The 57,671-nt window shown below is 65.0% G+C and carries 43 protein-coding genes and 1 pseudogene (1 of these 44 only partly in view); 36 read left to right on the top strand and 8 right to left on the bottom strand.

All coding sequences use genetic code 11. The features are described 5' to 3' along the window. The 24 genes from ACODTW_RS13060 to ACODTW_RS12945 form a co-directional block, all read left to right on the top strand. Positions 1-465, top strand: partial view of an NAD(P)/FAD-dependent oxidoreductase gene (locus ACODTW_RS13060; RefSeq protein WP_488946457.1) — the 3' end only. Its footprint begins 858 nt before the window's first position; 465 of the gene's 1,323 nt are visible here — the last part of the coding sequence; the start codon falls outside the window, past its left edge; the stop codon is at positions 463-465. A gap of 39 nt (positions 466-504) precedes the next feature. Continuing rightward, positions 505-1,707, top strand: coding sequence for an acetyltransferase domain-containing protein (locus ACODTW_RS13055; protein ID WP_488946456.1), 1,203 nt, complete (start codon positions 505-507; stop codon positions 1,705-1,707). Positions 1,708-1,779: 72 nt separating this feature from the next. Then, positions 1,780-2,640, top strand: a complete 861-nt coding sequence (locus ACODTW_RS13050) for a GNAT family N-acetyltransferase (RefSeq protein ID WP_488946455.1) — start codon at positions 1,780-1,782, stop codon at positions 2,638-2,640. 50 nt (positions 2,641-2,690) lie between these two features. Beyond that, a complete protein-coding gene (locus ACODTW_RS13045) occupies positions 2,691-3,971 on the top strand; it encodes an NAD(P)/FAD-dependent oxidoreductase (RefSeq protein ID WP_488946454.1) in 1,281 nt (426 codons plus the stop codon). 530 nt (positions 3,972-4,501) lie between these two features. Then, positions 4,502-5,098, top strand: coding sequence for an RNA polymerase sigma factor (locus ACODTW_RS13040; protein ID WP_488946453.1), 597 nt, complete (start codon positions 4,502-4,504; stop codon positions 5,096-5,098). Beyond that, the gene (locus ACODTW_RS13035) at positions 5,076-6,083 is read left to right on the top strand and encodes a FecR family protein (RefSeq protein ID WP_488946452.1); all 1,008 of its coding nucleotides are present in this window, start codon (positions 5,076-5,078) and stop codon (positions 6,081-6,083) included. The genes ACODTW_RS13040 and ACODTW_RS13035 overlap by 23 nt, the downstream gene beginning before the upstream one ends. Positions 6,084-6,248: 165 nt before the next feature. Continuing rightward, entirely contained in the window at positions 6,249-8,786 is a 2,538-nt protein-coding gene (locus tag ACODTW_RS13030; RefSeq protein WP_488946451.1) for a TonB-dependent receptor, read from the top strand. A 67-nt stretch (positions 8,787-8,853) separates the two neighbouring features. Next, entirely contained in the window at positions 8,854-10,413 is a 1,560-nt protein-coding gene (locus ACODTW_RS13025; protein ID WP_488946450.1) for a sulfatase, read from the top strand. 25 nt (positions 10,414-10,438) lie between these two features. After that, complete coding sequence (locus tag ACODTW_RS13020) at positions 10,439-12,055, top strand: sulfatase family protein (protein WP_488946449.1); 1,617 nt, start codon at positions 10,439-10,441, stop codon at positions 12,053-12,055. Positions 12,056-12,069: 14 nt separating this feature from the next. Continuing rightward, positions 12,070-12,939 (top strand): formylglycine-generating enzyme family protein, encoded by an 870-nt coding sequence (locus ACODTW_RS13015; protein ID WP_488946448.1) that lies wholly within the window; start codon positions 12,070-12,072, stop codon positions 12,937-12,939. A gap of 81 nt (positions 12,940-13,020) precedes the next feature. Next, positions 13,021-14,454 carry a sulfatase family protein gene (locus ACODTW_RS13010; protein WP_488946447.1) on the top strand — a complete coding sequence of 478 codons (1,434 nt, stop codon included), beginning with the start codon at positions 13,021-13,023 and terminating at the stop codon, positions 14,452-14,454. Continuing rightward, entirely contained in the window at positions 14,451-15,983 is a 1,533-nt protein-coding gene (locus tag ACODTW_RS13005; RefSeq protein WP_488946446.1) for a sulfatase family protein, read from the top strand. Before ACODTW_RS13010 ends, ACODTW_RS13005 begins: the two co-directional genes overlap by 4 nt. 12 nt (positions 15,984-15,995) lie before the next feature. Then, the gene (locus ACODTW_RS13000; protein ID WP_488946445.1) at positions 15,996-17,591 is read left to right on the top strand and encodes an arylsulfatase; all 1,596 of its coding nucleotides are present in this window, start codon (positions 15,996-15,998) and stop codon (positions 17,589-17,591) included. Continuing rightward, the gene (locus ACODTW_RS12995; RefSeq protein WP_488946444.1) at positions 17,588-19,810 is read left to right on the top strand and encodes a glycoside hydrolase family 97 protein; all 2,223 of its coding nucleotides are present in this window, start codon (positions 17,588-17,590) and stop codon (positions 19,808-19,810) included. Before ACODTW_RS13000 ends, ACODTW_RS12995 begins: the two co-directional genes overlap by 4 nt. A 168-nt stretch (positions 19,811-19,978) precedes the next feature. Beyond that, complete coding sequence (locus tag ACODTW_RS12990; RefSeq protein ID WP_488946443.1) at positions 19,979-22,063, top strand: beta-glucosidase; 2,085 nt, start codon at positions 19,979-19,981, stop codon at positions 22,061-22,063. Positions 22,064-22,074: 11 nt separating this feature from the next. Further along, entirely contained in the window at positions 22,075-23,679 is a 1,605-nt protein-coding gene (locus ACODTW_RS12985) for a GMC family oxidoreductase (RefSeq protein WP_488946442.1), read from the top strand. 85 nt (positions 23,680-23,764) lie between these two features. Further along, the gene (locus ACODTW_RS12980) at positions 23,765-24,946 is read left to right on the top strand and encodes a lipid-transfer protein (RefSeq protein WP_488946441.1); all 1,182 of its coding nucleotides are present in this window, start codon (positions 23,765-23,767) and stop codon (positions 24,944-24,946) included. Between the two features lie 7 nt (positions 24,947-24,953). Further along, positions 24,954-25,397 carry a MaoC family dehydratase N-terminal domain-containing protein gene (locus tag ACODTW_RS12975; RefSeq protein ID WP_488946440.1) on the top strand — a complete coding sequence of 148 codons (444 nt, stop codon included), beginning with the start codon at positions 24,954-24,956 and terminating at the stop codon, positions 25,395-25,397. Positions 25,398-25,407: 10 nt separating this feature from the next. Continuing rightward, on the top strand, positions 25,408-25,827 hold the full coding sequence (locus tag ACODTW_RS12970) for a MaoC/PaaZ C-terminal domain-containing protein (RefSeq protein ID WP_292909557.1): 420 nt from the start codon (positions 25,408-25,410) through the stop codon (positions 25,825-25,827). Positions 25,828-25,874: 47 nt separating this feature from the next. Continuing rightward, the gene (locus ACODTW_RS12965) at positions 25,875-26,183 is read left to right on the top strand and encodes an SCP2 sterol-binding domain-containing protein (protein ID WP_488946439.1); all 309 of its coding nucleotides are present in this window, start codon (positions 25,875-25,877) and stop codon (positions 26,181-26,183) included. An 81-nt stretch (positions 26,184-26,264) separates the two neighbouring features. Beyond that, entirely contained in the window at positions 26,265-27,347 is a 1,083-nt protein-coding gene (locus ACODTW_RS12960; RefSeq protein WP_488946438.1) for an acyl-CoA dehydrogenase family protein, read from the top strand. Positions 27,348-27,471: 124 nt separating this feature from the next. Next, the gene (locus tag ACODTW_RS12955; RefSeq protein WP_488946437.1) at positions 27,472-28,674 is read left to right on the top strand and encodes an acyl-CoA dehydrogenase family protein; all 1,203 of its coding nucleotides are present in this window, start codon (positions 27,472-27,474) and stop codon (positions 28,672-28,674) included. Between the two features lie 38 nt (positions 28,675-28,712). Further along, complete coding sequence (locus tag ACODTW_RS12950; protein ID WP_488946436.1) at positions 28,713-29,618, top strand: SDR family oxidoreductase; 906 nt, start codon at positions 28,713-28,715, stop codon at positions 29,616-29,618. A 123-nt stretch (positions 29,619-29,741) separates the two neighbouring features. Then, a complete protein-coding gene (locus ACODTW_RS12945) occupies positions 29,742-30,521 on the top strand; it encodes a DUF2889 domain-containing protein (protein WP_488946435.1) in 780 nt (259 codons plus the stop codon). A gap of 57 nt (positions 30,522-30,578) precedes the next feature. Here ACODTW_RS12945 and ACODTW_RS12940 read toward each other — a convergent pair whose 3' ends face one another. The 4 genes from ACODTW_RS12940 to ACODTW_RS12925 all read right to left on the bottom strand — a co-directional run bounded on the left by ACODTW_RS12940 (position 30,579) and on the right by ACODTW_RS12925 (position 34,997). Beyond that, entirely contained in the window at positions 30,579-30,935 is a 357-nt protein-coding gene (locus tag ACODTW_RS12940; protein WP_488946434.1) for a DUF2147 domain-containing protein, read from the bottom strand. A gap of 26 nt (positions 30,936-30,961) precedes the next feature. Continuing rightward, positions 30,962-32,374: an aldehyde dehydrogenase family protein gene (locus tag ACODTW_RS12935; protein ID WP_488946433.1), complete on the bottom strand. Its 1,413-nt coding sequence runs from the start codon at positions 32,372-32,374 to the stop codon at positions 30,962-30,964. 13 nt (positions 32,375-32,387) lie between these two features. Then, a complete protein-coding gene (locus ACODTW_RS12930) occupies positions 32,388-34,193 on the bottom strand; it encodes a long-chain-acyl-CoA synthetase (RefSeq protein ID WP_488946432.1) in 1,806 nt (601 codons plus the stop codon). Between the two features lie 204 nt (positions 34,194-34,397). Then, on the bottom strand, positions 34,398-34,997 hold the full coding sequence (locus ACODTW_RS12925; protein ID WP_488946431.1) for a TetR/AcrR family transcriptional regulator: 600 nt from the start codon (positions 34,995-34,997) through the stop codon (positions 34,398-34,400). A 302-nt stretch (positions 34,998-35,299) separates the two neighbouring features. Between ACODTW_RS12925 and ACODTW_RS12920 the strand changes: the two genes are divergently transcribed. Next, positions 35,300-37,864 (top strand): TonB-dependent receptor, encoded by a 2,565-nt coding sequence (locus ACODTW_RS12920; RefSeq protein ID WP_488946430.1) that lies wholly within the window; start codon positions 35,300-35,302, stop codon positions 37,862-37,864. A 59-nt stretch (positions 37,865-37,923) separates the two neighbouring features. On the opposite strand, the gene ACODTW_RS12915 is transcribed toward ACODTW_RS12920, so the two are convergent. Next, positions 37,924-38,568, bottom strand: coding sequence for a TetR/AcrR family transcriptional regulator (locus tag ACODTW_RS12915; protein ID WP_488946429.1), 645 nt, complete (start codon positions 38,566-38,568; stop codon positions 37,924-37,926). A 95-nt stretch (positions 38,569-38,663) separates the two neighbouring features. Here ACODTW_RS12915 and ACODTW_RS12910 point away from each other — a divergent pair, with 95 nt between their 5' ends. From ACODTW_RS12910 to ACODTW_RS12865, 10 genes and pseudogenes are all read left to right on the top strand, one after another. Next, on the top strand, positions 38,664-40,703 hold the full coding sequence (locus ACODTW_RS12910) for a glycoside hydrolase family 97 protein (protein WP_488946428.1): 2,040 nt from the start codon (positions 38,664-38,666) through the stop codon (positions 40,701-40,703). A gap of 47 nt (positions 40,704-40,750) precedes the next feature. Next, the gene (locus ACODTW_RS12905; RefSeq protein ID WP_488946427.1) at positions 40,751-41,731 is read left to right on the top strand and encodes a formylglycine-generating enzyme family protein; all 981 of its coding nucleotides are present in this window, start codon (positions 40,751-40,753) and stop codon (positions 41,729-41,731) included. Beyond that, positions 41,728-43,899, top strand: coding sequence for a glycoside hydrolase family 97 protein (locus ACODTW_RS12900; RefSeq protein ID WP_488946426.1), 2,172 nt, complete (start codon positions 41,728-41,730; stop codon positions 43,897-43,899). Before ACODTW_RS12905 ends, ACODTW_RS12900 begins: the two co-directional genes overlap by 4 nt. Positions 43,900-43,940: 41 nt before the next feature. Further along, a complete protein-coding gene (locus tag ACODTW_RS12895; protein WP_488946425.1) occupies positions 43,941-45,494 on the top strand; it encodes a sulfatase family protein in 1,554 nt (517 codons plus the stop codon). Next, entirely contained in the window at positions 45,491-47,128 is a 1,638-nt protein-coding gene (locus tag ACODTW_RS12890) for a sulfatase family protein (protein ID WP_488946424.1), read from the top strand. The genes ACODTW_RS12895 and ACODTW_RS12890 overlap by 4 nt, the downstream gene beginning before the upstream one ends. Before the next feature lie 14 nt (positions 47,129-47,142). After that, entirely contained in the window at positions 47,143-48,849 is a 1,707-nt protein-coding gene (locus tag ACODTW_RS12885; protein ID WP_488946423.1) for a sulfatase family protein, read from the top strand. Then, complete coding sequence (locus ACODTW_RS12880) at positions 48,842-50,425, top strand: sulfatase-like hydrolase/transferase (protein WP_488946422.1); 1,584 nt, start codon at positions 48,842-48,844, stop codon at positions 50,423-50,425. The genes ACODTW_RS12885 and ACODTW_RS12880 overlap by 8 nt, the downstream gene beginning before the upstream one ends. 11 nt (positions 50,426-50,436) lie before the next feature. After that, positions 50,437-52,092 carry a sulfatase family protein gene (locus ACODTW_RS12875; protein ID WP_488946421.1) on the top strand — a complete coding sequence of 552 codons (1,656 nt, stop codon included), beginning with the start codon at positions 50,437-50,439 and terminating at the stop codon, positions 52,090-52,092. A 10-nt stretch (positions 52,093-52,102) separates the two neighbouring features. Continuing rightward, a pseudogene (locus tag ACODTW_RS12870) lies at positions 52,103-52,374 on the top strand (integrase core domain-containing protein); the annotation flags it as partial. A gap of 326 nt (positions 52,375-52,700) precedes the next feature. Beyond that, a complete protein-coding gene (locus tag ACODTW_RS12865; RefSeq protein WP_488946420.1) occupies positions 52,701-53,600 on the top strand; it encodes an alpha/beta fold hydrolase in 900 nt (299 codons plus the stop codon). 88 nt (positions 53,601-53,688) lie between these two features. Here ACODTW_RS12865 and ACODTW_RS12860 read toward each other — a convergent pair whose 3' ends face one another. After that, positions 53,689-54,645 carry a DUF1186 domain-containing protein gene (locus ACODTW_RS12860; RefSeq protein ID WP_488946419.1) on the bottom strand — a complete coding sequence of 319 codons (957 nt, stop codon included), beginning with the start codon at positions 54,643-54,645 and terminating at the stop codon, positions 53,689-53,691. Positions 54,646-54,727: 82 nt separating this feature from the next. Then, on the bottom strand, positions 54,728-56,014 hold the full coding sequence (locus ACODTW_RS12855) for an MFS transporter (protein ID WP_488946418.1): 1,287 nt from the start codon (positions 56,012-56,014) through the stop codon (positions 54,728-54,730). A 145-nt stretch (positions 56,015-56,159) separates the two neighbouring features. Here ACODTW_RS12855 and ACODTW_RS12850 point away from each other — a divergent pair, with 145 nt between their 5' ends. Next, positions 56,160-56,699, top strand: coding sequence for a TetR/AcrR family transcriptional regulator (locus tag ACODTW_RS12850; protein ID WP_488946417.1), 540 nt, complete (start codon positions 56,160-56,162; stop codon positions 56,697-56,699). Between the two features lie 29 nt (positions 56,700-56,728). Here ACODTW_RS12850 and ACODTW_RS12845 read toward each other — a convergent pair whose 3' ends face one another. After that, positions 56,729-57,592 carry a universal stress protein gene (locus ACODTW_RS12845; RefSeq protein ID WP_488946416.1) on the bottom strand — a complete coding sequence of 288 codons (864 nt, stop codon included), beginning with the start codon at positions 57,590-57,592 and terminating at the stop codon, positions 56,729-56,731. Between the last annotated feature and the right edge of the window lie 79 nt (positions 57,593-57,671).

Here is a 57,671-nt window from a genome sequence, read left to right as displayed (position 1 = left end):
CGCGAGTTTCTGCCGCAATTCATCAAGCGACTGAAGGCCGTGCAGATCGGGGTCGGCAGGTCCCTGTTCGCCGGGCCGGAATCCCTTCCATCCTGGCTTGGCAGCGATGACCGGATATTCGAGCGTCACCGTGTGCTGGACCCAGCCCCCAAACGGCGGCTGGTCCAGGCCATCATGGACAATGTAAAGGGCACCTATCCCGATCTGGCCGGGATGGAGATCGACCATGCCTGGGGTGCCTATGTCGATTGCACGCCCGATGCCGTGCCGGTCGCGTCCGGGATCGATGCGGTCGGCGGTCTGTTCCTGGCGGCGGGTTGTTCGGGGCATGGGTTCGGCCTTGGACCGGGCCTCGGCTATCTGATGGCGCAGTTGATCAGCGGTGAGGCGCCGTCCATCGACACCACACATTTCAACCTGTCGCGGCTGGTTGACGGGTCCACCATCAATGTCGGTTCGCTTTAAGACATTCCACAGCAAACGGATAATTCCAGGGGGCACAACATGGGCATGATGGCTATGGCCGCTTCCGGACAACCGCAATCCGGGGTGATCGGAACCGCCGCCAAATCGGCGGGCGCACGGTTGCGCAGCATTGATGCGCTGCGTGGCCTGGTCATGGTGGTGATGCTGCTGGACCATGTTCGGGAGACGTGGTTCCTGCATGTCGATATCACCGATCCGGTCGACGCAAGGACAATCATGCCGGCGCTTTTCTTCGCCCGGCTGGCCGCCAGCCTGTGCGCGCCGATCTTCGTTGCGCTGACCGGCCTTGGCGTCTTCCTGTACGCCCACAATCACACGGCCCAGGAAACGACCTCCTATCTCCTGAAGCGCGGCTTTTTGTTGATGGCGATCGAGGTGTTTTTCCTGTCGCCGCTTTACTGGGGGATCGCACAGCCGACATTGTGGCTTCAGGTCATCTGGTGCATCGGGGTGTGCATGGTCGTGCTGGCCGGTCTGTTCCGGCTGCCGCTGGCCACGCTGATCGTGATGGGCCTGGTGATCGTTGCGGGCCACAATCTGCTTGATCCCATCCGTTTGGCCCCGGACGCGCCGCTCCATACGCTTTGGGCCCTGCTGCATCAGCGTGACCTCATCGCCCTGCCTTTCGGGCTGGTGGCCAAGACCAGCTATCCCGTGCTGGCCTGGATCGGTGTGATCCTGCTTGGTTTCGGGATCGGTCCCTGGTTCCTGCCGCATGTGTCGGCCCAGGCCCGTCAGCGTCGGTTGCTTATGCTGGGGGCCGGCATGATCGCCCTGTTCATGGGCCTGCGCCTGCTCAACATCTATGGCGACAAGCCCTGGTTTGTTGTCGATGGTGAACCGGCGCGGACGATGATGAGCTTCATGTCGCTGACCAAATATCCGCCATCGCTGGATTTCCTGCTGTTCACGCTGGGTGTCGGATCGCTGCTGCTGGCCTTTTTCGAACGCATCCGAGAGGCGGGCATCGCCGGCGCTCTGGCTGTGTTCGGCGGCGCCCCGATGTTCTTCTACATCTTCCACCTGTCCATGCTGCGCCTGCTCTACCACTCGGCACTCGCCATCTGGGGGCCGAACCACGGAACGCTCTTCGGTTTCGACAGCTATGGCTGGGTGTTCGCCTGGTATCTGGGTCTGATCATCCCCTTCTACATACCGACGGCCTGGTTCTCGCGGCTGAAGGCGCGGCGCAAGGACATCGCCTGGCTCAAATATTTCTGATCGGTACCGGCTTCGACAAGGCGCGTTCACTGCCCCGGCTTGGCCGGTGAAGGACGTCAAAGGGAAGATGTGATGGCTGTTTCTGAATCCGCGGCGGCCCCGCTCCGACTGGTTACATTGACGGCGGCGCATCTGCCGCAGGGATTGGCGCTGTCACAGGCGCTGCAATGGCCTTACCGGCTGGAGGACTGGGCCTTCGCCCTTGCGCTGGGGAACGGTGTTGCCGTCGAGATGGAGGGCCGGCTGGTGGGAACGGCGCTGTGGTGGCCCTATGGCGACCAGCACGCATCGGCCGGAATGATCATCGTCGCTTCCTCTGCACAACGCCGGGGTATCGGCAAGGCGTTGATGGATGCGTTGCTCGAACAGGCTGACGGCAGGACGATCATCCTCAACTCCACATCGGAAGGGCTGGCGCTCTATGCGCGGCTCGGTTTTGTCGCCGACGGCGCCGTACACCAGCATCAGGCGGTGCTTGCGACCATGCCGGTCGTGGAGCCTGTTGACGGTCATATCAGGGACTTCCGGGCGGATGACCTTGCTGCCATCCATGCCATTGACCTGGCGGCAAGCGGGATGAATCGTGCGAACCTGATCGGCGCCCTGATCCGGACAGCGTCCATCCGGGTGATTGAGCGGGCGGGCACGGTCTGCGGCTATGGCTGTGTCCGCAGATGGGGGCGGGGTGTCGTTATCGGGCCGGTGGTGGCGGGTGATGTAACAGTGGCCCGCGCCTTGATCCTTGACCTGATGACCAAGCTGGTGGGCGGTTTTGTCCGCATCGATGTCACGGCTGCCAGTGGTCTCTCGGCGTGGCTGCGGGATCTCGGCTTGCCCAAGGTCGGGGCAGTTACCGCCATGGTGCGCGGAATTCGACCGCAGTCCGATGGGACTGCAACCCTTTTTGCGCTGTCTAATCAATCGTTTGGCTGATTTCCAGGCCGGCCCTTGTCAGCGGGCGATATGGTTGAGGAGTTCCGGTGATGAAGATGACTTCCTATTGGCTGGATACGACCACGCCCTTCGGTGCCGCAATGCAGGGCGGTCCGGAAGGAAAAGCCGATGTTGCCGTCGTTGGGGCGGGTTTCACGGGTCTGTCGGCCGCTCTGGCCCTTGCCAGGAAGGGCGCCAAGGTGGTGGTGCTGGAGGCCGGGCGGGTCGCCAATGCCGCCTCAGGCCGCAATGGCGGCATGTGCAATAATGGCTTCGCCCAGGATTACTATTCTCTGTCCACGGCGCTGGGCCGGGACAGGGCGAACAGATATTATCGCGCCTTCGATGCCGGCGTCGATCTGGTGGAAAAGATCATCACCGAGGAGGGTATCGACTGCCATTTCAAACGCGTCGGCAAACTGAAACTGGCCGCCAAGCCCGCCCATTACGACAAGATAGCGCGCTCTCAGGAATTGCTGTCGCGGGATGTCGATCCCGACACCTGCATGGTACCACGATCGGAAATGCGGGCCGAAATTGGCTCCGACCGCTATTTCGGCGGCATGCTTTTCAAGAAAAGTGCCTCCCTGCATATGGGGCAATATGGTCAGGGCCTGGCAGTGGCGGCGGCGCGCCACGGTGCGTGGATTTACGAGAACAACCCTGTCACCGGGCTGCGCCGTGTCGAAGGGCAGGTCCATGAAGTAACAACGCCCAACGGAAGCATCCGGGCCAATCAGGTCCTGTTGGCGACCGGCACATCGCGGATCGGACCGCTCGGCTGGTTTCGCCGGCGGATCATACCCGTCGGGGCCTATATCATCGTGACGGAGCCCCTGCCGGTCAGCCTGCTTGACCGGCTGACCCCCAACCGTCGCAACACCACCGACACGCTGAACTTCGTCAATTATTTCCGGGTTCTGCCTGACAATCGGCTGCTGTTCGGCGGACGTGCGCGGTTTTCCAGCGCCAGTGATCCGGTATCGGATGCGAAAAGCGGAGCCATTCTGCGGCGCTCAATGGTGAGGCTTTTCCCCGAACTGGCGGATGCCCGTATCGATTATTGCTGGGGTGGCATGGTGGAAATGACGCGGGACCGGCTGCCACGGGCGGGTGAACGCGACGGTCTCTTTTACTCCATGGGCTATAGCGGGCACGGGACTCATATGGCGACCTATATGGGTGCGGTCATGGCAGACGTGCTGGACGGTCGTGCGGACCTCAATCCCTGGCGGGACATGGACTGGCCCGCCATCCCCGGCTATTTCGGCACGCCGTGGTTCCTGCCTTTTGTCGGCGCCTATTATCGATATCTGGATATTGCAAGATAACTGATCGACCGTGATAAGGCCCCTCTTTTAGGATGGTCTGATATCGTGACAGACCTCCGTCACGCTGCAACTTTTTAGTGTGTTTGCGCGGATTTACAGGGAGCCTGTTGTGACCGGGTTATAATCGGTAATCCCACCACAACGGGAGGCGCTAGAACATTCTTGAAGGAAATTGTTCTGGTCAGATAATGACGGATAGGTCGGCATACCATCGGTCAAATCCTGCCCCGCATCCAACGCTAAACCCCTGAAGGCAATTAGCTTTCAGGGGCTTTTGCTGTCTGCGCCAAACGCGCGCCAAAACCCCGCAGGTAACATATAGGTAACAGCAGAGAGTGAAAGTGGGCGTAGGAGAAATGCGGACATAAGCATCGCCCCTATAGAGACGAATGACCGCCGCCAATCCGCACAAAATTCTTCTCTGGCCCCGATCTGTCGAGCAGCGGTAATCTCCCTTCAAGGACTTCCCCGCTGGAATGAGGGAATGTTGCCACCAGAATGGGGAGAACGTGGTGCCCAGGTCGGCGGCGATGATTAACGCGGATACCTGCGGCTCCGTCACATATACAGACGGCGACGATGGGATCGCCGCGCTCTATTCCCGTTACTGGCGTGAGCTGTGCCAGTTCATCCGTGTCCGCTACGGGGCGGGTCCCCCCGATCCGGAGGATGTGGCCCAAATCGCCTTTCTGCGCTATGCCCAGATGCCGGCGCAGACCGAGGTGAGGAACGCGCGCGCCCTGCTGTACCGCACAGCCATCAATGTCGTTATCGACCATAAGCGGCAGGAAAAGGTGGCCGCGACAACCCCTACGGCCGATCTTCCCGACCATGAAATGGATGTCGCTGCGCCCGGTCCGGGGCCTGAATGCATCGTCCTGCACCGGGAGGAACTGGCCGTGCTGGAGGCGGTGGTACGCAACCTGCCGCCCCGCCATCGCAGCTTCTTCCTGGCCAACCGGCTGGAAAATCTGAGCTATGCCGAAATCGCCCGCCGCACGGGCGTGTCGCAGTCGGGCGTACGCAAGATCGTGGAGGAGGCGCTGGCCGTCTGTCAGTCCGCCTTGAAGGACCGCACAAATGTCGATTACCGGGGATTGAGCCGTGAACGCGCAGCCAAGCGATGATCCCGCGATTGAGGCGGCGGCCCGTCACTGGGCTGTGCGCCTGTCCGGCGAGAACCTGGCGCCCTGGGAACGGGCACGGTTCGAGGCATGGCGGGATGCTGATCCGGCCAACCGCGCGGCCTTTGATCAGGCCATGGCGGTGATGAAGGCGGTCGCGAGCCTGTCACATCTGCGGGGGTTGGTGGGGCTGCCGGAAATACGCCCGTCGCGGGTCCGCCGCGTCATGTCGGCGCCGGCCGTGCGCTATGGCGCCATGGCGGCGGCGGTTCTGCTGCTGCTGTCGGGCACTTTGCTGCCCCTTCCGTTTGGCGCGAATGGGGCCGTTTATGCCACGGAGGTGGCCCAGATCCGAGATGTCACCCTGGATGATGGCAGCATTATTACCCTGGGTGCCCAGTCGCGTATCGAGGTCAGCTTTACCGATGCCGAGCGGCTGGTGCGTCTGGACAGCGGGGAGGCGTTCTTCAGTGTCGTGTCGCAGCCGGAGCGGCCCTTCCGCGTCGTGGCCGGCGATACCGTCGTGCAGGTTGTCGGGACCAAATTTGATGTCAATCGCGGCCCGCAGGAGAAAGTACGTGTCTCCGTCCTGGAGGGGACGGTGCATGTGCAGCCAGCCAATCCCCAGCCTGCGGCGCAGAAGCCGGCACCCGTCATCCTGAAGCCTGGCGATCAGGTGGTGACCGCCGGCGCGCAGGTACGGGTCAAGCCATCCAGTTCGCACGCCCCGGCTGTCGCTTCCTGGCGGCAGGGCTACCTCTCTTATGAGGATGCCACTTTGGCGGAGGTGGTGGCCGACGCCCGCCGTTATTACAGCGGCGACATCATCCTGGCCTCACGCGATTTGGGCAATCTGAAGGTCACCGCGTCCTTCCGGGCCGACCAGATTGGTCGTTTCATGCAGACCCTGCCCGAAATCCTGCCCGTCCAGACCCGCGTCGATGGCAGTGAGATCGTGTTGCAGCGGGCCGAGGTGAAAAAAGGTTAGCCGGGATTCAGAATATTTGTGCGAATGGGGCATCGTGATCCGTCCTACCCATGAAGTCGCGAAAAGAAGCGGCAAAGCCATCTTCAAAGGGGGGAGTTTCTGATGCCCGTGCAACCTGTTGCGCGTCGTTCTATTGTTGTCCGTCGCCGCCTGATGGCGGCTTCTATGCTGGCCATTATCGCGGTCGGGACTGCAAGTGCGGACGTCTCCCGCAAGACCGTCGATTTCAACATACAGCCGCAACCGTTGGCGCAGGCCCTGATTGCCTTTTCAAAGCAGGCGGACGTGATGGTGGTGGCGCCCGCCGATCTGGTGCGGGGGCTTCAGGCGCCGGCCGTTACCGGTCCGCAGAGCGGTGCCGATGCGCTCTCCACGCTGTTGGCAGGCAGCGGCCTGGTCTATGCGGAGAATGCCGACGGCACCATCACCCTGCGCCCTGCCGCGAAGCAGGCGGCTGCGACTCCGGCGGTGGAAGCGCTGGAAGAGATCATCGTTGTCGCAACCAAACGGTCGGAGACATTGCAGACCGTTCCCGTCTCCGTTGGCGTGGTGACGGGGGAGCAGATCGAGGCCAAGGGCATCAATCGCGCCATCGATGCCGCCCTTCAGGTGGTGGGGGTGAATTTCCAGCAGGCGGATGAGGCGCGCACGGCGCAAATCTCTGTTCGCGGCATCGGCACCAACGCTGTTTCGTCCGGGTTTGAGCCTAGCGTCTCGGTAATGGTGGATGGTGAGGTTTACGCCCGCACCACTTCGCTGACCCAGAATGTCGCGGATGTGGAGCGGGTTGAGGTGCTGCGCGGTCCGCAGGGTACGCTGTTCGGCCGCAATACCTCGGCCGGCGCCATCCATGTCATTACCCGCCAGCCGAAGCTGAACGACCAGGAAGGCTATGTCAGCCTCGGCTTGGCCGAACATGGCGAGCGCACGGTGAAGGGTGCTGTCAACCTGCCCGTTGCCGATAACTCCGCCATCCGCCTGAACGCCAGCTATTCGAAGATCGACGGCTGGTTGGATAACAACGCCATCGACGGCAAGAAGCTGACCAATTCCGAAAGCCGGGGCGTGCGTGCGCAATGGCTAACGGAACTGACGCCGGATTTCAGCGTCGTCGTCCGCGCCGATTATTCCAAGAGCGACAGCAACGGCACCGGTACGGTGCACCTGTCCACGGACAATCCCGGCGCCCGCGTCATCACCCTGGGTCGGGTGCCGGTGGGGCCGGATGTTACGACGACCGCGGCCGATCAGTATCAATATTCCAACGTGGAGAATTACGGGGCGGGGCTGGAAGCGACGCTGAGCCTGGGTGACTATCAGGTGAAGTATCTGGGCACCTACCGTACCTTCAACCTGGATGAAAACCGTGACGCGGATGCCAGCGCCATCATCGCGGGCCCGCTGAACACCGGCGGTATCGAGGATACCTGGACGACGCAGCATGAATTGCGCCTGACCTCGCCCCGCCTGGACAAGTTCGATTATATCGCCGGCCTGTTCTATTATCATTCCAGCCTGGACCGGGACGCGGCGGACACGCGCTGCTTCAACCTGAACGCGGCCAAGACCGTCATCGATCCGGTCACGATGCGGGTGACCAATTGTAACGGGACGGGCAAGCCCATCAACCGGGACCGGTCCTTCACCAATGGCATCGACACGGACAATGCGGCCCTGTTTGGTGAGGTCAATTACTACCCAGTCGAAAAGCTGAAACTGTTCGCCGGCGCGCGCTATCTCTATGAAAAGACGGCGGCCGACTATCTGGGCATCGACGGGACCAATCGCCGGACCTTCAACGGGTCGTCGGATGACACGCAGCTTATCGGTCGCACAGGCGCGCAATATTTCATCACCGACGATCTGAACGTCTTCGGCAGTTTCTCCACCGGTTACAAGGGGTCGTCCTGGGATCTGCGCATCGTGTCGGATGCCACGACCTTTCCAACCGACCTACTGAAGCCGGAAAAGTCGCGGCAGTTCGAGGCGGGCCTGCGCTCGCAATGGCTGGATCGCCGCATCACCGTCAATGCCACGGCGTTCGAGATCAAGATCGACGATTTCCAGGAAGATGTAACCACCTTTGTCGATACCGACGGCAATGGCGTCATGGATGACACGTTGCGCGATGTGGTCAATGCCGGTCAGGTCCGGTCGCGCGGCGTGGAACTGGAAACGAATTTCCGGGTCACCCGCGACCTGCGCTTCAACGCGTCGGGCGCCTATACCGACACTATCTACAGCAAGTTCGCCGATTATTACCTGCCATGCCCGGACCCGCTGATCGGGACGGCGCAGTGCTTCACCTTCCGCAACGCGCCCTACATCAATCTGGAAGGCCGGCGCCCGCCGCGGTCGCCGAAATGGCAGTTCAATGTCGGCACCGACTATACGACGGAGGTTGCTGACAGCGGCTTCGACCTGACGCTGAACGCCACCTATCGCTGGCGCAGCGAATTCAACTTCTCCGTCGATCAGGACCCGCGGTTGGTCCAGGGGGCCTATGGTGTGGTCGACCTGTCGGCTGGGCTGCGGTCGCCCGACGGCGATTACCAACTGACGCTCTACGCCAAGAACCTGTTCGACAAGCGCTACTTTTCCAGCGCCCTGGTCAAGTCGGCTGATTTCGGAGGTGGCGTCCGGGCGGCCCTGCCGCGTGACGCGCTGCGTTACTTCGGCGGCAGCCTGAAGATCAACTTCTGATCAATCGCCGGGCAGGGGTGGGCCCGTGGTCCGCCCCCGCACCCCGACCGACCTTGCGGGAACGCCCATGCTTCCAATCGCGAAAAGGCTGGCCTTGCTGCTGGCTGCCCTGCTGCTTGCGCCCGTGCCGGATGGTGGGGCAGCGGAACCTGCCCGACCCAATGTCCTGGTCATTGTGGTCGATGACATGAATGACTGGACAGGTTTCGCCGGCGGTCCGGGAGTGACCCCCAATCTGGACCGGCTGGCGGCCAGGGGGCTGGTCTTCCCGTCCATGCAGACGCCGGCCACCTTCTGCACACCGTCGCGCACAGCCTTCCTGACGGGGCTGAGCCCGGCCAGTTCCGGCCATTACCGCAACCAGCCGGCCCTGTTTGGGATGCCGGAGATCGCCACTCTGCCGGCGCATTTCGCCAGCGCCGGATACAAGGTGCTGGGGGCAGGCAAGGTCTTCCACCATATGCATGGCTATCTGGACCGGCGGGGGTACGCGGAATATTTCGCCTGGAACCCGGCCAACAAGGAGAAGGGCTGGCCGATGCTGCCCTGGGCACCGCCGGCTCCCACGCCCAAGCGTCCTGCCTCTGCCATCCCCACCTATACCGGCACGCCGGAATTCGATTTCGCGGCCCTGGATAATGCGGTGGAAGACCGCATGGCCGACAGCATCGATGCGAAATGGGCGGCCGAACAGGTGGGGCAGGCACACGACCGACCCTTCATGATGACCATCGGCTTCTTTGCCCCGCACAAGCCGAACTACGTGCCGCAGAAATATTTCGATCTCTATCCGCTGGCCAAGATCACGCCGCCGAACGTGCCGTTGAACGATCTGGACGACCTGCCGGGCGATCCGCATGTGAAGCCGCTTTGCTGTGTTTCCCCGGTGAAATCGCCGCTGAATTCCGGTGCCTGGCCCATCCACAAGGAGATTGTGGAGCATGGCGACTGGCGCGTGGCCATTCAGGGCTATCTTGCGGCCATGTCCTATGCCGACGCGCAGATCGGCCGCGTGCTGGACGCCTTGAATGCTGGCCCCAACCGCGACAACACCATCATCGTCTTCCTGTCCGACAATGGCTACCATCTGGGCGAGAAGGAGAAATGGGCCAAGCATTCCCTGTGGCAGCGCACGACGGGCGTGCCCTTCATCATGGCGGGCCCCGGCATCAAGGCCGGGCGCTATGACGGTGTCGCCAGCCTGCTGGACATCTATCCCACCCTGGTGTCGATGGCCCATGTGAAGGCGCCGGCCCATCCCCTGGATGGCCAGGATCTGCGCCCGGTTCTGTCCAACCCGGCTAGGCCGATGGATCGGCAGGTGCTGATCGCGGGCAATGAAGGCGAATTCGCCGTCGTTACCGACCGCTGGCGGTACATCCGCTATCTGGACGGTGGGGAGGAGCTTTATGACCGCCGCCGTGATCCCAATGAATGGGTCAACCTGGCCGGGGACCCCGTTCGCCGGAAGCTGATGGACGGCTTGGCCCGGCTTATCCCCGCCCATCCCGCCAAATCCAAGCCCGATATGGAAACCGGACAGGTGAAGCTGGTGGTGGGCGGCCAGGATTTCCACTGGGAAGCCGTGCCGGAAGGCGCCATCCGTGCCAACGAAAATGCCGACTGACACCCCGAAACCCCAGGAACAGCCCATGCGCACCATCCGACATCTGGCCCTGGCCACGGGTCTGGCCCTGTCCTGCCTGACAGCCCTGTCCGCCCAGGCCGAGGGCAAGCGCCCGCGCAACATCATCTTCATCCTGACTGACGATCAGCGTTTCGACGCGCTGGGTATCATGAACCCAGGGCTGAAAACGCCCAACCTGGACCGGCTGGCCCACCAGGGTGCGCATTTCCGCAACGCCTTCGTCACCACGTCGCTCTGTTCGCCAAGCCGGGCCACGATCCTGACCGGTCAGTATATGCATGACCATGGGGTGGTGGATAACAACCGCCCCCTGCGGCCGGGCACGGTGACCTTTCCCAGCTATCTGCAACAGGCAGGTTATCAGACCGCCTTCTTCGGCAAATGGCACATGGGTGGGGATGGCGACGATCCGCAGCCCGGCTTCAACCACTGGGTCAGCTTCGCCGGCCAGGGCAATTACTTCCCCGACGAGGTGGTGGGCGAAAGCAGCGCCAACGGCCAGCCCAACCAGTTGAATGTCGATGGCAGGCATGTGCCCCAGAGGGGCTATATCACGGACGAACTGACGGATTATGCACTGGACTGGCTGCGTCAGGGCCGCGACCGGGACAAGCCGTTTTTTATGTATGTCTCCCACAAGGGGCTGCATGCCAATTTCCGGCCGGCACCCCGCCATGCCGATGCCTATAAGGACCTGCGCATCGACCCGCCGGCCAGCATGGCGGACACAGAGGCCAACTATGCAGGCAAGCCGTTGTGGGTGCGCAATCAGCGCAATTCCTGGCATGGGGTGGATTTCCCCTATCACAGCCAGATCGACATCGCAGAATATCGTCGCAACTATTACCGCACCTTGCTGTCCGTCGATGAGAGCGTCGGCAAGCTGATGGCAGAGTTGAAGCGGGAAGGGCTGGATCAGGACACGGCCATCATCTTCATGGGCGATAACGGCTTCCTGTTCGGCGAACACGGCCTGATCGACAAGCGCAACGCCTATGAGGAGAGCATGCGCGTGCCGCTGCTGGCCTACGCCCCCGGCCTGATCAAGCCGGGCACGCAGGTGGAGGCCATGGTCGCCAACCTGGATATCGCGCCAACGGTACTGGACATTGCCGGCATCCCGGAAAAGCCGACGGCGTTTGCCGGCAGCAGCTTCCTGCCGCTGGCTAAGGGAGACAAGGTGGCTGGATGGCGGCAGGAACTGCTCTATGAGTATTACTGGGAATTCAACTATCCCCACACGCCCACGACCTTTGCCGTGCGCACCGACCGCTACAAGCTGATCCAGTATCACGGTGTATGGGATACTGAGGAACTCTACGACCTGCAGGCCGACCCGCAGGAAATGCGCAACCTGATCAATGATCCGGCCCTGACGGAAACCAAGGTGGCGTTGCGGGCCAGACTGTTCGACATGCTGGCGAACGGGGAGGGGGAGCATGTCATTCCCTTCACGCGCAAGTTCAACAGTGGTGCCGTGTTCCGCAACCAGGAGGGGGCGCCGGCTGCGACCTTCCCGCCCAACTGGATGCGCCGCAAGGGCGACTGGGATGTCGATCAGCATTTCCTGCCCGATGGACCGGGCAAGGACGAAAAACTGCGCAATGTGAAGAAATACTGAGCGGAGGAGCCGGCATGATGAAGCGCCTATCCCTTTGTCTGGCCATTGGCCTCTCGCTGCTCCTCCCCATCTCTGCCGGCGCCGCAAAGCCACCCGACGGCATGGTCCGTATCAGCGGCGGTGAGGTGTCGGTTGGCAATGATGACGGTCCCGTGGATGAACGGCCGCGGCACATGCGCCAAGTGGGGAACTTCCTGCTGGATGCCACGCCGGTGACCGTCGCCGCCTTCGCCCATTTCGTGAAGGAAACCGGCTACAAGTCGCAGGCGGAGCAGTTTGGCGATGCCGGGGTGATGACCTATGGTACTGGGGAATGGAAGCTGATCAAGGGGGCGGACTGGCGCCACCCGCGGGGGCCGGACCAGCCGGCGGCGGAACAGGACCACCCCGTCACCCAGGTCTCCTGGAACGATGCCGCCGCCTATTGCGCCTGGCGCGGCGGGCGGCTGCCGACGGAGGCGGAATGGGAACGGGCAGCCCGTGCCGGGCAGCAGGGGGACGGGGACGCCACCTATACCTTCGGCGACAAACTGGTGAAGGAGGGGCAGTTCCGGGCCAATGTCTGGACCGGCATGTTCCCTTACGAGAATGACGCGGCCGACGGCTATCTCTACACCTCGCCCGTGGGTGTGTTCGGGCGGTCACCGGCCGGGCTGGCGGACATGGCGGGGAATGTCTGGCAATGGACGGCGGACGTCTATCGCCCCTATGCCGACCGCGACAAGCCGGTGACCCCGACCAAGGAAACGGAATATGCCATGCGCGGCGGGTCGTTCCTGTGCGACCCCAATGTCTGCCACGGCTTCCGGTTGGCTGCGCGCAGCCATGCCACGGCCGAAACCTCGCTGATGCATGTCGGTTTTCGCTGCGCGCGGAATGATTGAGGCGTCAGCGATTTAGTGCGGATGGGCGCTTCCACGCCGTCTTACCACCAAAGCGAAGTACCATAAGGGGGAGGACCCACCATGAAGTGGCGGCGCGTCGCCTGGGCCTTGGGCCTGGCGATCATGGTCATCTGTTTGCCCGCATCGGCTGGTGCGGCGACACCGCAGAAGCCGAATATCGTGCTGATCGTGTCGGACGATCACGGGCGGGAGGCGCTGGGCGCCTATGGCAATCGGCAGGTCCGCACGCCGAACCTGGACCGGCTGGCCGCAGACGGCGTGCGCTTCGACAACGCCTTTGCCACGGCATCCAGTTGCTCGCCCAGCCGTGCCACGATCCTGTCCGGCCTGCATGTCCATGCCAACGGCATGTACGGGCTGCAGCATGGGGAGAACAATTTCCAGGCGTTCCCGTCGGTCCGTTCCCTGCCGGTCCGGCTGGCTGCACTGGGTTACCGCACGGCGCGCATCGGCAAGTACCATATCGCCCCGGAAAAGGTCTTCGCCTTCCAGACGGTGCTGTCAAAGGGGGCCGCCAATGACGAAGGTTCCATCGGCCGCAGCCCGGTGGCCATGGCCGATGCGACGGTGGATTTCATCAAGGACCGGTCGGCCCCCTTCTTCCTGTATTTCGCCACAGACGATCCCCACCGCGATGGCGGCATGGCACCGGGTCAGCCCAACCATTTCGGCAACCGGCCGCAGGGCTATCCGGGCGTGACGCCTGTCACCTTCGATCCAGCCGCCGTCGCCGTGCCGTCCTTCCTGCCCGACACGCCGGGGGTGCGCCAGGAACTGGCCGAATATTACCAGTCCATCGCCCGACTGGATCAGGGTGTGGGTCGTCTTCTGGAGCTGCTGCGCCAGAATGGCCGGCTGGAGGACACGGTCGTCATCTACCTGTCCGACAATGGGGCAGCCTTTCCGGGGGCCAAGACCAATCTGTATGACCCCGGCATCCGCCTGCCCCTGATCGTGCGGGCCCCCGGCGGACCCAAGGGCGCGGTGCGCCAGGGCATGGTCAGTTGGGTCGATATCGCGCCCACCATCCTGGATTATGCCGGTGACAAGGACGGCAGCGACATGCAGGGCCGATCCTTCCGGTCGCTGGTGGAAGGACCGGACGCCGGCGGCTGGAACGAAGTGTTCGCCAGCCAGGTCTTCCATGAAGTGCAGATGTACTACCCGATGCGCGTGATCCGCACGGACCGGTACAAGCTGATCTGGAACATCGCGCACCAGTTGCCGTTCCCCTTCGCGCTGGACCTGTACAAGTCGCTGAGCTGGCAGAGCTTTCTGGCTGGCAACCAGCAGAGCTTCGGCCCCCGGCCCGTGGCCGATTTCATGCAGCGCCCGGCATTCGAGCTGTACGACCTGAAGGCCGATCCGGACGAGATCCATAATCTGGCGTCCGATCCTGCCCATGCCGACACGCTGCGCGATCTGACGGAACGGCTGAAGGCCTTCCAGGAACGCACGAATGACCGCTGGCTGCGTAAGTGGGAGTATGAATGATGGTCCGCCACCCGATCTTGCGCGGGCTGTGCCTGGGCCTGTCGATGGTCCTGTCGCTTCCCGCCGGTGCCGTCTGCGCCAACACCCCATCCCGCCAGCGCCCGCCCAACATCGTGCTGATTGTCGTGGATGATCTGCGGTTCGACGAGTTGGGCGTGCTGAACCCGGCCCTGAAGACTCCGAACCTGGACCGGCTGGCGAAGGAGGGGGTGCGGTTCGCCAATGCCTTCGTCACCACCTCGCTTTGCTCACCCAGCCGGGCCACGATCCTGACGGGGCAGTCGGCCCGCAACCATCACATTGTCGGCAACGAATTGCCGGAGCCGGCGGGCACCCGTTTCTTCCCCGGCCTGTTGCAGCAGGCCGGATACCGCACGGCCATGATCGGCAAGTGGCATATGGGCCAGGGCGATGCCCCGCGCCCCGGCTTCGACCATTGGGTCAGCTTCGCCGGTCAGGGCGTCTATCTGCCCGAACAGGGACCGGGCGGGCACCAGATGCTGAATATCGACGGAATACAGGTGCTGCAGAAGGGCTATATCACCGACGAACTGACCAATTATGCGCTGGACTGGCTGGGCCAGGACAAGGCGGGGGAGAAACCCTTCTTCCTCTATCTGGCGCACAAGGCGGTGCATGAGGATTTCACCCCCGCCACCCGCCATGCGGGCCAGTACAAGGACTTGCCCGTGCCGGTGCCGGCCACCCAGGCCGATAATGCGGCCAACAATGACGGCAAGCCGCGTTGGGTACGTACACAGCGCAATAGCTGGCACGGTGTCGATTACGCCTATTACGGGGAGAAATCGCTGGTCGACCTGCGGCGGCGTTATGCCGAAACCCTGTCGGCCGTGGATGACAGTGTCGGCCGCCTGCTGTCCTGGCTGCGGGAAACGGGGCAGGAGCGGGACACCATCATCCTGTTCATGAGCGACAATGGCTTCCTGTTCGGGGAACATGGGCTGATCGACAAGCGCAACGCCTATGAACCGTCGATCCGCGTTCCCTTGCTGGCCTATGCGCCGGGCCGGTTCCCGGCGGGCGGCGTGGTCGGCGGGATGGTCGCCAATCTGGACGTGGCGCCGACCGTGCTGGATCTGGCCGGTGTGACGGCCCCGGTCGACTTCGAAGGGCACAGCTTCCGCGCCCTGGCAGAGGGCAAGCCGGTGGGTGAGGGCGCGCGCCAGGAGCTGATCTACGAATATTACTGGGAATTCGCGCTGCCTCACACGCCCACGACCTTCGCCATCCGTACCGACCGGTACAAGTACATCTACTATCATGGCGTCTGGGAGCCGGAGGAACTGTACGACCTGTCCACCGACCCGGACGAGACGCGCAATCTGGCTGCCCGGCCGGATTATGCAGCCCTGAAGCAGCAATTGCGCGAGCGCTTGTTCGCGGCCTTGCGAAACCGGGAGGGGGAACGCGTCATTCCCTTCGATGCCAAGAACCGCGACGGCCGCATCTATCGCAGCCGCGACGGTGCCCCGCAGGGCGAATTCCCACCCGAATGGCTGCGTCCATGAAGGAGCCTCCCCATGCGCAAGCCTGATCTTTCCGGCCGCTGGTGCCGGCTGGCCGGCCTGTGCGCCCTTGCCCTGCTGGCCGGCACCGCGCTGGCGCGGGCGGCGACGGACCGGCCCAATATTCTGATCATCCTGGCCGATGACATGGGCTATGCCGATCCTGGCTTTATCGGCGGGGATATCGACACGCCCAACCTGAACCGGCTGGCCCGTGACGGGCTGCTGTTCACCGGCTTCTACAATGAAACGAAATGTACGCCCACCCGCGCCTCCCTGCTGACCGGCCATACCAGTCGCGGATTGCTGGAACGTGGTGGTGAGGGGCCAAGCGTGGATGAACATCTGCGGCGCGACGTGCCGACCCTCGGTGACCGGATGCGCCAGGCAGGCTACAGCACGCATCTGGTGGGCAAATGGCATCTGGGGGCGGCCCCGCCGGACTGGCCCTACCGGCGTGGCTTCGACCAGGCGTTCGGGCTGATCACGGGGGCGTCCAGCTATTTCGAAATGCGCATGCGGGAGGACCAGGACGATCCGGAGCGCCGGCATCTCTGGCCACCCAAGCCCTTCATGGTGGCCAATGACCAGATATGGCTGCCCCCGGCCAAGGGTTTCTACATGACGGATGCAATCACCGACCGGGCTGTCGCCACGGTGCAGGCGCAGAAGGGGGCAAAGGCGCCTTTCCTGATGTATCTGGCCTACACGGCTCCGCACTGGCCCCTGCACGCGCTGGATGCCGACATCGCCAAATATAAGGGGCGGTTCGATGCCGGATGGGATGTGGTGCGCCAGCGGCGGTTCCAGCATATGAAGGACAAGGGCCTGCTGCCGGTCGACGCCATACTGCCTCCCTTGCCGGAGAAAATTCCCGCCTGGGACAAGGTGGAGAACAAGGCGGAATGGGCACGGCGGATGGAGGTCTATGCTGCCCAACTCGACCATCTGGACCAGGGGGTGGGCCGCGTGCTGAAGGCGCTGGAGGAGACGGGCCAGCGCGACAACACCATCATCTTCTTCCTGTCCGACAACGGCGCTTCGGCCGAACCGATGGGCCCCAAATTTGGCTATGATGACCCGTCTGCCCCTATTGGATCGGCGGCAACCAACACGGCCTATAAGGAACCCTGGGCGGCCGTTTCCAACACGCCTTATCGCCGCTACAAGCGCTTCCTGTACGAAGGCGGCATCCGCACGCCCATGGTCGTGAACTGGCCGGCGGGGCTGGCGCGTAAGGGGCAGGTGACGACGGCTTTCGGCCATGTGGCTGACCTGCTGCCGACCGCGCTGGATCTGGCGGGCGTTGCACCGGCCAATGATCCCGGTATCGCCGGGCAAAGCCTGCGCCCCGCCTTCACCGATCCCGCCTTTACCGGCCATCAGCGCTATTTCTGGTCCTTCAACAAGGAACGCGCCGTCCGCGACGGGGTCTACAAGCTGGTCAGCAGCGGCAAGGGTGGGCCTTGGGAGCTTTATGACGTGGTGGCAGATCCCACCGAAAGCCATGATCTGGCGACCCAGCAGCCGGAGCGCGTCGCCACCATGGCTGCCGCCTGGCAGCAATGGGCCGATGCCCACCCCGCCGAGGAGATGGAGGGCGGGGAATGAGACTCAATCGCCGCGACCTGCTGCGCACGGCGGCGCTGGGCGGGCTGGCCGTCGGGGTGGGGGCGGGGGCCCATGCCATCAATGAACGCGCGCCGGAGTTCCTGCGGCAATGGCGCGGGGCGGAAGCCTATAAGCGCCGTCGCGCGACGGAACCGTTCGACCGCTGGCCGCCACCAGCGGAGCATGAGCCCGCCATCGACCGGCCGGAAGGACCGTCATATTCCCTGGTTTCTCCCGACGGGCGGATGGTGGCCACCGTCACCATCGACCCGCGCGCGCCGATTTACGAATTGGCGGTCGACGGCCGATCGGTCATCCGCCCGTCCCGGCTGGGTTTCGACCTGCGGCCGGGCGGTCGGTTGCAGCGGGGACTGGCCGTGGTGGAGGAACGGCGGCGCGAACAGGATGCCGTCTGGGAACAGCCGTGGGGCGAGGAACGGCTGATCCATGACCGGCACAATGAAATGGTGCTGGTGCTGCGTGAAGAGGGGGGCGAGGGGCGCCTGCTGGAACTGCATCTGCGCCTGTTCGATGACGGTCTGGCTTTGCGGTCCGTCCTGCCCGACGTCGGGCATCTGGAGATCATGGACGAACGGACGGAGTTCGTGTTGGGCGGCGATCCGCTGGCCTGGTGGCTACCGGCCTATGGGTTTGCCCGCGACGAGTATCTCTATCGCTGCCAGCCATTGTCGGCCGCGCGGGACGAACCACGGGGCCGCGCCCTGCACACGCCGTTGACGGTAAGGACGGAGAACGGCCTGACCCTCTGCTTCCACGAAGCGGCTCTGGTCGACTATGCCGGCATGAACCTGGCGCCACAGCCGGGTGGCATGCTGCGCTGTGATCTGACACCCTGGTCAGACGGCGTGAAGGTACGCGGGGACGGCACCATCCGCACGCCCTGGCGTACGGTGCAGGTGGCGCGGCGGCCCGTGGACCTGATCAATTCCCGCCTGATCTTGAACCTGAACGATCCGCCCGCCATCGATCCGGCTGCCTTCCGGCCCGGCAAATATGTCGGCGTCTGGTGGGGCTACATCTTGAACATCTGGGACCGGGTGCCCGGCCCGCATTATGGCGCGACGACGGCGCGCTGCCTGGACTATATCGACTTCGCCGCCCGGCACGGGTTCGACGGGGTGCTGATCGAAAGCTGGAACCAGGGCTGGGACCAATGGCCGAAGGTGGAGGCCATGCGCTTCACCGAACCGTCCAGCGGCTTTGACGAGGCGGCTGTGCTGGCACACGCCAGGGCGAAGAATGTGCAACTGGTCGGCCATGCCGAAAGCGGCGGCGATATCAGCCATATGGAAGCTTCGTTGCCGGAGATCACGGCGGGTCTGCGCCGCTGGGGTGCCAAGGTGGTCAAGACCGGCTATGTGGCGGCTCAGCCCGGCCTGGTCCGCCGCCTGCCCGACGGCAGCACCAGCCATGAATGGCATTATGGCCAGTTCAGCGTGAACCATCATGCGATGGTGACCGCGGTGATGGCCCGGCTGGGCATCGCCGTCATCGCCCATGAGGGGGTGAAGGATACCGGGCTTCGCCGCACCTGGCCCAACCTGTTCTCCCGCGAATGCGCGCGAGGGCAGGAGTTCAATGCGTTCGACGTGGCGGATGGTGGCAATCCGCCGGAGCATGAGGCGGTGCTGGCCTTCACCCGCCTGCTGTCCGGCCCGATGGATTTCACCCCCGGCATCTTCGATCCGGCCCTGAAGCGGCTGCGGGGCTGGCGCGGGTTGCAGCGGCGGCTGATCTATGGCGGGTCCCGGGTGAATACAACACTCGCCAAGCAACTCGCCCTGTATGTCGTCATCCACAGCCCCATGCAGATGGCGGCCGACCTGATCGAGAATTACGAAGGCCATCCGGCCTTCCAGTTCATCAAGGATGTGCCCGTCGATTGGGAACGATCCATCGCCCTGGAGGGGGAGGTGGGCCACCATGTCGTGATGGCCCGGCAGGAACGGGGCGGGCGTGACTGGTATATCGGTGCCATCGGGGACGGGCGGGCGCTGGATATCGAGATCGACCTGGGCTTCCTGGAGGAAGGGGTGTCCTATCAGGCCACGATCCATGGCGATGCGCCCGACGCCGACTGGCGGGACAATCCCGATGCCTGGAGGGTCTGGACCGTCCGGGTGGGGGCGGGTGACCAGTTACTGATCCGCTTGGCCCCCGGTGGCGGTCAGGCAATCCGCCTTGTCCCGCTTACCTGACCGTCGCCTTCCCGTGCTGCCATGCCCAAGGGACCCGTTCCGGCACCGGACGGGTCCCTTGCTTTAGGACCTTCCGCCGTTCCTGCTTGTCAAATTTGTCCAATGGGATAAATATGCGGGAAACGAGCCCGGCGGCGATGGGAACGGCAGGGCAGAGGGAGGAAAGCAATGTCCGATTTGGGGCCCGTGAAAGGCATGACGGAGGCGGAGATCGCCCAGCAGGTGACCCGCGTCCTGGCCGCCGCCACGCTGGAGGAGAAAGTGGCGATGATGTCTGGCCATGGCTTCTTCCAGCAATTCGCGGAAAGTGCGGGGCGCTGGGGTGCCCATCCCTATCGGGCGGGCGGCGGGTGCGAGCGGCTGGGCGTGCCTGCGCTTTACTTCACCGACGGGCCGCGCGGCGTGGTACGTGGCAATTCCACCTGCTTTCCCGTCAGCATGGCGCGGGGTGCCAGCTTCGACACCGACCTGGAACGCCGCATTGGCGAGGCGATGGGGATCGAGGCGCGGGCGCAGGGGTGTAATCTGTCGGGGGCGGTCTGCGTCAACCTGCTGCGCCATCCCGCCTGGGGCCGGGCGCAGGAGACCTATGGCGAGGACAGCTACCATGTCGGGCTGATGGGGGCGGCGCTGGCGACGGGCATACAGACCCACAATGTCATCGCTACCGTGAAGCATTTCGCGCTGAACTCCATTGAGAATGCGCGCTTCAAGGTCGATGTCCGGGTCGATGCGCGCAGCTTGCGTGAGGTCTGGCTGCCGCATTTCAAGCGGGTGCTGGATGCCGGCTGCGCCTCGGTGATGAGCGCCTACAATCAGGTGAATGGGGAGTTCTGCGGCCAGCATCGGGAATTGCTGACCGATATTCTGCGCCATGAATGGGGCTTCGACGGCTTCGTCCATTCCGACTGGGTCTTCGGGGTGAAGGCGCCCTATGGTGCCGCCGCCGGCCTGGATATCGAGAACCCGGAGCCCATCAATTTCGGCTCCCGGCTGGTGGAAGCGGTGGAAAGCGGGGCGATCGAGCCATCGGTCATCGACATCGCCGGCCGACGTATCCTGACCACGCTCTATCGCTTCGCCGCCGCGGAGGATCCGCTGGAGGGCTATACGTCCGATCTGGTGGCGTGTCCGGCGCACCGGGACCTTGCCTATGAGGCGGCGGTGAAGTCGGCCGTGCTGCTGAAGAATGAGGGGCCGGTGCTGCCGCTGGATGGCGGCGCCCTGCATGATGTCGCCCTGTTCGGGCGCTTGGCGCAGCTGCCCAACCTGGGTGACCACGGGTCCAGCCGTGTCTCCCCGCCGGCAGTGGCGCCCCCCTTGCAGGGGTTGTCGACCTTGCTGGGCGATGCTGTTCGGTTCGGGGGGGATGAGGGGGACGTGGCGGCGGCGGCACTTTCCGCCGCGCAGGCGCAGGCGGCGATCATCATCGTCGGCTACACCGCCCGCGACGAGGGCGAGTTCATTCCCGGCGACATCTCCCTGGGTCAGGTCGAGACGGGGAGCGACAACCAGCTTATGTCCGGTGGTGACCGTGGCAGCCTGCACCTGCCGGCGGATCAGGTCGATCTGGTCCGCAGTGTGGCGGCCGCGCAACCCAACTGCATCGTGGTGATCGTGGCCGGTTCCGCTGTGTTGATGGGGGAATGGATCGATGCCGTACCGGTGGTGCTGCAGAGCTTCTATGCCGGCATGGAGGGTGGGCGGGCGCTGGCCGACCTGCTGACCGGCCGGGTCTCGCCCTCCGGGCGGCTGCCCTTTACCGTCGCGGCGGCGGCAACGGACTATCCGCCGTTCGACAAGGATGCCGACAGTATCGAGTACGGTCCCTGGCATGGCTATGCGCTGCTGGAAAAGCATGGGGTGCGCCCGACCTTTCCCTTTGGCCATGGCCTGTCCTATGCGCGCTTCGCCTGGCGGGCGCTGAAGGCGCGGGCGGCGGCCGATGGCGGCATCGACGCCCAGGTCAGCATCCGCAATGACGGGGCGATGGCGGCGGACGAGGTGGCGCAGCTTTATGTCGGCTTCCCCGGCATCGCCGCCGAACGGCCGGTGAAGCTGCTGCGCGGGTTTCAGCGTGTCGCCCTGCGGCCCGGCGAGACGCGGACGCTGCATTTCCATGTACCCCCCGCCGACCTGGCCTGGTGGTGCCCGGACGGGCGGCGCTGGCAGGTGGAAGGTGGGCTGCACCGCGTGTTCGTCGGCCCGTCTTCGGACAGCCGGGGACTGCTTTGGGCCGATGTCCGGCTGTGATGGAGATGGCGATGGAGATCGACTATCTGATCATCGGGGCGGGCAGTGCGGGTTGCGTGCTGGCCAACCGGCTGTCGGCGGACCCGGGCAAGCGGGTATTGCTGTTGGAGGCAGGGGGCCTGGATCGCAATCCGCTGATCCAGGTGCCGCTGGCCTTCGGCCTGACCGCGCATTCGCCTTCCTATAGCTGGAACTATCGCACGGTGCCGGATCTTGGCGGGCGGGCTTTCCGCTGGGCCAAGGGCAAGGTGCTGGGCGGTTCGTCGGCCATCAATGGCCTGGTCTATGTGCGCGGGCACCGGCTGGATTATGACGGCTGGGTCCAGCTGGGTTGTCCCGGATGGTCGTTCGATGAGGTGCTGCCCTATTTCCGCCGGTCGGAGGATTGGCAGGGGCCGCCGTCGGAATGGCGGGGGCAGGGCGGGCCGCTTTGCGTCAGCCCGCCGTTTGACCTGCTGCCCGTGGACGAGGCCTTCATGCAGGCCTGCACGGAAGTCGGGCTGCCCCGCAATCCGGACTATAACGGGGTGGAGCAGGAGGGCGTGTCCATCTTTCAGATGACGGCGCGCAACGGTCGCCGCGTGTCGGCGTCCCAGGCCTTCCTGCGCCCGATCATGGGTCGGCCCAATCTGCGGGTCATGACAGGCTGCACCGTCACCCGCATCGAGCTTTCAGGCGGCCGGGCCGTCGGGGTACGTGTTCGTCGCGGCGGGGAGGAACAGCGCATCCTGGCCAGGGGCGAGATATTGCTGGCGGCCGGGGCCGTGGCCTCGCCGCAACTGCTGATGCTGTCGGGCATCGGGCCGGGGGCGCATCTGCGGGAAACGGGCCTGCCCGTATTGCTGGACCGGCCGGGCGTGGGCAGCAATCTTCAGGACCATTATGCCGTCCCTGTCATCGCCCGGCTGGACCCGGCCGGCACCTATAACGAGCAGGGCCGGCCCTGGGGTCTCCTGAAGGCCGCCGCCGCCTATGCCTTGCAATCGCGTGGCATGTTCTCTTCCGCCGCGGCGCATGTCGTGGTCTTCGCCAGCAGCCGGTTCGGGCTGGCCAGTCCCGACATCCAGATGCATATGCTGCCCGGCAGTTCGTCCGTTTATGAATCAGGACGTCTGGACAGGTTCCCGGCCCTGACCTGCGCGCCGTGCCAGTTGCGCCCTGAAAGCCGGGGCCACATCCGCCTGGCCGGTCCCGATCCCCTGGCCCTGCCACTGATCCGGCCCAACTATCTGACCGCAGAGGAGGATCGGCGTGTCACGCTGGCCTCGTTACGGCTGACCCTGTCCATCCTGGCGGCGCCCGCTCTGTTGCGCCTGGGAGCGAAGCCGCTGGGCATCGATCCGCGTGACGGCGATGACAGCCTGCTGGCGTTCGCCGAGGCGCAGGGAAACACGGTCTATCACCCTGTCGGCACCTGCCGCATGGGCAGTGATCCGGATGCCGTTGTCGATCCGCAATTGCGGGTGCGGGGGATCGACGGTTTGCGCGTGGTCGATGCTTCCATCATGCCGAGCCTGGTGTCCGGCAACACCAACGCGCCCACCATCATGATCGCCGAAAAGGCCGCCGACCTGATCGCCGGGACATTTCGCGGCGACGTCGCGAAATGCGCTTGACAGGTCGCAGTCAGAATTTTAACGTCCATTTGAAATTTGAACATGAAGTCAAAATTCAAAACCCTAATCAGGAGGAGCGCACACCATGCGACGCGATGTCAGGGTGGCAGGGGTCGGGATGATCCCTTTCAAGAAGCCGGGGGCCAGCGACGGCTATCAGGAGATGGGTGAGGAGGCGATCCGCCTGGCGTTGAAGGATGCCGGCGTCAGCTACGACCAGATCCAGCAGGCCTATGCCGGCTATGTGTATGGCGACAGCACCTGCGGCCAGTCGGTAGTCTACAAGGTGGGCCTGACCGGTATTCCGGTGATCAATGTCAACAACAACTGCTCCACCGGTTCTACGGCCCTGTATCTCGCCCGTCAGGCGGTAGAGAGCGGTGCCGTGGAATGCGCATTGGCCGTGGGGTTCGAGGAGATGCGGCCCGGCGCGCTCGGCTCCAATTTCATGGACCGCGCCAACCCCATGGCCAACCACCTGCAGGCCATGCTGAACCTGCAGGAATTCACCGAAGCACCGCCAGCGTCCCAGTTCTTCGGCGGCGCGGGCGTGGAATATCAGAAGAAGTACGGCGCGAAGGACGAGACCTTCGCCAAGATCTCCGAAAAGGCGCGCAAGCATGCGGCCCATAACCCGCTGGCCATCTTCCGCACGCCGCTGACGGTGGAAGAGGTGATGGCGTCTGCGCACCAGTATGGGCCGCTGACCCGTTACCAGTGCTGCCCGCCCACCTGCGGGGCCGCCGCCGCCATCATCTGTTCGGCGGAATTCGCGGCCAAGCACGGTCTGGTAGCACCGGTGCGCATCAAGGCTCAAGCCATGACCACCGACACACCGGCCGCCTTTGAATCCCGGTCGATGATGCAGGTCGTCGGCTATGACATGAGCAAGGCCGCTGCCGATCAGGTCTATGAGCTGGCCGGTGTAGGTCCGGAAGAGGTGGGGGCGGTCGAACTGCATGACTGCTTCACCGCCAACGAGCTGCTGACCTATGAGGCGCTGGGCCTGACGCCGGAAGGGACCGCAGAGAAGTTCATCTGGGACGGCGACAATACCTATGGCGGCAAGGTCGTGACCAACCCGTCGGGTGGCTTGCTGTCCAAGGGCCATCCGCTGGGCGCCACGGGTCTGGCCCAGTGTGCCGAGATGGTCTGGCAGCTGCGCGGCCAGGCCGAGCAGCGGCAGGTGGAGGGGCTGCGGTTCGCGCTCCAGCACAATATCGGCCTTGGCGGTGCCGCCGTGGTCGCCCTTTACGAACGCGTGTGAGGAAACCATGCCTGTGGATCGCAGCTTCCTCGGCGTTGAGTCCGAGGACCGCTTCATCGAAGTGGAAAAGGGGCAGCTGAAGCTGTTCGCCATGGCGACGGGTGAAAGCGACCCCGCCTATTCCAGCGAAGAGGCCGCCAAGGCGCGCGGCTATCGCAATATCCCGGCCCCGCCGACCTTTGTCTTCGGCCTGACCATGCTGGCCCCCGCCAAGAAGGGCAACATGATCGACATGGTCGATAATGTCGGCGCCGTGCTGCATGGCGAGCAGGAATTCACCTATCACAACATGGTCTATGCCGGCGACCGCCTGCGTCTGAAGACCAAGACCGTCGACATCTACGACAAGAAGGGCGGCAAGATGGAATTCATCGTCCAGGACACGAGTGTCCATAACCAGGACGATGTGCTCTGCATGACCGCCCGCACCGTCGCCATCTATCGGAACTGAGGGGGCGGACATGAGCTATCCCGATCTTGCCAATCTGGCCCCCGAACAGGACCTGACCCCGCATGAGGCCGGGCCTGCCAGCCGCTGGGTGCTGGCCATGTTCGCCGGCGGTTCCGGCGACCACAACCCCATGCATATCGACAGCGACTTCGCCAAGATCTTCGGGCGGGAAGATGTCTTCGCCCAGGGCATGCTGTCCATGGCCTATCTGGCGCAGTTCGTGCGCCAACAGGCCCCGCAGGAAAAGCTGCGCAATTTCAAGGCGCGCTTCACCGCCATCACCCCGGTCAACGCCAATATCAAGTGCGAAGGCCGGGTGCTGGAACATGTCACGGTTGATGGCGAACCCCGCGTCCGCATCGGCCTGCGCACCAGCATTGATGATGGCACCGTCACCATGGAAGGCGAAGCGGTCATCGCCACCGCCTGATGCCAGACCGCATCCCAAATCCCCGACTTTTCAAAATGGAGAAGAGCATGTCCACGTTGGAAACCCTGACCGCCCGCGTTGCCGGTGCCGTTGGTGAGAATTGCGGCCTGGGCCGCACCATGAAGTTCGATTTCGGCAATGACGGCGCCATCTTCATCGACGCCAAGACCGTGCCCAACATCGTCGACAACCGCGCCGACAAGGCCGACTGCAATGTTGCGGTGAAGTTCACGGATTTCGTCGCCATCGCCGAAGGCCGCATGGACAGCATGATGGCCTTCATGCAGGGCAAGATGAAGGTCAGCGGCGACATGACCGTGGCCCAGCGCCTGACCCCGATCCTGAAGCGCATCTGAAGAAATGCGCAGAAGCCCCGCGGGCGCGGTTGACCGGCCGCGACCGCGGGGCGCCACCCGTGAACAGGGGAGGGCGTTACCATGAATTTCGATTTTTCCGACGAACAGAAAATGTTCGCCGAACAGGTGCGGCGCAGCCTTGCCGATACCTGCCCGATGAAGGAAGTGCGCACGGTTTTCGAAGCCGATGCCGGCCTGTCGCGCCCGACCTGGAAGGCCCTGGCCGACCTGGGCGTGCTGGGGGCCGCTGTGCCGGAGGAACTGGGCGGCGCCGGTCTGGGCGCGCTGGAACTCTGTGCAGCGGCCTATGAAGTTGGCTACGCCCTGGCGCCGGTACCCTTCGTGGCGTCGACCGGGGTCTGTGCCGAAGCACTGCGCCGCTTCGGCACTGAAGGGCAGCAGCAGAACTGGCTGTCGCGGCTGGCCGATGGCAGTGCCATCGGCACCCATGCCCTGACCGGGCCGGCGTCCGCATTGACGCTGGAAGCCGGGCGGCTGTCGGGCGCGGCGCGGCTGGTACCCTATGGGGCGCAGGCGGATGTCGCCCTGGTCCAGGCCCGGTCCATCGGCGGTGACGTGCTGGCGCTGGTCAGCCTGTCGGAACCCGGCGTGGAGCGCCGGTCGCGCCAGGTGCTGGACCCCACCCGGCCGCTGGCGGATCTGAGTTTCAGCGGCGTGGCGGCGGAGATCCTGCCGACGGGCAATGCCGACGCGGCGGCGACGCTGATCAATGGGGCGGCCGTCCTGCTGGCCTTCGAACAGGTGGGTGCAGCGCAGCGGGCGCTGGAGATGGCGCGGGAATACGCGCTGCAGCGCACGGCCTTCGGCTATCCGATCGGCACCTATCAGGCCATCAAGCACAAGCTGGCCGATATGTTCATCCGCATCGAGACGGCCCGCGTCCATGCCTATTGGGGCGCCTGGGCCCTGTCGGTGGATGCGCCGGACCTGCCGCTGGCGGCAGCGGGCGCCCATCTGTCTGCCGGGGAGGCGCTGCGCTTCGCCGCGCAGGAGAATGTGCAGACCCATGGCGGTATCGGCTTTACCTGGGAATCCGACTGCCAGTTCTTCTATCGCCGCGCCCAGGCCGATGGCCTGGCCTTCGGTCCCAGCCAGCGCTGGCGTGAACGCATTGTCGCGTCGCTGTCGGCGCAAGCGGCTTGATTGTGTCCTCAATCGCCGGCGCCCACATCCGTGGGCTTGGCTTACGCGGCATGTGCCGCGCGGCGGCAGTCGCCGCCGTACCAGCGTCCGGAATTTTCGGACGCTGGTGTCACGGAGACCAGACATGGATTTCAACGACAGTCCCGAAGAAGCCGCCTACCGCGCCAGGGCGCGGGCCTGGCTGGAAGCCCATGCCAGGCACCGCACCGATGGCGGTGCCCGCGGCATGGCCGTGGCCGATGGCAGCAATCTGGATGAGGCCAAGCAATGGCAGGCGCTGAAGGCTGATGCCGGCTATGCCGGGATCACCATCCAGGCCCCCTATGGGGCCGGCGGCACCCCCATCGAAGCCGTAATCTACCGTCAGGAGGAAGGGCAGTTCGAAGTCCCCTTCGGCGTGTACGAGATCGGCCTGGGCATGGCCATCCCCACCGTCATCGCCCATGGCAGCGACGCGCACCGCGACCGCTATGTCCGCAAGGCGCTGCGGGGGGAGGAAATCTGGTGCCAGCTTTTCTCTGAACCCGCCGGCGGTTCCGATCTGGCGGCGCTGCGCACCAAGGGCGTGCGTGACGGCGACGATTGGCTGGTGACAGGGCAGAAGGTCTGGACCTCGGGCGCGCATTATGCCGATTACGGCATCCTGCTGGTTCGCACCGATCCGTCCCGGCCCAAGCATAAGGGCCTGACCATGTTCATCGTGGACATGAAGGCCCCGGGCGTGGAGGTGCGGCCCATCCGCACCATGGCGGGATCGGCGGAATTCAACGAAGTCTTCTTCGACAATGTTCGCATCCCCGACAGCGACCGGCTGGGCGAGGTGGGTAATGGCTGGAACGTCGCCATCTCCACCTTGATGACGGAACGGCTCCAGGCCGGCATGGGCTTCGGCTTCGTGTCCGCCCATGACGTGCTGCGTCTGGCCCGCCGCCATGGCCAGGATGATGCCCGCGTGACGCAGCGCGTGGCCGATTTCTGGATCAACGACCAGGCGTTGAAACTGCTGTCCTACCGGGCCCAGACCTCGCTGTCGCAGGGCGGTTTTCCGGGGCCGGAGCAGGCCGTGAACAAGGCCATCGAGGCCGCCCAGGGCCAGCAGGCCGCCTATTTCTGCATGGACATGCTGGGGGCCGAGGGCGCCCTGGCGGCCACGGAGATCGGCGACCATTGGGCGGGGGTGGAGACGAGCTGGATGTGGGCGTCCGCCATGCGCATTGCCGGCGGTTCGGATGAAATCCTGCGCAACATCATCGCCGAGCGTGTGCTGGGCCTGCCGGGCGATCCGCGCCCCGACCGCAACACGCCCTTCAATGAACTGAAACACTGATCCGACCGGACAAGGTTCCGGGATCAAGGGAGAAAGCTATGTCACGTCTGGATTTTGAAGGCCGCGTCGCCGTGGTGACGGGGGCGGGGGGCGGTCTTGGCCGCTCGCATGCCCTGGGCTTTGCGGCGCGCGGCGCCAAGGTGGTGGTGAACGATCTGGGCGGCAGTCCGTCCGGTCAGGGAGCCAGCGCCAGCGCCGCACAGAAGGTGGTGGACGAGATCAAGGCCGCCGGCGGCGAGGCTGTCGCCAATACCGACAGCGTGGAGCAGGGCGAGCGCATCATCGAAACGGCGATGGACACCTATGGCCGCGTCGATGTGCTGGTCAACAATGCCGGCATCCTGCGCGACAGTTCTTTCCAGAAGATGAGCGTCGAGGACTGGGAACTGATCATCCGCGTGCATCTGAACGGGTCGTTCCGCACCACGCATGCCGCCTGGCCGCATATGCGCGCCCAGGGCTTTGGCCGTGTGGTCATGACGGCGTCGGGTGCGGGCATCTATGGCAATTTCGGCCAGGCCAATTACAGCGCGGCCAAGCTGGGCCTGTACGGCTTTGCCCGCACGCTGGCGGTCGAAGGCGGCTCGAAGAATATCAATGTCAACACCATCGCCCCCCTGGCCGCGTCGCGCCTGACCGAGACGGTGATGCCCAAGGCGCTGCTGGATGCGCTGAAGCCGGAACTGGTGACGCCGCTGGTCCTGTGGCTGTGCCATGAAAGCTGCGAAGCGTCAGGCAAGCTGGTGGAAGTCGGTGGCGGCTGGTATGCGGGCGTGGACTGGGAACGGTCCAAGGGCGTCGCGCTGGGCTGCACGGGCGAGGTGTCGGCCGAACAGATCGCCGACCAGTGGGACCGCATCGTCGATTTCACCGATCCCGACCACCCGCGCGCCGTCATCGACACGATGACGGCCCTGGGGACGGCACTGGGCATGAACGACTGAACAGGTTCACAAGGAGGGCGGGGCCGCGGGTGGGGTTTGGGTTCCCCTGGGGCCTGCGGACCGGCTTTCCTTGTGGAACGCGGCGGCGGCGGTGGCCTGCCGCCGCCGCGTCAAGGCAGAAAGGTGGATATCGTGGGTGGCACAGGCGGCACCTTTCGGCGGCGGATCGTTCTGGATTGCGACGGCGGGGCGGTCCGCGCCGGCCTTGAGGATGATTTCCACCATTTCCGGGTGCGGGTGACGCTGGTGGCCGGAAAGGTCACCGACGTCGAGGCCCAGACCTTCCGCTTTCCCTGGACCACCTGTCCCGGTGCGGCGGGGCCGCTGCGGGCCTTCATCGGGATGGAGGTTACGGCGGGCATGCTGCGGCGCCAGGATACGCCATCGCCGCGTCTGAACTGCACCCATCTGCATGATCTGACGTTGCTGGCCCTGGCGCAGGCGACGCGGGGGCCGGGCCGGCGTCAATATGACGTCACCGTCCCCCCGCGAGAGCCCAACGGGCGGCCGCTGGGTCCCGACAGCATCCCCACCTGGCCGCCAGGTCGGACGCGCGCCAGTCTGGCCCGTGACGGGGAACTGCTTATGCAATTCGATATGGAAGGAGAGACGGTCCGGGCACCGCTGGATGCGGCCGGGCTGGATTTCCGCCATCTGGGCAAATGGGCGGCCCAGAAGGGGGACGATGATTTCCTGGAAGCCGTGAAGGTCTTCCGCCAGGGCTTCTTCGTTTCCAGCGGGCGGGCCGTGCCGGTGGAACTGGTGGACCATGATCTGGTCCGTCAGGTTATGATCGGCGTCTGCTATACGTTCCAGCCGGAACGGATCGACACCGGGGTGCGCCGGCTGGATACGTTGCGTGACTTCACCCACTGCCCCGACGCCCTGCTGGCCGGTTTCTGATGCCGGCAGGCGTGGCTGGCCCGTCCCGAACCTCCGCCGGGACGGGCCTTTCGCGTTTCAGGGTGCCGCCTGCCGCCATTCGCGGTTTCTACAGGCCAGCATGGCGCAGGCCTTCAGGTTCAAGGTCGCGCCATTACGCTTGATCTCCACATCGGCCCAGTCCTGCAACTGCTCGGCCCAGACCTTGCCGCGCCAGACATCGCCATCGGTGCGGACACCGCGCAGGATGGGCTGGTCCAGCTTCAGATGCCCAGCCGGCAGCGTAACCTGACCGCACAGGGCGTCCGCACAGGGCGCGATGGCGACCCGCGCGCCGGATGGAAGCTGCCACAGTCCTTCTGGCGAAGCGGTGGCCGCAAAGGTGGGGCCGCCCAACAGCAGGACCGGCAGCAGGGCGATGGGGACGTATTTCATTTTGACCTTCCTTTTCGTGGAGGACATCAGCCGCGTAGCCGCCAGCGCAGCGCCCGGTCGAACCAGGGGCCGTAGGGTGGGCGCAGGATGCGGCCGATATCGATGTAGCCCTGGCGGAACAGGGCGCGCTGATGGGAGAATTCCAGGAAGCCGCGATGGCCGTGATAGGCGCCCATGCCGGATGCTCCGACACCGCCAAGCGGCAAATCCTCGATCCCGGCGTGCAGGATGATGTCGTTGATGGTGACGCCGCCGGATGGAATCTGAGTCAGCACGGCTTCCTGCTCCCGCCGGTCCCGGCCGAAGTAGTAGAGCGCCAGTGGCGTGGGCCGGGAGCGTACGACCGCCAGCATCTGCGCCAACGACGACCGGGTCAGGATCAGCAGCAGGGGGCCGAAAATCTCCTCCCGCAGGATACGGGCCTGGGGGCCGGGATCGATGACCAGGGTCGGGGGCAACCGCCCCGTCATAGCACAGGCCCGCGCATCGGCCTCCCCCGTCAGGGGAAGGATGGTGCCGCCGTTTGCTCCTGCGTCCGCCAGCAAGGCGTGCAGCCGGTCGCGCTGCCCGTCATTAATGATGGCACCGAAATCCGGCGCCGTGGCGAAGCCGGTGGCGAAGCGGGCCGCGGCCCGGCGGAAACCGTCCAGCAGGGCGGGCAGCCGCTCCTTCTCGATCAACAGATAGTCCGGCGCCAGGCAGATCTGGCCGGCATTTATGACCTTGCCCGCCAGGATGCGGTCGGCGGCCAGCGTCAGGTCGGCACCCTTGCCGATGATTACCGGGCTTTTGCCGCCCAGTTCCAGCGTCACGGGGGTCAGGTTGCCGGCCGCCGCCGCCATGACGGCGCGGCCCGTTTCGGTCCCCCCGGTGAACAGCAGATGATCCCAGGGCAGTTGCGCGAAGCCGGCACCGAAGGCGGGTCCGCCGCAGACGACGGATAGTTCCTCCGTCGCGAAATGCTTCTCCACGAGGCGGGCTAGCAGGGCCGCGGTGCGCGGCGTGTGTTCGGATACCTTGACGATGGCGCTGTTGCCTGCCGCCAAGGCGCCCGCCAGCGGTGCGAAGCTGAGATTGACAGGGAAGTTCCAAGGGCTGGCGATGCCAACCACACCCTTGGGCTCGTAGCGTATTTCCGCCCGCGCCCCGGTCAGTGCCAGCGCCAGTTCCAGGGGTTGGTGCCGGGGCTGCATCCAGCGGGCCAGATTGGCGCGGGCGTGGCGCAGGGTGGCGACCGAGCCGTAGATCTCCGCTACTTGCGTGACGCGCCGCGACCGGCTGCCATAATCGGCATCCAGGGCGGAGGCGATGCTGTCCTGGTGGACCAGCAGCAGCCGGATACAGCGGTCCAGCCGGTCGCGCCGCAGGGCCGCGTCGGGCGTTCCGGCCGTCCGCCTTGCCGCGCGCTGCGTTGCGAACAGGTCCTCAAGCAGAGCCATTTCGTCCATCACGTCACACTTTCAAGGCGCCGGCCAGCAGCCGCGCATGGGTTTGCGCGTCCAAAGGCCGGTAGCGGCTGGTGTCACCATCCAGGATGAACAGCGGATCGGAAATTATTCCGGGATCGAAACCATCGTTGATCCAATCTTGTTTGCGGTATTTGTACGTTCCCGTCGTGCACAGCCCGGCGCAGATACGCAGGAACAGCGGACGGGCATAGCGCGGCAGGTCGCGTTCAAGATGGGTGGCCAGCGTGTCGAGGCTGAATTGTTCCGGGCTGATAACAAGGGCGGCCATGCCGGCCTTTCCCTCGTTGCCCGGCACCGCCACACCATAGACGATGGCTTCCAGCACGCCGGGGGCGGTGGCGGCCACGCGTGCGACCTCGCTGGTGGCTACATTCTCGCCTTTCCAACGGAAGGTGTCGCCGATCCGGTCGATAAAGTAGAAATAGCCGTCGGCGTCGCGCTGCAGAAGGTCACCTGTGCGGTACCAGCGATCCCCCTTGCGGAACACGTCGCAGAGGATTTTTGCCGCCGTCTGGCCCTTGTCCTGGACATAGCCGTCGAACTTCTCCCGCACGCTGTCGCCGATGCGACCGATGGCTTCGCCTGTCTCGCCGATATCGGCTTCGATGCATCGTCCGTTGGCATCGCGCGCCGGTGCCTCGGCATTATGGTCGAAACGCACGATCTTCACCGGCATCAGCCGTTTCAAATAAGGGGGAATGCGGCCCACGGCACCACGGTGCCCGTCGAAGTTGATCAGGCTGACATTGCCCTCCGTGGCACCATAGAACTCCACGACATCATGGATGCCGAAGCGCTGTTCGACCTGATCCCACACTTCGGGCCGCAGGCCGCTGCCGAAGGCAACGCGGATCCTGTGCCCGCGTTCCTCCGCACAGGCGGGCTGGTTCACCAGGTATCGGAACAATTCGCCGATATAGATGAAGGCGGTAACCCCCTGGTCGCGGACGTCGGCCCAGAACCGCGTGGCGGAGAAGCGGCGACGCAGGACCATGCAGGCACCGCGCGTCAGCGCTGATCCGACGCCGCACAGGCCACCGGAGGCGTGATAATGCGGCAGGCAGACATAGACCCGGTCGTCTGGCATGAGGTTCAGCACGCGGCCGAAGGTGCAGAGCAGGGCCATGCCTCTTGCTCCGCGTATCGTTGCCGCCTTGGGCAGGCCCGTCGTGCCGCTGGTGAAGATATAGAGCAGGGGATCGGCATTGGTCATGCCGCCGCGGATATCGCGCGTGGGCCGCAAGGCGGAGCAGGCGTCCAGCGCCTGATCCAGATCACGCATACCGCTTCGGCCGGACACGCCCGGCAGCGTACCGTCAGCCCAGCACCAGATCGCCTCTGGCAGTCCTGTATCGTCCGCGACCGTGGTCCAGGCTTCCAGCAACTCGCTGCCCACGATTACCGTGCGGGCGCCAGCGATATGGACGCAATGTGCCAGGGATGCGCCGGACAGTTGCGCGTTGATCAGGGCCGTGACCACGCCGACCTTGGCCAGCCCGAACCAGGCTGTAAAAAACTCCGGCCGCGTCTCAATGAACAGCGCCACCACGTCGCCACGCCGCAAACCCTGGGTCAATGCCCAACGCGCGATGCGATTGGCCTGCGCCTCGACCTGCCCATAGGTGAGGGTGCGGCCTTCGAATTCGATGGCGATCCGATCGCGATGGCGGTCCATGCTGGCTTCCAGCAGGTCCGGCACCGTTCGCCCCGACTTCGCGCGGCTTTGCATCAGGACGCCGGACGCCCGCAGCATCCTGTCCAGGAACCGGCCCTCACGCCTCAACTTCATTGCGCGCCTCCGTCCGGCGGCGGGCGCCTGGCCTGTTGAACACCATCTTGTCCTCCCTTGCCCGTGGGTATCTGCATCGCCCGGATAACGATCAACGGGCGGCATATTTATCCCAACGGATAAATTATTTTAGCAAGAGAAGCCCCGATCATGGGCACTTGTCAAGGTATTTGTCCTGATGGATAAATCAGAGACGCAGGTCGATCAGGCGTCGCGCAGCACCATGCCGATCAGGGCGTCGGCATGGGCACCGATGACCTTCTCTGCGAAGGGATCGACGCCCCAGACAGCCTCCACCTCATTGGCCATGACATACATGACCTGGGCGCCACCCACGATGAGGTAGAGCAGGGAGACGGGCGGGATGTCGGCCGTCAGCTTCTCCTCCTGCAACCGGCTGATGAACATGGCTGCGGCTGCGTGCGCCGGCCGCAGAAAATTCTCGGCAAGCCAGGACAGGCGGTCACTGCGCTGGATCGATTCATGGAACATGAACCGGACATAGTCGGGATGGCGGGCGCAGTAATGCACGAAACGGCGGATGCCGTTCGCGGCCACCTGACGCAGTTCCTCTCGCGTGGTCGGCATCTCTACGCCTTCCATCACTTCTGCGGCCAAGCGACCGAAGATCAGGCGTGTCGCTTCGCGCCAAAGGGCTTCCTTGCTTTTAAAATAATAGGTGACCATGCCGTGGTTGACGCCGGCCCGGCTGGCAATGTCACGGGTGGTGGTGCCCAGGAAACCCTTCTCGGAAAATTCGGTGACGGCTGCCCCCAGGATGACGTCGCGGACGGGCTCCGCCATACCGCCTTCCGCATGCGACTTCGGGATCGGGCCACGGCGGCGGCGGGGCTGGTTTCCCTGATCCGCAGTCGCCTTTTCAACCGATATCTTCGTACCCATCCCGCATCCTCCCCGACTTTCCGATAGTTTTATCCCGCTGGACAGTTCGGCCGCAAGCGCAACGGGGTGTCGAGAAAAATCTCGACCCGGGCTATTTATCCATATGGACAAACTTTGTTGGCCTGTGCATCATCGTCTGACAAAGCCGGGAAAATACCGGCCCATAAAAATCAAAATCGGCCGGTCTGGCCGGGGAGGAAGCAATGGGTAAGGGCGTGTTGCGCTGTGGCGCGGCCGCGATGGCGGTGCTTGTCTGCGGCCAGGCCGGGGCCGAACAGGACAAACCCAAGGAAACGCATCTGTCTCCACTTGCACGCGCCATTGAGGGTGACCGGGCGTCCAAGGAAGAGCCCGTCGTGCTGGAAGAGATCATTGTTACGGCCCAGCGCCGGCAACAGAGCCTGCAGCAATTGAGCATGGGCCTGACCGTGCTGGACAGCCGCAACCTGGAGGCAGCCAACATCCGCAAGTTCGAGGATGTGGTGAACATGGCGCCGTCCGTGTCAGTGACCAGCGACAGCTCCGGCAACGGCAACTCCTTCAACATCCGCGGCGTGGGCAGCCAGGCATTCGGCGCCACCGTGGAGCCCAGCGTGGCCGTCGTGGTAGACGGGGTCGTCATGGGGGCTACGAACGAGGTGTTCGGTGAGCTGTTCGACGTGCAGCGGGTGGAGGTTCTGCGCGGCCCGCAGGGCACGCTGTTCGGAAAGAACGCGTCGGCGGGCGCCATCAGCATCATCACCAAGCGCCCGACCCGCGATCCGGAAGGTCAGGTGGAAATGGAGCTGGGCGAGCAGGACACGCGGCGTGGGCGCGCGGTGGTCAGCGGCCCCCTGTCCGACAGCGTCGCGGCCCGTCTGGCCGCTTTCTATGTCGAGCAAGGGGATTACATTGAGAACCTGTCCGGTGCCGACATCGGGGAACGTAAGCAATATGGTGCCCGCGGCCAATTCCTCTACGAGCCGGCCGACAATTTCGAGGCACGCCTGATCGCCGAATATTCGAAGACGGAGGGCGGCGGTGGCCAGTTCATCGACCGTTTCAACCTCAGTACCGATCGGGGGGCCTATCTGGCGCCGACTGTCGCGGGGGAGAAGGCGGATATTGCCAACGTCAACAGCGTGCGTGACGGCGGGGCGACGGAAGTCTGGGGTGCGTCGCTGGAGGCGCGCTACTCCCTCGAGCCGCTGGACCTGATCTCCATCACCGCCTATCGCAAGAAGCAGGCGGAAGCCGACGCCAGACTGGATTCCGACGGGCTTCCCGTCGATACGCCGGCCCTGGCACCCCGGCCGGGACAGAGCATCCTGCCCGCCCGGTCCTTCGATACCGATGCGGACGGCTATACCGACAGTTTCATCGGCACCTACCCCTATGGCGACGGCAGCGACGCCGAACAGTTCACGCAGGAACTACGGCTGGAATCCTATGATCGCGGCAATGTGGGCTGGGTGGCGGGCGCCTATCTCTTCGCCCGCAATACCCATTCATCAGGCCTGCAACGCCGGGCCTATCTGGGGGACGCGCTGGTCATTCCGCCCAGCCTGACCGCATCAACTTGTACAATCGTCATGCAGGGAGCGTCGCCCGATCCGGCGCGCAGTTGCGCCATCGGCAATATGGCGCTGGAGGAGACGCGCGGCCCCTCCCGCACCGAGGTTTTGAGCTATGCCGGCTTCGGTCAGGTGGATTGGAGCCTGACTGACGCGCTGAAGCTGGTGGGCGGCATGCGCGTTACCCGCGACCATGTCGAGGCGGTGGGCGAGGTGGTGAACCGGCAATACGACGCCTATGTGCAGACGCCCAGCGGCTTTGTGCGCAATGGCGCGCGCACCAGTACGACCACTGGCGGCCGCAAGGTGGAGGCGGAGGAGACAGGGTATAGCGGCAAGGCGGCGCTGGAATATAACTTCAGCAAGGAACTGTTCGGTTATGCCAGCTACGCCCGCGGCTATAAGGGGCCGGTACCCCGTCAGGATGGGGAGGTCGTCGATCCGGAGACCGTGGACAGCTATGAGGTGGGACTGCGTTCGACCCAGTTGGGCGGGCGGTTGCTGGTCAATGTCGCAGCCTTCCTGTCCAACTATGATGATTTCCAGGTCCAGGCCTATGACGATGACAGTCAAAGCTTCCAGTTGGAGAATGCGGGCCAGGTGCGGAGCAGGGGCGTGGAACTGGACATGATCGCCCGCCCGTTCAGCAATGTCAGCCTGCAGATCGGCGGGGCCTATATTGATGCAGAGATCCGGGAATTCGCCAATGCCGCCTGTTATGGCGGACAGACAGCGGCGGCCGGCTGCACTTATGTCAATGCCCGGGCTCTGGACGTGTCCTCAGCCACCACACGGATTGTTAATGTCGCTGTGCCGCAGCGTCAGGACCTGGCCGGTGCCCGCCCCCCCAACACCGCCAAGTGGAAATTCAGCGCCGTCGGTCGGTACGAGGTGCCGCTGCCCTATGACGGCGTGAACACCTACCTTCAGGGTGCCTATCGCTGGCAGAGCAGCATGCAGCACTGCCTGACCCAGCATCCGGAATGCATCCAGGATTCCTATGGTGTGCTGGACGCGGCGCTGGGGGTGGAGTTTTTCGACGGCGCCCTGGACCTGCAGGTCTTCGCCAAGAACCTGACCAACAGCTTCTATGTCAGCACCATCATCGAGGTGCCAACACAGTCGGCGTCGGTCGGGCGGCTGGGCAGCACCGCCCATGTCGTTCCGCGGGAGGCGGGCCGCTTCCTGGGTGGCCGCGTCACCGTCCGCTATTGAGGCGGGTGAGGGTGAGGCCGGTCCGGCGTCGCCGTGGGCGTCGGGCCGGCCCCTTCATATCAGGACTTGCGCACGGGGGTGATACCTTGCACCAGCATGTCGAGATAGAGGTCCGCCACCTGCGCGGGCTGCAACGGGCCGTCGGGCGTCCACCAGCGTGTCAGGCTGTTCAACGATCCGAACAGCATGGAACTGAGCGCGTGCGGATTGACGGTGCGCAGCGACCCGTCCGCCATTCCGCGCCGGACCATCTCCCGCACCTGACCGTCCAGCGCACGGCGACCGGCCAGCGCCCCATCGCGGAACTCCGCGGGCAAATCGTCTGCATTGGTCAGCACCAGGCAGCGTCCGAAATCGTCACAGACGATCTGGGCATATTGGCGGAAGAAGACGCGCAGGCTGTCCAGCCCGTCGGCACCGCTGTCCCAGGCTTCCTTCAGGGCGGCGTTCAATTGTTCCAGGGCCACCTGGCCGCATTGGTACAGCATCTCGTCCTTGGAACTGACATAGTAGTAGATGGCAGCGGCGGTCAGGTCCAACTCGGTCCCGACATCGGCCAGCGAGGCGCGGTGAAAGCCCAGCCGGGCAAAGACCCTGGCCGCCCCGCGCAGCACGGCCAGCCGCTTGCGCGTGAATTTCGCCGCCGTCCGGCTGATCTGTTCGGGCATGGCCGTATCGACGGCAATTTCCTGCTTCCTCGCCACCCTCAAAATCTCCCCAAATCTGTTCTTGATCAGGATGATAGCATGTTTCTTACTGATCATTCAAAATTTGAATGCATGCGTGATCGGAGGCAGGCGTGAACCGGCGGCACTTATTGATGCTGCTGGGCCTGTCCGGTCTGGCCTCCTGCACGCGCTCCTTGGAGGGGGAGGAGGAGCCGTTGCCGGCAAATGTGCGGGAGGTCGCCGCCATCGCCTCGCCGGATGGCAACCTGTCACTGAGGCTTGGCCTGGACGGGGGCGGACGGCTGTTCTGGGGCCTGTCACTGGGCGGCGCTACCCTGCTGGACTGGTCGGGCATGGGGCTGTCTCTGGACGGGCTCGAGCAATATGCGGGTCTGACGCAACAGGAGGGGGAGCGGGTCGCGCTGTCGGACAGCTACCGCCTGGCGCATGGCAAGAACGTGGCGCCGTCCTTCCGTGCCCAACGGGCCCTGTTATGGTGGCGCAACGGACGGGGGCTGCGGGTTGGCGTCGAACTGCATGTGCAGGATGATGGCGCCGCCTGGCGCTATGTCATTCCCGCCCAGGCCGGGCTGCCCCAGATCGCCACGGTGACAGGGGAGGCGACGGGCTTCCGCCTGCCGACCGGGGCGGCGCTGTGGATGCAGCCCTATGCGGGACGTGGTCAACTGAACCCCGCCGCCCCATCCTATGAGACTTATCACCAGAGATTGGATGCAGGCCGATTGAAACGCGGTGGCGAATGGTTCCTGCCGCTGCTGGCGCGGGCACCTGACGCCGGTCCCTATCTTCTGCTGACGGAAGCCGGACTGTCGGATTTCTACGGGTTGCAGCTTCAGGCCACCAACGATCGGACCCTGCACGCCCGGCTACCACCATCGCAAGAGGCGCTGGGGGAGGGAGCATCGACGCCGACCCTGCCGCTGCCCGTCCGCACACCGTGGCGAGTGGCCATGGCTGGTACTCTGTCGCAGGTCGCCGCCTCCACCCTGGTCACTGATGTCAGTCCGCCGCTGAACCCCCTGTTCGGCGGGGAAATCCCGGCCTGGGTCCAACCGGGGGTGGCCGCCTGGGATTGGCTGGTACACCGGGCCACGGGCGATCTGGAGGCGCAGAAGGCGCATGTGGACCAGGCAGCGGCCTGGGGCTGGCCCTATGTCGTGGTGGACGGCAAATGGGATCAGGTCATGGCACCGGAACCGGAAACGGCCGTGCGGGCGCTGGTGGACTATGCAAGGTCGTGTAAGGTTGGCATCTGGCTCTGGTACAATTCCGGCGGGGCCAACAATGACCGGCCCGGATCGCCGCGCGACCGCATGACGGACGCCGCGACCCGTCGGGCCGAATTCGCCAAAATCGCCGGGTGGGGCGTGCGCGGCGTCAAGGTCGATTTCTGGCACAGCGACAAGCCGCTGCACCTGACCCGCATGCGCGCGCTGCTGGCGGATGCGGGTCAGGCGGGTCTGATGGTCAACCTGCATGGCTGCACCATCCCGCGCGGCTGGGAACGGGAATTTCCCAACCTGCTGAGCATGGAGGCGGTGCGCGGGGGGGAGACCTACATGTTCCCCTTCCCCTATGCGCTGCTGACGGGGGACAAGGGGCCGGGGGCATTGGACCATGTGCGCATGGCGCTGGTCCGCAATCCCATCGGCCCCATGGATTACACGCCGGTCTGTTTTGAGTTGGCGCGACAGGCGTCGGGCATCAGTTACGCCCATTCTCTGGCGCTGGCGGCGGCCTTCGCGTCGGGCATCCAGCATTATGCCGATGATGCCATCAATCCGGACAAGGGCTATCGCCCGCTGTTCCGGGACCGGCCCTATCTGCAGGGGCTGATGTCCGCCATGCCCACGGCCTGGGATGGCGGGCGGGTTCTGTCGGGCGATCCGGACACGCATGTCGTGCTGGCCCGCCGCCGTGGAAATGAATGGTGGGTGGCGGGGTTGAACGGGCGGCGCACGCCCTGGCGGGCCGATGTCGCGCTGGGCTTCCTGGACGACGGGTCCTGGCACCTGTCCGCCGTCACCGATGGTGATGAGGCGGCCCGGACATCCTGGACGGAACGGGCGGGCGTCACATCGGCGGAACGGCTGCCCATCGACTGCCTGCCATCGGGCGGGTTCCTGCTGCGGCTGGTGCGCGATGCCTGAGGCCGGGCGTCATTCCAGTGAAATCCTTCGACGGGACAGGTGAGGTCATGGAGAGGATCAATAAGCGGGTTCTGGCGGCGGGTGCCGCCCTGGTATCGCTGCTGACGCTGGGCGCCGTCTGGCACTTTTGGCCGCCGGCAGAGGCGGCCCCCGTTCCCACCGGGCCGCGCCATTGCATGCCCGACCCGGCCAAGCTGTCCGCCGCCGGGCCGATGACCGATCCCGGCGACATGGTGCCGGTCCCCGCCGGCAGCGTGACACGCGGCAGCGACGACGGCTTTGCCGACGAGGCACCGGTCAGCGACGTGAAAGTCGCCGCCTTCCAACTGGACCGCAGCCCCGTCACCGTTGCGGAATTCCGCCGCTTCGTGGCTGCCACGGCGCACCGCACCACGGCGGAATGCCTGGGCGATGGCGCCGTGATGACCTTTGGCACTGGCGAATGGCGGCTGGTGTCCGGGGCCGACTGGCGCCATCCGCGCGGGCCACAGCAGGATGTGCCCGCCGACGATCATCCCGTGACGCAAGTGTCCTGGTACGACGCCAAGGCCTTTTGCGCCTGGGCCGGCAAGCGCCTGCCGACGGAGGTGGAATGGGAACATGCGGCGCGCAACGGCCGCAATGATCCCGGCCGCTACCCGTTCGGGGACAAGGTGGAACAGGACGGCGTCTATGCCGCCAATTTCTGGACCGGGCAATTCCCCTATGCCAATAGCGGGGCGGACGGTTACCTGACCACCTCGCCCGTCGGGGCCTATGGCCGGACCAAGCTTGGCCTGACCGACATGGCCGGCAATGTCTGGGAATGGGTGGAGGATCGCTACGCCGCCTATGATGGCCGCGCTAGCCGCCTGGGCCCGACGCAGGGCGAGGAAAAGGTGCAGAAGGGCGGGTCGTTCCTGTGCGACCCAAGCCTGTGCCATGGTTTCCGCATCACGGCGCGCGGCCATTCCACCCCGGAATCCAGCCATATGCATGTCGGGTTCCGCTGTGCCGCCGACGCCCCGCGACAGGCGACTGCGTCGTGAGGAAAAGGGCGCTGGCCATTCCGGGTGTGCTGGCCCTGCTGGGTGCCGCCGTCTGGTGGGGGCCGTCCCTGCTGATGGCGCGCATGCAGGCCGAAGATACGACCCGCTGGCCGGCCGCCCCGGCGGCGGCTGCTGCGCCGCTGGCATCGCTGGACGCCGTCATCCCGCTATCATCCCCCGATGGGCGTATCGACCTGACCGTGGGCCGGGATGCCGACGGCCCCTTCTATGCTGTGCGTCTGGACGGTCAGGAGCTTCTGCGGCCTGCGCGCCTGGGCCTGGTTCTGGACGGCAAGGCGCTTCCCGGCAACGTCGCGCCTGAACGGGTGGAACGCCGGACACAGGATATGGTCTGGGAACAGCCCTGGGGCGAGGATCGGTTCATCCGCGACCGGTTTCAGGAAATGCGTCTGTCCTATGCCGGGATCGACATTGTCTTGCGTGCCTATGATGACGGCGTCGCCTTCCGGTATGAGCGGGCGGGCGGGTCGGCCTGGACCGTCACAGACGAACTGAGCGAATTCGCCCCGGCCGGCGATCCTGTGGCCTGGTGGGTCCCCGCTTGGGGCATGGCGCGGGATGAATATATCACCCGAAACACGCCATTGCGGGACCTGGCGGCCGAGCCGCTGGCCCGGGCTGTCCACACGCCCCTGACCCTGTCGGCGGGCGCGGGAACGGCCCTGTCCATCCACGAGGCGGGCTTGCGCCATTTCGCCGGCATGGTCCTGGCCCCGCAGACGGGTGGGCGGCTGCGCGCGCAGCTGGTGCCGCGTGCCGATGGGGTGGCCGTGCGCGGCACCGGTCCCCTGCGCAGCCCCTGGCGGCTGGTGCAGATCGGGCGGCGGCCCGTCGATCTGGTCAATTCCCGCCTTGTCCTCAACCTGAACGACCCGCCCGCCATCCCGGCCGACAGTTTCGGCCAGCCGATGAAATATGTCGGCGTCTGGTGGGGATTCATCACCCATGTCTGGGACCGGGTGCCGGGGGCGAACTATGGCGCCAGTGAAAAGCGGGTGAAGGACTATATCGACTTTGCCGCCGAAAACGGCTTTGGCGGGGTGCTGGTTGAAAGCTGGAACCGTGGCTGGGAAAGCTGGCCGTCGCCCGATGGCACACCCTTCAGCTTCACCCAGCCCTATGACACGTTCGACCTGACGGGTCTTGCCGCCTATGCCAGGTCCAGGGGCGTGGCCCTGATTGGGCATCACGAGACGTCGGGTGACCTGATCCATTACGAGGCCAAGATGCAGGCCGGGCTGGACCTGTACCGCGACCTTGGCGTGCCGGTGGTTAAGACGGGATATGTCGCCCGCCAGCCGGGTCTGCGCGTGCGCCAGCCGGACGGGAGCGAGGCGCGGGAATGGCAGTACAGCCAGCCCATGGTGGAGCATGAGGAACGGCTGGCCCGGATGGCGGCCAATGACCATATCGCCATCGTCGCGCATGAGGCGGTGAAGGATACTGGCCTGCGCCGCACCTTCCCCAACCTGATGGCGCGGGAAAGCGCGCGCGGCCAGGAATATAACGGCATGGATGCCGTCCATGGCGGCAATCCGCCGGACCATGAGCCCACCCTGTTCTTCACCCGCATGCTGGCGGGACCCATGGATTTCACGCCCGGTATCCTGGATGTGGATTTCAGCGGGTTGCCGGGCTGGCGCGGGGTGCTGCACCGGTCGCTGCTGCGCACGCGGGTCAACACGACGCTGGCCAAGCAACTGGCGCTCTATGTCGTGTTCTACAGCCCCGTGCAGATGGCGGCGGACTTCATCGAGAATTACCGGGCCCGGCCCGACGCCCTGTCCTTCATCCGGCAGGTGCCGGTCGACTGGACCCGCTCCATCGCCCTGCAGGGGGAGGTCGCGCACTTCGCCCTGATCGCGCGGCAGGACCGGCATAGCGACGACTGGTATCTGGGTGCCATCACCGACGGAAGCGCCCGCCGCCTGGATCAGGTGCTGGATTTCCTGGAACCTGGCCGAACCTACACGGCGACCATCTGGGCCGATGCGCCCGATGCCGATTGGCACCGCAACCCGGAAGCCTTCGTCGTGCGGCATCAGATGGTGCGGGCCGGCGACCGGCTGACCCTGGATCTGGCACCGGGGGGCGGGCAGGCGGTCTGGCTGCGCGCCCTGCCAAAGGCGGAAGGACCGGCGCCATGACCGGCGAAACGACAAAGCAGCAGAGAACAGGGGTAGGGAAATTGGTCAGGAAATGGGCTTTCCGGCTGGTTGCGGCCATCGTGACGCTGGCGCTGCTGGCCATTGCCGGTGTCGTGGCGCAGCGCCGGTTCAACCTGCCATCCTCCAAGGTGGAACTGGCGCCGGGCAGCGAGATCGCCGCCTGGCATCAGCCGCCGGACCGGCCCAACATCCTGTTGCTGACGGTTGATGACATGAACTGGAACTCGGCCGGCATCCTGGGCGCCGATGTGCGGGGCGTGACGCCGCATATTGATGCGCTGGCAGGACAGGGGATGCTGTTCAAGCTGGCCTTCGTCACCTCCCCCATCTGTCAACCGTCGCGGTCGGTGTGGATGACGGGCATGTATCCGCCGCGCAATGGCGCCACCGGCTTCAACCGCATCCATGACGATGTGCCGACCCTGGCCGACACCTTGCGTTCCAGTGGCTATCGCGTCGGCATCGTCAACAAGGTTACCCATACCCCGCCCTATACACCCGACCGCTGGGACTATTTCATCGGGGAACGCGACAATGGCGTGGGCCGCATCCCGGAAAAGATGGGGGAGCAGGCCGAAGCCTTTTTCCGTGACGCGGCCCAGCGTGGCACGCCCTTCTTCCTGAACATGAACATCAATGATCCGCACCGGCCCTTTGCCGGTACCTCCAACCCTCTGGCCCTGCTGGACCGCGCCGCCGGGCTGGCCTATCCGGCCGGCCCGGCCGATGCCTACAAGCCGGGCGACGCGCCTATTCCGGGCTTCCTGCCGCAAGCGCCGGGTATTTCGCGTGAGATGGCGGAATATTTCACCTCCGTCCATCGGGCGGACCGGTCGGTGGGGGCCGTGCTGGCGGCCCTGGAACGGTCGGGGGCCGCCCCCTATACGCTGGTCATCCTGGTGTCGGACAATGGCATGGCTTTCCCGTTCGGCAAATCGACGCTGTACGAGAATGGCACCCGCACCTTGATGATGGTGCGCTGGCCCGACCGGGTGGCGGCGGGCCGCGTCGATGACAGCCATATGGTGTCGGGCATTGATATCGCACCCACGATCCTGGACGCGGCGGGCGTGCCGTCACCGGTGACGCTGGATGGTCGTTCGCTGCTGCCTGTGCTGGCGGGCGAGGGGGATGAGGGGCCGGACTATGTCTTCACCTATCTGGCGAAGGTGAATACCGATCTGGTGCCCTTCCTGGATCTGGATTTCACCTCGCGCGCTGTGCGGTCGCGCGAGGGACTGCTTTATATCTGGTCGCCGTGGGCGGACGGCAAGAAGGCCTTCGTAGCGGAAGCCATGCTGGGCCGCACCTATCCCGCCATGCAGGAACTGGCGGAAAAAGACCCGGCCGTTGCGGCCCGGGTCGACCTGTTCCGCCATCGGGTGCCCGAAGAACTCTATGACGTCGACCGTGATCCCGACGGTCTGACCAACCTTGCCGATAACAAAGCGCATGCGGAGCGGCTGGCGGCACTGCGGCAGGTGCTGTTGCGCCACCTTGAAGAAACCAATGATCCGGCCCTGGACCGATATCGGGCATTCCTGGCCGGAAAGACAAAGGGAGGTGCGTCATGAAGACCACCGGGAAAAGGATCGCACGCGCCTTGGGCTGGACGGCCGGCGGCTTGCTGGGCCTGGCCGTCATCGGCGTGGCCGGCTTCTTCGGCCAGCTTTATATCGGCCCTGACGAGACAGTGCCGCCCGATCTGGTGGCCCTGGACCGCACGGCCAAACCCGCCCGCCAGGATGGCCCGCGCAATGTCGTGCTGATCCTGGCCGACGATCTGGGCTACGGTACGCTGAACGCCTATGGCGGGAAGCTGTCGCGCACACCCCATATCGACGCGCTGGCGGCCGAGGGCGTGCGCTTCACCCAGGCCTATGCGACAGGTCCCGTCTGCGCCCCGTCGCGCGCCGGGCTGATGTCCGGCCGCTATCAGCAATCCTTTGGCTTTGAATATAACCCCAATGTCCAGTTCAGCGAGTTGGAGCGACGGCGCCAGATGCCGGGGTCGATCGTCACCATCGCGGAAATGGTGCGCGCCGCCGGCTATCACACGGGCATGGTCGGCAAATGGCATCTGGGTGTGCAGAAGGAAAGCGTGCCGCAGGCACAGGGGTTCGAGGAGACGTTCGTCCTGCTGCATGGCGCTTCCAGCTTCATCACCCGGCCGCAGTCGGGCGATGTCACCGACAAGCGGTTTTTCATGCTCTCGGGCGGGGTCGACCGCAACCTGACCCCCATCGAGCGTAACGGGGAACGGGTGCAGGTCGATGAATATCTGACCGACCGGTTCACGGCGGAGGCGCAGGGCTTCATCATCCGCCACCGGGCGGAACCCTTCATGCTCTACTTGGCCTACACCGACCCGCATGGGCCGATGGAGGCGCCGGCCCGTTACCTGTCGCTGTTCCCCAACCTGAAGGGAGAGGAACGCACCTATGCCGCCAAGGTGGCTGCCCTGGATGCCGGCGTGGGCAAGGTGGTGGAAACGCTGAAGCAGCAAGGGCTCTACGAGAACACCACCATCATCTTCGCCTCCGACAATGGCTGTCCGGAGAAATTCCCCTGGTGCGAGGCGGGGCCCGTTTCCAACTTCAAGGGTACGGTGTTTGACGGCGGCGTGCGCGTGCCCCTGATCCTGCGCGACCCGACCTTGCCGCCCGATCTGCGGGGGAACGTCAATGACAAGGTCGCCTCCCTGCTGGATGTCATGCCGACCGTGGCCCGCATCACCGGGGTGACGCCGCCCGACGGGTACCAGGGTGTCGATCTGGCCCAGGTGATGGCGGGCGGGGCCGACCGGTCCCTGTTCTGGCGGGCGGGCCGGGCGGCGGCCGTGCGCGATGGCGACAGCAAGTTCGTCTCTTACGCCAGGGCTGGCGAGCAAACCGAAAAGTCGGAAGGGCACCGGCCGGCGACACAGGCCATCCGGGCCATGCTGGGCCTGGATCACCGCCAGCATGAAGATGCGGTCGGGCCCCTCTACAGCGCCGATCCCAGCCTTTATCCGCGCGCCGACTTCCTGTTCGACGTCGCCGCCGATCCGGGGGAGAAGAATGACCTGACGCCGCAGGCCGGGGCGGAGGCGGAACGGCTGCGCACCCTGCTGGACGGGTGGAGCCGGCAACAGGCCCAACCCGCCTGGGGTGACGCCGAAGATGGCGGGCTGGTCACCCATAATGGCCAACGCCTGTCGGCGCATTGAGGGGGGAAGCGGTCATGAAAGGACGCTGGAAAATCCCTGCCGCCACGGCGCTGGTCCTGGCCCTGATGCTGTGGTTCTGGCCGGAGCCGGAGGAGGGGTCTGTCCATCGCCGGCCCGCCCCGGCCGGGCGGCCCAATATCGTGCTGGTCGTGGCCGATGATATCAGCCTGCGCATCGGCGCCTATGGCGACCGGTTGGCCAGCACGCCCAATATCGACCGGCTGGCGCGCGAAGGGGTGCGGTTCGATCGCATGTATGCCACAGCCCCCGTCTGCGCGCCGTCGCGCTCTGCCCTGATCACCGGTCTGCACCAGCAGACGCTGGGCACCATGCATATGCGCACCACACCGGAGGACAAGGGCCGCATCCTGGGCGGTGCTTCCGACTTCCGTTATCAGGCCGTGCCACCGGAAGGGGTGAAGGCCTTTCCCGAATGGCTGCGCGCCGCCGGCTATTTCACCAGCAACAATGCCAAGACCGATTACCAGTTCGGGGAACCGTTCACGATCTGGGATGAAAGCGGCGACAAGGCAAGCTGGCGCCACCGGCCGGATGGCGTACCCTTCTTTCACATGCGCACCATCATGGTGACCCATGAATCCTATGGGGTGACCTGGTGGCACTGGCCGCGTTCGCTGGCCGATCTGGCAGCCCAGATCCGTAACGCGGCCACGCTAGGCCGCTATCCGCGCCTGACCGATCCGGCGCAGGTGACGGTGCCGCCCTGGCTGGTCGATGCGCCCGACACGCGCCGGCAACTGGCCCAGATGTATGACGAGGCGCACGCCGCCGATATCGAACTGGGCCGCACCTTGGATCAGTTGCGGGCCGACGGGGTGCTGGACAACAGCATCGTCATTTTCACCTCCGACAATGGCGAGGGTGTGCCGCGCGGCAAGCGCAGCCTGACGGAGACGGGTCTGCGCCTGCCCTTCATCGTGCGCTTCCCCGATGGACGGCTGGCCGGCACGGTGCGCGACGATCTGGCCAGCTTCGTCGATTTCGCCCCCACCTTCCTGGCCATGGCCGGGGCCCCCCGGCCAGACGGGCTGCCGGGGCGCGACCTGTTCGCCGACGCAGCACCTGACTATGTCTTCGCCGCCGCCGACCGGTTCGAGGATGTGACGACCCGGTCCAAGTCCGTGCGCGACGGCCGGTACACCTATATCCGCAACTACCGCACCGACCTGCCGCTGCTGTACCCGCACAAGGCGCGGGACATGCTGCCCGCCATGTGGGACCTGAAGGCGGCCCAGGCTGCCGGGCGCCTGACCCCGGTGCAGGCCCGCTATTTCCAGCCCATGCCGGCGGAGGAACTGTATGACCGGCAGACGGACCCCGACGAATTGACCAACCTGGCCGGCGATCCGGCCCAGGCGGACATTCTGGCCCGGTTGCGCCAGGCGCTGGACGATTTCAACGCCCGTGTCGGCGACCTGTCCGCCGTGCCGGAGGCGGAGATGGTGGCCCGCATGTGGCCGGGCGGCAGCCAGCCGGAAACGCCGGTTCCCACGGCCCGCGTCGCAGATGGCCACCTGTTTCTGGAGAATGCGCTGTCCGCGGCCTCCATCGGCTGGCGTCTGCCCACCGATCCGGCCGACCATTGGCGCCTCTACACCCACCCTATCCCGCTGGATCTGCTCAAGGGGGGCCTGAGCGCCCGCGCCGTGCGCTACGGCTACGCGGCCAGCGACAGACTGGAATGGAAAGCCCATGACTGAGCCCGTGAAGAAAAGCCGCCGCTGGCTGAAATTGTCAGCCGCCCTGCTGCTGCCGGCGCTGGCGGTCGGTGGCTGGTATGGCTGGCGGGTCTATACCAACATGATGGACAATGAACGCTATGTGGTCGGGCGGATGGATACGCGCCACGGTGCCTATGCCGATGCCCATATCGGCGCGTCGGCCCCTGCCGGCGTCACGCTGCCCGCCGCCGATCCCGCCAGCCTGACCCGCCCGCCCAACATCATCGTCATCATGGCTGACGATCTGGGCTGGTCGGACGTCTCGACCCTGGGTGCAGGCCGCGTGCCCACGCCCAATATCGACCGGATCGCGCAATGGGGGGTGGCCTTTGCCAATGGCTATGTCACCGCACCCATGTGCGCGCCCTCGCGCGCCGGCCTGCTGACCGGCCGGCACCAGCAGCGTTTCGGCTTCGAGTTCAACATTGCTGAGAACCGCGTGAAGACGGAGGAGAAGGCCGACCGTGAAAGCGACCCCGTGGGCCTGCCCGCCGGTCAGCCGATCCTGGCCGAACGGCTGCGTGACCGTGGTTATGCCACCGCCCTGGTCGGCAAATGGCACCAGGGGTTCGAACCGGCCCAGCATCCGCTGCGCCGTGGCTTCGACCGGTTCTACGGCTTCCTGCCCGGCACCATGAGCTACGCTCGCGCCGACGATCCCGGCATCCTATCCTTCCAGCCGTCGGGCGGCATCGGCGATCCCAAGCCGCCAGGGACACCCGTCATTTATGATGGGGAAAAGCAGGTGGATATCCAGAGCGGCTATTACCTGACCGAAGCCATCACCGACCGGGCCGTGTCCTTCATCGAGGCGAACCGCGACCGGCCATTCTATCTGCATGTCGCCCATCATGCCCCGCATCTGCCGTTCCAGGTGCCCAAGCGCTATGCGGAGCGGTTCCCCGGTGTCGAAAGCCCGGAGATGCGCATCTATTTCGGCATGATCGCCGCCATGGATGACAGTATCGGCACGATCCTGGACACGCTGGAACGCGATGGGCTGCGCCAGAACACGCTGATCCTGTTCACGTCCGACAATGGCTGTGCCGTGGGCAAGGGCGTTTGCGGATGTGACCCCATCGTCAATGCTGGCAAGTTCAGCATGATGGAAGGCGGCTTGCGCGTGCCCTTCCTGATGGGCTGGCCAGCGCACCTGCCGCCATCGGGCATCGTGGCCGAAAACGCCTCCACCCTGGATGTCGCGGCCACGGCGTTGGCGGCGGCAGGAATGACGGACCTGCCGGCGGAATTGGATGGGCGTGACCTGATGCGCCATATGGGCGATGCCAGCCGGCCTCTGTTCTGGCGCGCCGGCAAGGTGGCGGCTGTGCGGCGGGGCGACTGGAAGCTGCGGCGGGAAGGGGGCGATACGAAGCTGTTCGACCTGTCGGCCGATCCGGCGGAACGCAATGACCTGCGCGCCCAGCGGCCGGAGATGGCGGCCGACCTGACCCGCCTGCTGGATGAATGGGAGAAGGGGCTGGCCGAACCGCGCTGGACCCACCCGCAATTGCCGTGGCGCGTCTGCGGACGCTGGACCACGGGCACACAATAAGGAACGCAGTGATGCGCATCTTCACCTGGAAGCGGGCGGCGCTGGGCGTCGCTCTGGTCCCGGCACTGGCGGTGGGCTGGTTCCTGTCGCCCTTGTCGGAACCGGCCAACGACATGCCGCCCATGGCCAGCCGGCCAAAGAAGGCCGGGCAGCCCAACATCCTGTTCATCATGGCTGACGACCATGCCTATCAGGCCATCTCTGCCTATGGCGGCAATCTTAACCGCACGCCCAATATCGATCGGCTGGCAGCTGACGGCGTGGTCTTTGACCGGGCGCTGGTGCCCAATTCCATCTGCTCCCCCGCCCGTGCCGCCATTCTGACCGGCGTCATGAGCCATGTGAACGGGCAGTACAGCAATCTGGACAGGTTCGATGGCGAACAGCCGACCATGCCGAAGATGCTGCAGGCGGCGGGGTACGAGACCGCGCTGATCGGCAAATGGCATCTGGCGACCACGCCAACCGGCTTCGACCATTGGGAGGTTCTGACCGATACGGTGGGGCAGGGGCGTTACTTCCACGCCAATGTCCGCAGCGAGAAGGGCAAGGCGCAATGGCCGGGTTATGTCACCACAGATACGACGGACCGGGCTCTGTCCTGGCTGAAAGGAGAAAGGCAGGCGTCTGACCGACCCTTCCTGCTGATGGTGCACTACAAGGCACCGCACCGCACCTGGGATCCCGATATCACCGACTTGCCTGCCCATGGCAACGGCCCGATCCCCGAGCCGGACAGCCTGCGCCAAAGCCTGACGGATCGTGCCCCCGTGGTTGGCCGTGCCCAGATGGGTATCGGCCGAGACATGTCCGGGCGCGACCTGCATTTTCAGTATCCTGATGAACTGACCCCGGCGGAGCGGACGGCCTATGACCAGGCCTACGGGGCGGAGAACGCGGCCTATGCGGCGTCGAGGCCAAGCCCTGACCAGCGCCTGTCCTGGCGTTACCAGCGTTTCATGCGGGACTATCTGCGCACCGTGGACAGTGTCGACCGCAATGTCGGCCGTCTGCTGGATTACCTGCAACAGACGGGTCTGGCCGACAATACCCTGGTCATCTACACGTCCGACCAGGGAGCCTATCTGGGCGAATATGGCTGGTTCGACAAGCGCTGGATCATGGAACCCTCGGTTCGCACCCCGCTTCTGCTCCGCTGGCCCGGCGTTGCTGCCCCACAGCAGCGCGTAGCGGCGCTGGCTTCACAACTCGACATTCCGGCTACCATTCTGGATGCGGCGGGGGTGCCTGCCGCTCCCCGCATGCAGGGCCGCAGCCTGCGCCCGCTGTTGCAGCCCGGAGGGACGCCGTACTGGCGGAAAAGCGCCTATTACCATTACTATGAATGCCCCGGCGAACATAACGTCCCATGCCATCTGGGCGTCATCACCGACCGCTACAAGCTGGTGCATTATTACGCCCCGGATGTGGATCAGTGGGAATTGCTGGACCGTCAGCGTGACCCGGGCGAAACCCGGAACTTCTATGCCGATGCTGACTATGCTCCTGTCGTCGCGGAGATGCTTATCGAACTGGAACGGCTGCGCGAAGAATATGGCGACCGAGCGCCATTGGAACAGCGCGCCGGTGAAGCGATCTTGTCCTGGGTGACGCGGCAGGTGCGGGGTATCATGAACGCGCGCAATCCAGCGCCCGACGTTGATTGAGCATACTGATCACCCCCAGACCCGGGGCAAGATCGAGCGCTGGCATCAGCCTCTGAAGAACCGCATCCTGCTGGAAAATTACTACCTGCCCGGTGACCGGAGGTCAAAATCCAGGCTGTCGTCGACCATTACAACCACTGCCGATATCATGAAAGCATCGGCAACCTGACACCGGCCGATGTCTGTTACGGCTGCGGCACCGCCATCCTGGAACGGCGGGCCAAAATCAAGAAGAGAACCATCCAACAAAAGCGATTGTCCCACCAACGCCAGGCCGCTTAACATCAACCCGCAACGAGCCAGAACCTCCGTTCACAAAATCAGCCAACCGTCCCATTTGTTTCGACGACGGACAGCCCAAATAATATCGAAAATCGGCTGCGTCTGTGGCAATGGGCGGCGGTTGCCAGCTTGCGCGGGTGCGTCGGCCTCGGTATGGTCGCCTCTGGTCGGCAGTTCACCCAGGCGTCGCCGTTCCCTTCGGGGAAAGCTAAACCTGCCATTCAGTACCCGTTCTCCATCGACCGACACATCCCCCGTGCCAGGTCGGAAGCCGGCGACCACCGACATCCCCAAAAGGATCGGCACGACCCGAGAGGATCGTTGTCATGTCGATTGCTGTTCGCGGCCAACAGGCCGCCGCCGGCGGCTTGCCGGCCTTTGATATTCACCAGGAGATGCTGGCGCCGGGGCCGGTGCAATATGCCACCTATGGTCAGGGACCGGTGCTGCTGTCGCTGCACGGCGCCATGGGCGGCTTTGACCAGGGGCTGGTGCTGGCCCGCGTCACCGGGGCCGATGCCGGAATGCGGTTGGTTGCCCCGTCACGGCCCGGCTATCGCGGCACGCCCTTGTCGTCGGGCGCCACGCCGGAGGCGCAGGCTGACCTCTATGCGGCCCTGCTGGACCGGTTGCAGGTGGACCGCACCACTGTCATTGCCGTATCGGGTGGGGGCGCATCGGCCCTGGCCTTCGCGCTGCGTTATCCGCGGCGCTGCCGGGCCCTGATTCTGGTTTCCACCTGTGCGGTGCGCAACCCGATGCCCATTCCGCTGGGGTTCCGGGTGATGACGGGTCTGGCCCGGTGGCCGGGTTTCGTCCGCTTCATGCGGGACCGCGCCCTGCTTGATCCGGAAAAGCGGCTGGCCCGGTCCTTTCCGGATGCCGGCCAGCAGCAACAGTTGCTGTCCGATCCCGTTGCCTGGCCGCTTTACAATGACCTGCGGCGGGAGATGTTCACGGAGATGGCGGCGCGTCTGCCGGGCACGGCGAATGACATCCAGGCGACCCGCACGCGCGAATTCCCACTGGAACAGGTGCAGGTGCCGACCCTGGTCATCCATGGCACGCGCGACCCGCTGCTGGATTATGAGCGGCACGGGCTGCAACTGGCACAGCGCATCCCGGGCGCCCGCCTGCTGACGCTGGAGGAGGGCGGGCACGCGGCTCTGTTCAGCCATCGCCAGCAGGTGGCTGACGCCGTGCAACGGTTCCTGGCGGGGTTTTAGGCTTGGCGATGCCACCCTGGGACGCGACGGATGCGTCTCGGGGTGGTGCCTGCCTCACATACGCGGAAGAGGTGCTGTCACATCCCGATCATTTCAGACAGCATTTCTTGTATTTCTTGCCGCTGCCACAGGGACAGGGATCATTTCGGCCGACATTGCGGTTCGGGTTGATTACCGGTTCCTGCAAGGCATAGGGGAACGACGTATCGGAAATGCTGTTCCATGTCGGCAGCCCCCTCGTCGTGGCCGCTTCGTCACGTCGGCGTTCTTCGGAAAAGCAGTACCAACCATCAAATTCCGCAACGACATCCGTGATGATGCGGATATTTTCTTCGAGAAAGATGTCCAACGGATCGGTGTAGGCCTGAGCCCTTTGCAGTTCCTTTTGATAGGTTTTGACGTCGCCGATGTCAGGGGTGATCCGCTCATCATCACAAGCAGCCTGGATCAACGGCATCAACTCCGTCAGTCCCAGCCTGACGATGGCCATGGCCCAGCCATCCCAGCCGAAATCACCCGGCACGACATTCAGGGTCTCTGCCAGACCGGCGAGGTAGGTGGCGGTTTCCTGCCGGTCGATCTGTCCGGATGCGGTCAGGAAGGCCAAGGCTTGAAACACGCCGTTGCGGATGAATTCGTCCAGCGTGCCATCTTCGATCAGACTTTGCAGGGCGTGGACGTCGCCGTCGAAGGTGCTGATCAGCATATTGTGGAACGACTCGGTGACTGAGTCGCCCAGGCTTTCCTCCATCGCCTCGGCGTCGCGGGCCAACCGGCAGAGAAGGGGAAATGCCCGTTTCTCGCGCGCGCCCGCGGCGATGAACATGCAATAAAGCGCCGCCCGGCCTGTATGCTCAGAACGGTCGCGACCATCGGCATAGCGCTCGATCAGGTCCAGGATGGCAGGTGCTGCAAGGCTCCAGTTGGCGAGACACCAGACGATCGGCACCGCAGGCAGATCATAATCGGCCTCGGCGAAGCTATTGATCGCATCCTCAACACTCATGGCGTCGGGGCGAAGGGCGGGGAAAGGCAGGTCATTCATGGTCCATTCTTTCCATGCAGCACCGTTCCGGAAATGCACCGGGTTGATGTGGATGGCAAGCCGGAAGTGTCCCCTTCGTCGGCTATGATGCCGCCGGTTCCACCTTCCGCCCCATGGTCGGGCACAGCAAGGCTGCCAGCAGGCACAGCAATCCTGCCACGTAGAAGGCGGGCAGGTAGGTGGACAGCATCGTCCGCGACAGCCCGCCGCCAAAGGCCGCACAGGCGGCCCCCAGCTGGTGCCCGGCGAAGACCCAGCCGAAGACCAGATTGGCCTTCTCCGGTCCGAACCGCTCCGCGGTCAGCTTCACCGTGGGCGGCACGGTGGCCACCCAGTCCAGCCCATAGAATACGGCGAACAGCGACAAACCGTAAAAGGTGAAGTCCGAATAGGGCAGGTACAGCAGCGACAACCCGCGCAGGCCGTAATACCAGAACAGCAGCCAGCGATTATCGTACCGGTCGGACAGCCAGCCTGAGGCCACGGTGCCGATGAAATCGAAGATACCGATCATGGCCAGCATGCCCGCAGCCTTCACCGCTGGCATGCCGAAATCGACACAGAGCGGTACCAGATGGGTCTGGATCAGGCCGTTGGTGCTGGCCCCGCAGACAAAGAAGGTGGCGAACAGGACCCAGAACACCCGGCTTTTGGAGGCGACGCGCAGGGTATCAATGGCGGCAAAGGCGATGGAGCCGGCGGGCGGCGGCGGCGGTGGGGTGGGGGCGCCCGGTTCCTCCCCATAGGCACGCAGGCCGACATCGCCCGGCCGGTTCCGCATCAGCAGCAATATGCCCATCGCCGCCACCATCAGCATGCAGCAGATGACGGACAGGGCCACGCGCCAGCCCATGATATCGGCCAGCCAGGCCATCAGCGGAATGAATACCAGCTGCCCCGTGGCCGAGCTGGCCGTCAGCAAGCCGACCACCAGCCCGCGCCGATGCGTGAACCAGCGTGTGGCCACCGTGGCGCCCAGCACCAGGGCCGTCATGCCCGTACCCAGGCCGACCACCACACCCCAGAGCAGGATCAGTTCCCACAACTGGCTCATGCCCAGCGACAGGGCCATGCCGCCGGCAATGATGGACAGCGACGTCAGCGCCATGTTGCGCACGCCGAACCGGTTGATCAGGGCGGCGGCAAACGGCCCCATCAGCCCGAACAGCACAAGCCGGATGGCCAGGGCCGAGGAAATCTCCGACGCGGTCCAGCCGAATTCCTTCTGCAGATGCAGCATCAGAACACCCGGCGCGCCCACGGCACCGGCGGCCGTCAGGGACGTCAGGAAGGTCACGGCCACCACGACCCAGCCGTAATGGATGTCGCGGGCGGCCAGCCGGGTCGCCAGACGGTCGGAAAGGATCACTTGCACCCCCGGACCAGCCCGATTAAAGCTGGTATACATGATGGCAGTAATGATAAATAATTCATGACCTTCATCATGAATCTGGTCAAGCGCCGATTCCGGGCGTTTTTGCGGGAGGTGGGTTGTGCGGGTGTCGAAACAGAAAATGGCTGAACATAGGGAAGCCATTGTCCGCGCCGCGTCGCGCCTGTTTCGCCAGCGCGGCATCGACAAGGTCGGCGTGGCGGAAGTGACCCAGGCGGCCGGTCTCACCCATGGGGGCTTCTACGGCCATTTCGCGTCCAAGGAGGCGCTGGCCGCCGCCGCCTGCGAACACAGCTTCGGCAATGCCGTGGCGGGGGTACAGGCCGCACCCGACCTGGACAGCTATATCGATAATTATGCCACGGTTGACCATCGCGACCGCGAAGGTCCCTGCCCCATGGTGGGGTTGGGGGCGGAGGTGTCGCGCCTGGGCGGACCAGTGCAGGATGGGTTCAGCGACGGCGTGGCCCGCTATGTCGCGGCCATCCGCGCGCATCTGCCCGCCGACGACCCGACGGCGGAGGGCCGGGCGGCCGCCATCGTGTCGGTTCTGGTCGGCGGCATGTCCCTGGCCCGTGCGGTGGCGGGCACGGACCCGGCCCTGTCAGAACAGATTCTGCAAGGGGTCAAGCAGCAGGCAAAGGCGCTGGCCCGGGGATAAGCCCCAGGGCCAGCGCCCGGCCATCGTGATCAATGCGCCAGCAGCAGCGACAGCGTCGTCTGGTTCAGCATGGCGCGCGTCACGCCGCCCAGGATCAGTTCGCGCAGCCGCGAATGGCCATAGCCACCCATGACCAGCAGGTCGGCACCGACATCGGCGCAGGCTTCCTGAAGCTGCGTGGCGACGCTGCCAGCCCCCGTCAGCTTGTGACAGGTGGCCGGCACGCCGTGCCAGGCCAGATATTCCACCACGGCGCTCGCATCCTCTGCGTCCGTGCGGACGGTATCGACGCCCAGCACATGCACGGCTTCCGCCTTGGACAGGATCGGCATGGCCAGCGCGAGCGCCCGCGCACTCTGCGCCCGGCCGTTCCAGGCGACGGCCACCGTGCGGCCGATGGTGCTGGGCGGTGCTTCGGGGGCCACCAGCAGCGGCCGACCGCTTTCCAGCAGGGCGGCTTCCAGCCCCACCAGCACGGCCGTGCGATCTTCCGTTGCCACCGACGGGAAGACGGTGATGTCGGACAGGCGCGCCGCTGCGGCGATCACATCCTCGGTAACGCCCGACGCTTCGGCGAAGCTGCCGCTGACCTTGTCCAGGCCCGGCGGCCGGTCGCACAGGGCGCCGCCCACGGCGGCCAGGGCCGTTTCCAGATGCTGGCGCGACTGGGTGGCGCGGACCTGGTTTTCCTGTTCCAGCGTCTTCAGCAAATCCTGGATCAGGGCGCCCGAAAGGCCTTCCCCGATCATGGGCATGACGTCGCGCGGATCGGCGCGCAGGTAGAGTGCCGCGACATTGCCCTTGGCCGTTGCGGCCAGCGTCAGGGCTGTGGCCAGCGCCGCCTGGTCACGCGAGCCGCCGGTGACGAAGCAGGTGATCTTGCGGAATGCCATGATAATCCCCCCATCTAGGACGATGCCCGGACGGTTGCCGCCCGGAAACCAATCATGTCCGAACAATCGCACAAGTACC

It is taken from the genome of Niveispirillum sp. FG148, from assembly GCF_057809655.1.
The sequence above is the reverse complement of the archived record's forward strand: the minus strand, read 5'-3'. Positions and strand labels throughout refer to the sequence as shown.

Bases quoted from the DNA above. Each gene is read 5' to 3' on its own strand.
- ACODTW_RS12865 (WP_488946420.1), top strand. From the start codon at position 52,701: ATGTCGATTGCTGTTCGCGGCCAACAGGCCGCCGCCGGCGGCTTGCCG.
- ACODTW_RS13040 (WP_488946453.1), top strand. From the start codon at position 4,502: ATGATTAACGCGGATACCTGCGGCTCCGTCACATATACAGACGGCGAC.
- ACODTW_RS12905 (WP_488946427.1), top strand. From the start codon at position 40,751: ATGGAGAGGATCAATAAGCGGGTTCTGGCGGCGGGTGCCGCCCTGGTA.
- ACODTW_RS13025 (WP_488946450.1), top strand. From the start codon at position 8,854: ATGCTTCCAATCGCGAAAAGGCTGGCCTTGCTGCTGGCTGCCCTGCTG.
- ACODTW_RS12960 (WP_488946438.1), top strand. From the start codon at position 26,265: ATGAATTTCGATTTTTCCGACGAACAGAAAATGTTCGCCGAACAGGTG.
- ACODTW_RS12965 (WP_488946439.1), top strand. From the start codon at position 25,875: ATGTCCACGTTGGAAACCCTGACCGCCCGCGTTGCCGGTGCCGTTGGT.
- ACODTW_RS12850 (WP_488946417.1), top strand. From the start codon at position 56,160: ATGGCTGAACATAGGGAAGCCATTGTCCGCGCCGCGTCGCGCCTGTTT.
- ACODTW_RS12955 (WP_488946437.1), top strand. From the start codon at position 27,472: ATGGATTTCAACGACAGTCCCGAAGAAGCCGCCTACCGCGCCAGGGCG.
- ACODTW_RS13055 (WP_488946456.1), top strand. From the start codon at position 505: ATGGGCATGATGGCTATGGCCGCTTCCGGACAACCGCAATCCGGGGTG.
- ACODTW_RS12860 (WP_488946419.1), bottom strand. From the start codon at position 54,645: ATGAATGACCTGCCTTTCCCCGCCCTTCGCCCCGACGCCATGAGTGTT.
- ACODTW_RS12930 (WP_488946432.1), bottom strand. From the start codon at position 34,193: ATGAAGTTGAGGCGTGAGGGCCGGTTCCTGGACAGGATGCTGCGGGCG.
- ACODTW_RS12925 (WP_488946431.1), bottom strand. From the start codon at position 34,997: ATGGCGGAGCCCGTCCGCGACGTCATCCTGGGGGCAGCCGTCACCGAA.
- ACODTW_RS13045 (WP_488946454.1), top strand. From the start codon at position 2,691: ATGAAGATGACTTCCTATTGGCTGGATACGACCACGCCCTTCGGTGCC.
- ACODTW_RS12890 (WP_488946424.1), top strand. From the start codon at position 45,491: ATGAAGACCACCGGGAAAAGGATCGCACGCGCCTTGGGCTGGACGGCC.
- ACODTW_RS12875 (WP_488946421.1), top strand. From the start codon at position 50,437: ATGCGCATCTTCACCTGGAAGCGGGCGGCGCTGGGCGTCGCTCTGGTC.
- ACODTW_RS12935 (WP_488946433.1), bottom strand. From the start codon at position 32,374: ATGGCTCTGCTTGAGGACCTGTTCGCAACGCAGCGCGCGGCAAGGCGG.
- ACODTW_RS13015 (WP_488946448.1), top strand. From the start codon at position 12,070: ATGATGAAGCGCCTATCCCTTTGTCTGGCCATTGGCCTCTCGCTGCTC.
- ACODTW_RS13050 (WP_488946455.1), top strand. From the start codon at position 1,780: ATGGCTGTTTCTGAATCCGCGGCGGCCCCGCTCCGACTGGTTACATTG.
- ACODTW_RS13020 (WP_488946449.1), top strand. From the start codon at position 10,439: ATGCGCACCATCCGACATCTGGCCCTGGCCACGGGTCTGGCCCTGTCC.
- ACODTW_RS12995 (WP_488946444.1), top strand. From the start codon at position 17,588: ATGAGACTCAATCGCCGCGACCTGCTGCGCACGGCGGCGCTGGGCGGG.
- ACODTW_RS12990 (WP_488946443.1), top strand. From the start codon at position 19,979: ATGTCCGATTTGGGGCCCGTGAAAGGCATGACGGAGGCGGAGATCGCC.
- ACODTW_RS12845 (WP_488946416.1), bottom strand. From the start codon at position 57,592: ATGGCATTCCGCAAGATCACCTGCTTCGTCACCGGCGGCTCGCGTGAC.
- ACODTW_RS12920 (WP_488946430.1), top strand. From the start codon at position 35,300: ATGGGTAAGGGCGTGTTGCGCTGTGGCGCGGCCGCGATGGCGGTGCTT.
- ACODTW_RS12985 (WP_488946442.1), top strand. From the start codon at position 22,075: ATGGAGATCGACTATCTGATCATCGGGGCGGGCAGTGCGGGTTGCGTG.
- ACODTW_RS12880 (WP_488946422.1), top strand. From the start codon at position 48,842: ATGACTGAGCCCGTGAAGAAAAGCCGCCGCTGGCTGAAATTGTCAGCC.
- ACODTW_RS13010 (WP_488946447.1), top strand. From the start codon at position 13,021: ATGAAGTGGCGGCGCGTCGCCTGGGCCTTGGGCCTGGCGATCATGGTC.
- ACODTW_RS12970 (WP_292909557.1), top strand. From the start codon at position 25,408: ATGAGCTATCCCGATCTTGCCAATCTGGCCCCCGAACAGGACCTGACC.
- ACODTW_RS12950 (WP_488946436.1), top strand. From the start codon at position 28,713: ATGTCACGTCTGGATTTTGAAGGCCGCGTCGCCGTGGTGACGGGGGCG.
- ACODTW_RS13005 (WP_488946446.1), top strand. From the start codon at position 14,451: ATGATGGTCCGCCACCCGATCTTGCGCGGGCTGTGCCTGGGCCTGTCG.
- ACODTW_RS12980 (WP_488946441.1), top strand. From the start codon at position 23,765: ATGCGACGCGATGTCAGGGTGGCAGGGGTCGGGATGATCCCTTTCAAG.
- ACODTW_RS12885 (WP_488946423.1), top strand. From the start codon at position 47,143: ATGAAAGGACGCTGGAAAATCCCTGCCGCCACGGCGCTGGTCCTGGCC.
- ACODTW_RS12940 (WP_488946434.1), bottom strand. From the start codon at position 30,935: ATGAAATACGTCCCCATCGCCCTGCTGCCGGTCCTGCTGTTGGGCGGC.
- ACODTW_RS13000 (WP_488946445.1), top strand. From the start codon at position 15,996: ATGCGCAAGCCTGATCTTTCCGGCCGCTGGTGCCGGCTGGCCGGCCTG.
- ACODTW_RS13030 (WP_488946451.1), top strand. From the start codon at position 6,249: ATGCTGGCCATTATCGCGGTCGGGACTGCAAGTGCGGACGTCTCCCGC.
- ACODTW_RS12975 (WP_488946440.1), top strand. From the start codon at position 24,954: ATGCCTGTGGATCGCAGCTTCCTCGGCGTTGAGTCCGAGGACCGCTTC.